Origin of the sequence: Mesorhizobium sp. M1006, from assembly GCF_040318825.1 — a bacterium.
Taxonomy (GTDB): Bacteria; Pseudomonadota; Alphaproteobacteria; order Rhizobiales; family Rhizobiaceae; genus Mesorhizobium.
Genome location: NZ_JAMYMZ010000038.1, coordinates 1 through 57,671, shown reverse-complemented (window position 1 = coordinate 57,671; position 57,671 = coordinate 1). Strand labels below are relative to the sequence as shown.

Annotated in this window: 44 protein-coding genes, 1 tRNA gene and 2 pseudogenes (1 of these 47 running past the window's edge); 16 read left to right on the top strand and 31 right to left on the bottom strand. The window is 60.8% G+C overall.

What is annotated here, in order from left to right:
• From NKH60_RS26570 to NKH60_RS26560, 3 genes are all read right to left on the bottom strand, one after another.
• Window positions 1-541, bottom strand: the 5' portion of a protein-coding gene (locus tag NKH60_RS26570) for an LON peptidase substrate-binding domain-containing protein (protein WP_352450238.1). Its footprint begins 131 nt before the window's first position; 541 of the gene's 672 nt are visible here — the first part of the coding sequence; it begins with the start codon at window positions 539-541; its stop codon lies off the left edge, out of view.
• Window positions 542-703: 162 nt separating this feature from the next.
• Window positions 704-1,696, bottom strand: a complete 993-nt coding sequence (gene trxA / locus NKH60_RS26565; protein ID WP_352873912.1) for a thioredoxin — start codon at window positions 1,694-1,696, stop codon at window positions 704-706.
• Between the two features lie 85 nt (window positions 1,697-1,781).
• A complete protein-coding gene (locus tag NKH60_RS26560; RefSeq protein WP_352834859.1) occupies window positions 1,782-2,279 on the bottom strand; it encodes a prolyl-tRNA synthetase associated domain-containing protein in 498 nt (165 codons plus the stop codon).
• A 230-nt stretch (window positions 2,280-2,509) separates the two neighbouring features.
• On the opposite strand from NKH60_RS26560, the gene NKH60_RS26555 reads away from it, so the two are divergent.
• Window positions 2,510-2,584 (top strand) — tRNA-Gly (locus tag NKH60_RS26555).
• Window positions 2,585-2,716: 132 nt separating this feature from the next.
• Here the strand turns inward: NKH60_RS26555 and NKH60_RS26550 are convergent.
• The 6 genes from NKH60_RS26550 to NKH60_RS26525 form a co-directional block, all read right to left on the bottom strand.
• Window positions 2,717-4,942 carry a mechanosensitive ion channel family protein gene (locus NKH60_RS26550; RefSeq protein WP_352834861.1) on the bottom strand — a complete coding sequence of 742 codons (2,226 nt, stop codon included), beginning with the start codon at window positions 4,940-4,942 and terminating at the stop codon, window positions 2,717-2,719.
• 440 nt (window positions 4,943-5,382) lie between these two features.
• Window positions 5,383-6,453 carry an adenylate/guanylate cyclase domain-containing protein gene (locus tag NKH60_RS26545; RefSeq protein ID WP_352834864.1) on the bottom strand — a complete coding sequence of 357 codons (1,071 nt, stop codon included), beginning with the start codon at window positions 6,451-6,453 and terminating at the stop codon, window positions 5,383-5,385.
• A gap of 3 nt (window positions 6,454-6,456) precedes the next feature.
• Window positions 6,457-6,948: a Rab family GTPase gene (locus NKH60_RS26540; protein ID WP_254818889.1), complete on the bottom strand. Its 492-nt coding sequence runs from the start codon at window positions 6,946-6,948 to the stop codon at window positions 6,457-6,459.
• Window positions 6,949-6,963: 15 nt separating this feature from the next.
• A complete protein-coding gene (locus tag NKH60_RS26535; RefSeq protein ID WP_352834867.1) occupies window positions 6,964-9,621 on the bottom strand; it encodes an OmpA family protein in 2,658 nt (885 codons plus the stop codon).
• Window positions 9,622-9,628: 7 nt separating this feature from the next.
• Window positions 9,629-10,294 carry a DUF3450 domain-containing protein gene (locus tag NKH60_RS26530; RefSeq protein WP_352470876.1) on the bottom strand — a complete coding sequence of 222 codons (666 nt, stop codon included), beginning with the start codon at window positions 10,292-10,294 and terminating at the stop codon, window positions 9,629-9,631.
• 38 nt (window positions 10,295-10,332) lie between these two features.
• The gene (locus NKH60_RS26525) at window positions 10,333-10,563 is read right to left on the bottom strand and encodes a hypothetical protein (protein ID WP_352470877.1); all 231 of its coding nucleotides are present in this window, start codon (window positions 10,561-10,563) and stop codon (window positions 10,333-10,335) included.
• Between the two features lie 138 nt (window positions 10,564-10,701).
• Between NKH60_RS26525 and NKH60_RS26520 the strand changes: the two genes are divergently transcribed.
• Window positions 10,702-10,833 (top strand): glycosyltransferase, encoded by a 132-nt coding sequence (locus tag NKH60_RS26520; protein ID WP_352470878.1) that lies wholly within the window; start codon window positions 10,702-10,704, stop codon window positions 10,831-10,833.
• A gap of 80 nt (window positions 10,834-10,913) precedes the next feature.
• Complete coding sequence (locus NKH60_RS26515; protein WP_352873908.1) at window positions 10,914-13,886, top strand: trifunctional glycosyltransferase/class I SAM-dependent methyltransferase/polysaccharide deacetylase; 2,973 nt, start codon at window positions 10,914-10,916, stop codon at window positions 13,884-13,886.
• Between the two features lie 85 nt (window positions 13,887-13,971).
• Here the strand turns inward: NKH60_RS26515 and NKH60_RS26510 are convergent, their stop codons facing one another.
• Together NKH60_RS26510 and NKH60_RS26505 are read right to left on the bottom strand one after the other, a co-directional pair.
• Window positions 13,972-14,652, bottom strand: coding sequence for a peroxiredoxin-like family protein (locus NKH60_RS26510; RefSeq protein ID WP_352470916.1), 681 nt, complete (start codon window positions 14,650-14,652; stop codon window positions 13,972-13,974).
• 19 nt (window positions 14,653-14,671) lie between these two features.
• Window positions 14,672-17,971, bottom strand: coding sequence for an adenylate/guanylate cyclase domain-containing protein (locus tag NKH60_RS26505; protein ID WP_352820744.1), 3,300 nt, complete (start codon window positions 17,969-17,971; stop codon window positions 14,672-14,674).
• Window positions 17,972-18,142: 171 nt separating this feature from the next.
• Here NKH60_RS26505 and NKH60_RS26500 point away from each other — a divergent pair.
• A pseudogene (locus tag NKH60_RS26500) lies at window positions 18,143-18,353 on the top strand (adenylate/guanylate cyclase domain-containing protein); the annotation flags it as partial.
• Between the two features lie 78 nt (window positions 18,354-18,431).
• Here NKH60_RS26500 and NKH60_RS26495 read toward each other — a convergent pair.
• The 3 genes from NKH60_RS26495 to NKH60_RS26485 form a co-directional block, all read right to left on the bottom strand.
• Window positions 18,432-19,817 carry a hypothetical protein gene (locus tag NKH60_RS26495; RefSeq protein ID WP_352500817.1) on the bottom strand — a complete coding sequence of 462 codons (1,386 nt, stop codon included), beginning with the start codon at window positions 19,815-19,817 and terminating at the stop codon, window positions 18,432-18,434.
• Between the two features lie 204 nt (window positions 19,818-20,021).
• Window positions 20,022-20,546, bottom strand: a complete 525-nt coding sequence (locus NKH60_RS26490; protein WP_352470882.1) for a GNAT family N-acetyltransferase — start codon at window positions 20,544-20,546, stop codon at window positions 20,022-20,024.
• Between the two features lie 91 nt (window positions 20,547-20,637).
• Entirely contained in the window at window positions 20,638-21,444 is an 807-nt protein-coding gene (locus NKH60_RS26485) for a hypothetical protein (RefSeq protein ID WP_352834874.1), read from the bottom strand.
• 204 nt (window positions 21,445-21,648) lie between these two features.
• Between NKH60_RS26485 and NKH60_RS26480 the strand changes: the two genes are divergently transcribed.
• Window positions 21,649-23,064 carry an adenylate/guanylate cyclase domain-containing protein gene (locus NKH60_RS26480; RefSeq protein WP_352614639.1) on the top strand — a complete coding sequence of 472 codons (1,416 nt, stop codon included), beginning with the start codon at window positions 21,649-21,651 and terminating at the stop codon, window positions 23,062-23,064.
• A 37-nt stretch (window positions 23,065-23,101) separates the two neighbouring features.
• Here the strand turns inward: NKH60_RS26480 and NKH60_RS26475 are convergent, their stop codons facing one another.
• The 8 genes from NKH60_RS26475 to NKH60_RS26440 all read right to left on the bottom strand — a co-directional run bounded on the left by NKH60_RS26475 (window position 23,102) and on the right by NKH60_RS26440 (window position 33,927).
• Window positions 23,102-23,581, bottom strand: coding sequence for a class I SAM-dependent methyltransferase (locus tag NKH60_RS26475; RefSeq protein WP_352541938.1), 480 nt, complete (start codon window positions 23,579-23,581; stop codon window positions 23,102-23,104).
• A 208-nt stretch (window positions 23,582-23,789) separates the two neighbouring features.
• On the bottom strand, window positions 23,790-24,971 hold the full coding sequence (locus tag NKH60_RS26470; RefSeq protein ID WP_352470886.1) for an ABC transporter permease: 1,182 nt from the start codon (window positions 24,969-24,971) through the stop codon (window positions 23,790-23,792).
• Window positions 24,968-25,966, bottom strand: coding sequence for an ABC transporter permease (locus tag NKH60_RS26465; protein ID WP_023675966.1), 999 nt, complete (start codon window positions 25,964-25,966; stop codon window positions 24,968-24,970). The genes NKH60_RS26470 and NKH60_RS26465 overlap by 4 nt, the downstream gene beginning before the upstream one ends.
• Window positions 25,967-25,968: 2 nt before the next feature.
• A complete protein-coding gene (locus NKH60_RS26460) occupies window positions 25,969-27,867 on the bottom strand; it encodes an ABC transporter substrate-binding protein (RefSeq protein WP_023675965.1) in 1,899 nt (632 codons plus the stop codon).
• Window positions 27,864-29,759 carry an ABC transporter ATP-binding protein gene (locus NKH60_RS26455; protein WP_352614644.1) on the bottom strand — a complete coding sequence of 632 codons (1,896 nt, stop codon included), beginning with the start codon at window positions 29,757-29,759 and terminating at the stop codon, window positions 27,864-27,866. Before NKH60_RS26455 ends, NKH60_RS26460 begins: the two co-directional genes overlap by 4 nt.
• A 149-nt stretch (window positions 29,760-29,908) precedes the next feature.
• Window positions 29,909-31,249 carry an adenylate/guanylate cyclase domain-containing protein gene (locus NKH60_RS26450; protein WP_352470889.1) on the bottom strand — a complete coding sequence of 447 codons (1,341 nt, stop codon included), beginning with the start codon at window positions 31,247-31,249 and terminating at the stop codon, window positions 29,909-29,911.
• Window positions 31,250-31,300: 51 nt separating this feature from the next.
• A complete protein-coding gene (locus NKH60_RS26445; protein ID WP_352470890.1) occupies window positions 31,301-32,644 on the bottom strand; it encodes a nucleotide sugar dehydrogenase in 1,344 nt (447 codons plus the stop codon).
• 104 nt (window positions 32,645-32,748) lie between these two features.
• Window positions 32,749-33,927: a DUF3095 domain-containing protein gene (locus tag NKH60_RS26440; protein ID WP_352470891.1), complete on the bottom strand. Its 1,179-nt coding sequence runs from the start codon at window positions 33,925-33,927 to the stop codon at window positions 32,749-32,751.
• A gap of 74 nt (window positions 33,928-34,001) precedes the next feature.
• Here NKH60_RS26440 and NKH60_RS26435 point away from each other — a divergent pair, with 74 nt between their 5' ends.
• Window positions 34,002-35,090 carry a glycosyltransferase family 4 protein gene (locus NKH60_RS26435; RefSeq protein WP_352834878.1) on the top strand — a complete coding sequence of 363 codons (1,089 nt, stop codon included), beginning with the start codon at window positions 34,002-34,004 and terminating at the stop codon, window positions 35,088-35,090.
• Complete coding sequence (locus tag NKH60_RS26430; RefSeq protein ID WP_352834881.1) at window positions 35,087-35,911, top strand: polysaccharide deacetylase family protein; 825 nt, start codon at window positions 35,087-35,089, stop codon at window positions 35,909-35,911. Before NKH60_RS26435 ends, NKH60_RS26430 begins: the two co-directional genes overlap by 4 nt.
• A gap of 1 nt (window position 35,912) precedes the next feature.
• On the opposite strand, the gene NKH60_RS26425 is transcribed toward NKH60_RS26430, so the two are convergent.
• From NKH60_RS26425 to NKH60_RS26410, 4 genes are all read right to left on the bottom strand, one after another.
• Entirely contained in the window at window positions 35,913-36,767 is an 855-nt protein-coding gene (locus tag NKH60_RS26425; protein WP_352834883.1) for an MBL fold metallo-hydrolase, read from the bottom strand.
• Between the two features lie 122 nt (window positions 36,768-36,889).
• Window positions 36,890-37,339 carry a cyclic nucleotide-binding domain-containing protein gene (locus tag NKH60_RS26420; protein WP_023675957.1) on the bottom strand — a complete coding sequence of 150 codons (450 nt, stop codon included), beginning with the start codon at window positions 37,337-37,339 and terminating at the stop codon, window positions 36,890-36,892.
• A gap of 157 nt (window positions 37,340-37,496) precedes the next feature.
• Window positions 37,497-40,211: an ABC transporter transmembrane domain-containing protein gene (locus NKH60_RS26415; protein ID WP_352770398.1), complete on the bottom strand. Its 2,715-nt coding sequence runs from the start codon at window positions 40,209-40,211 to the stop codon at window positions 37,497-37,499.
• Window positions 40,212-40,228: 17 nt separating this feature from the next.
• Window positions 40,229-40,549 carry a hypothetical protein gene (locus NKH60_RS26410; RefSeq protein ID WP_352491729.1) on the bottom strand — a complete coding sequence of 107 codons (321 nt, stop codon included), beginning with the start codon at window positions 40,547-40,549 and terminating at the stop codon, window positions 40,229-40,231.
• 130 nt (window positions 40,550-40,679) lie between these two features.
• Between NKH60_RS26410 and NKH60_RS26405 the strand changes: the two genes are divergently transcribed.
• Window positions 40,680-41,348, top strand: a complete 669-nt coding sequence (locus tag NKH60_RS26405) for a class I SAM-dependent methyltransferase (protein WP_352470917.1) — start codon at window positions 40,680-40,682, stop codon at window positions 41,346-41,348.
• A 212-nt stretch (window positions 41,349-41,560) separates the two neighbouring features.
• On the opposite strand, the gene NKH60_RS26400 is transcribed toward NKH60_RS26405, so the two are convergent.
• The 4 genes and pseudogenes from NKH60_RS26400 to NKH60_RS26385 all read right to left on the bottom strand — a co-directional run.
• Window positions 41,561-42,739 (bottom strand): glycosyltransferase family protein, encoded by a 1,179-nt coding sequence (locus NKH60_RS26400; protein ID WP_352834886.1) that lies wholly within the window; start codon window positions 42,737-42,739, stop codon window positions 41,561-41,563.
• Entirely contained in the window at window positions 42,736-43,980 is a 1,245-nt protein-coding gene (locus NKH60_RS26395) for a glycosyltransferase (protein WP_352834889.1), read from the bottom strand. The genes NKH60_RS26400 and NKH60_RS26395 overlap by 4 nt, the downstream gene beginning before the upstream one ends.
• Window position 43,981: 1 nt before the next feature.
• Complete coding sequence (locus tag NKH60_RS26390) at window positions 43,982-45,196, bottom strand: glycosyltransferase family protein (protein WP_352450264.1); 1,215 nt, start codon at window positions 45,194-45,196, stop codon at window positions 43,982-43,984.
• Window positions 45,197-45,686: 490 nt separating this feature from the next.
• Window positions 45,687-45,994 (bottom strand): annotated as a pseudogene (locus NKH60_RS26385) (ferritin-like domain-containing protein); the annotation flags it as partial.
• Between the two features lie 401 nt (window positions 45,995-46,395).
• Between NKH60_RS26385 and NKH60_RS26380 the strand changes: the two are divergent.
• Together NKH60_RS26380 and NKH60_RS26375 are read left to right on the top strand one after the other, a co-directional pair.
• The gene (locus tag NKH60_RS26380; RefSeq protein WP_023675950.1) at window positions 46,396-46,734 is read left to right on the top strand and encodes a hypothetical protein; all 339 of its coding nucleotides are present in this window, start codon (window positions 46,396-46,398) and stop codon (window positions 46,732-46,734) included.
• Between the two features lie 187 nt (window positions 46,735-46,921).
• Complete coding sequence (locus NKH60_RS26375; RefSeq protein ID WP_352834892.1) at window positions 46,922-48,160, top strand: M24 family metallopeptidase; 1,239 nt, start codon at window positions 46,922-46,924, stop codon at window positions 48,158-48,160.
• Window positions 48,161-48,169: 9 nt separating this feature from the next.
• Here NKH60_RS26375 and NKH60_RS26370 read toward each other — a convergent pair whose 3' ends face one another.
• Window positions 48,170-49,042: a helix-turn-helix domain-containing protein gene (locus tag NKH60_RS26370; protein WP_352491733.1), complete on the bottom strand. Its 873-nt coding sequence runs from the start codon at window positions 49,040-49,042 to the stop codon at window positions 48,170-48,172.
• A 106-nt stretch (window positions 49,043-49,148) separates the two neighbouring features.
• Here NKH60_RS26370 and NKH60_RS26365 point away from each other — a divergent pair, with 106 nt between their 5' ends.
• From NKH60_RS26365 to NKH60_RS26340, 6 genes are all read left to right on the top strand, one after another.
• Entirely contained in the window at window positions 49,149-50,420 is a 1,272-nt protein-coding gene (locus NKH60_RS26365) for an extracellular solute-binding protein (protein WP_023675947.1), read from the top strand.
• Window positions 50,421-50,623: 203 nt separating this feature from the next.
• Entirely contained in the window at window positions 50,624-51,484 is an 861-nt protein-coding gene (locus NKH60_RS26360) for a carbohydrate ABC transporter permease (RefSeq protein WP_254817930.1), read from the top strand.
• Window positions 51,481-52,332 carry a carbohydrate ABC transporter permease gene (locus tag NKH60_RS26355; RefSeq protein WP_023675945.1) on the top strand — a complete coding sequence of 284 codons (852 nt, stop codon included), beginning with the start codon at window positions 51,481-51,483 and terminating at the stop codon, window positions 52,330-52,332. Before NKH60_RS26360 ends, NKH60_RS26355 begins: the two co-directional genes overlap by 4 nt.
• Window positions 52,333-52,340: 8 nt before the next feature.
• Window positions 52,341-53,438: an ABC transporter ATP-binding protein gene (locus tag NKH60_RS26350; protein WP_352820759.1), complete on the top strand. Its 1,098-nt coding sequence runs from the start codon at window positions 52,341-52,343 to the stop codon at window positions 53,436-53,438.
• Between the two features lie 56 nt (window positions 53,439-53,494).
• Window positions 53,495-55,528 (top strand): aldo/keto reductase, encoded by a 2,034-nt coding sequence (locus NKH60_RS26345; RefSeq protein ID WP_352820761.1) that lies wholly within the window; start codon window positions 53,495-53,497, stop codon window positions 55,526-55,528.
• A gap of 139 nt (window positions 55,529-55,667) precedes the next feature.
• A complete protein-coding gene (locus tag NKH60_RS26340; protein WP_352614661.1) occupies window positions 55,668-57,449 on the top strand; it encodes an NAD(P)-binding domain-containing protein in 1,782 nt (593 codons plus the stop codon).
• The last annotated feature ends 222 nt before the right edge of the window (window positions 57,450-57,671 follow it).

Sequence of the window (57,671 nt, the reverse complement as noted above, 5' to 3'; positions counted from 1 at the left end):
GCGCCATCATCGACAGTGCGTTGACCAGCATGGCGTTTTCGGCGCGGCTGACGCTTTCCCAGTCGGCCTCCAGATCGTTAGCCTGCAGATAGGCGCGAAACGCTTTGAGCAGCGCCGGCCGGTCGATCTCGGCGTCTGCCTGCTCCTCGTCGAGATCGGCGAGAAAGGGTGCCAACCGGCACTGCCGGAACGGTGTTTTGACCGTGAGCTCCTGGACAATACGGAACCGGCACACGCCCTGCAGCGAAATCAGGTAACGGCCGTCGCCGCTCTCGGACAGCGCAATGATGCGCCCGGCGCAGCCTACATTGCAGAGCTCCGGCTCGCCGTTGGGACGCAGCGCACCGTCAAGGCTGGGCTGGATCATGCCGATCAGCCGCGGCCCGGCGATCGCCTCGTCGACCATCTGCAGATAGCGCGGCTCGAAGATGTTGAGCGGCATGCGGCCTCCCGGCAGCAGCAATGCGCCCTCAAGCGGAAAGATCGGCATGGTCGACGGTAAGTCCGCAGCGAGCCGGTAATGCGCGTTTCCCGCCTGCACCTCAATCCTCCGATCGCTTTGTCAGGAAGCGCACAAATCCGTCTCCTCCCGGCCGGCACAAGGCGCAACACCGGAAACCTGAAATCGAACGCCGTCCGAAAACCTAATCTGGCGCAGCCGCGGCCCACCGCAAGCCCGCGCGACAAAACAGTCTGCGCCGGCTCAGGAAAACAGCAGCGACGACAGTTTGCGCCGTGCCGACAGCGTTGCTTCGTCGGTCATGCCCCATGCCTCGAAGAGCTGCAGCAACTGGGTTCTGGCGCCGTCGTGGTTCCACGAGCGGTCGGCCTTGATGATCGCCAGCAGATTGTCGGCCGCCGCCATGCGATCACCCTTGGCGTTCTGGATCATGGCAAGCTCGAACCGTGCCTGGTGATCCCCGGGGTTTTCGGCCAGCCGCCGTTCCAGTTCCGCCGGATTGCCGAGCACTGCTGCTTGCGCGGCGAGCGCCATCTTGGCCCGCAGCGCGGCGAGCTGGGGCGCATCCTTCTTTGCTTCCGGCGCCCGCGCCAGCACCGCCTCGGCACCTTCGGCATCGCCGGCCTCGAACAGCAGATCGCCCAAGCCAGCGATCGCCTCGATCGTCTCCGGCGCCTGTTCCAGGATGGCATCGTAAATGTCGGCCGCCGTCTGCACGTCCCCGGCGTCGCGCGCTTCGGCGGCCGCGGCCAGCGCCTCGGCAACTTGCGGCGCACCGCCGTTCTTGCCGCCGACCTTCTGGATGAATTGCGTGATCTGGCTCTCGGGAATGGCGCCCATGAAGCCGTCGACCGGCTGGCCGTCCTTGAAGGCAATGACCGCCGGTATCGACTGGATGCCAAGCTGGCCGGCGATCGATGGATGGTCGTCGATGTTCATCTTGACCAGCTTGACCTTGCCACCGGCGGCTTTCACCGCCTTCTCCAGCAGCGGCGTCAATTGCTTGCAAGGGCCGCACCACGGCGCCCAGAAATCGACCAGCACCGGCTGGTGACGCGATTCCTGGATCACGTCGGCGGCAAATCCAGCGGTCGTTGTGTCCTTGATGACGTCGGCCGGCGCCTCCGCAAGCGCGACCTTCTCACGCGCGGCATCGGTGCCGCCATATTGCACGGTGGTGGCATACCGGCCGCCATTGCTGCCAAATGGGCCGCCAAAGCGGTTGCTATCACTCATCTCTTCGCCTTTCGGTCGCGCCGCCGGCCAAGGGACGGGCGCAACATCCTTCTTTAGAACCCGGTTTCAGTCACCCATGTGGCGATCATGCCGAGACTTTCAAGATAACAGCATCATGTCCGGTTGCCTCGACGAACTTGACCAGGTCCGCGGCAGCGATGGAAGTCGTCGCTTCGTTGGTCAGCGGGTGGGCATTGACCACCGCATGGCTCATCAGCTCCTCGTCCAACACGACCTTGATCCTTCGCTCGGTGTCGTTGATCAGCCCGAACACCGTGACCGCGCCCGGGACGACGCCGAGAAGCTGCATCAGCATCTCCGGCCGGCCGAAGGACACGCGCCCGGCAGCGCCGATCAGATGGTGTATATGCTTGAGATCGACCACCGCCTCCTCGCCGACGCTGACCAGGAAGAAATTGTCCTTCTTGTCCTTGAGGAACAGGTTCTTGGTATGGCCGCCGGCAATCTCGCCGCGCAGCGCCTGCGAATCGGCGACCGTGAACAGCGGCGGATGCCGCCGCGTCGATACCTCGATCCCGAGTCCGGCGAGAAAGGCGAAAAGTTCGGCTTCGGTCTTCGGCATCGGTCTTTCTTCTGATGGCCCGCTTTCAACGGCTTGTTCGGCTAACGCCGTTTACGGCCAATGATGCGGCCAAGACAAGCCCGTCGCGCAACGCGGGGGTGATTGCCTTGCGACGTCCCGAGGAGCGCTTGTCCGCATTGCCGACGAAGCAAAAAGCCTGCGAATTCCCTGTTGCAATCGCCGCGCTCTTCAGCCATATAGGCGCGGCTTGCGGCCCAAAAGCCGCACGAGCGGGTGTAGCTCAGGGGTAGAGCACAACCTTGCCAAGGTTGGGGTCGAGCGTTCGAATCGCTTCACCCGCTCCAGTTTCCTTGAGGGGAACCAAGCGATTAAGAGGCGCCTTTCGGGGCGCCTTTTGCTTACGTGGCGAAAAGAGTGTCCCTGCCATGAGCGATGCGCGGAAAGCCGCACTGTGACCAGCAGGTGTCACAGCTCTTCTATTCCGTTGTGCTGGCTTTTTTTCTGCGCCGAATAGTGTGCGACTGCGCGACGGCCATTTTCAACTCGGGCGTGATCTCCAACGGTGCATTCTCTGCCCCATGTTGGTTCTGTAGCCCCTGGACCTGGACGGTCGGAAATGGGAGTTCGATGCCCTGTTCCTTGAAGACCTGGCGGAGGCGTACATAAAATTTGCGTTTCATACCGAAGGCACCTCCCGGCTTGGTTGTGGCCTTGACCCTCAATACGATGCCGTATTCGCCGAACTCCTGTACGCCCTGCATCTTGATCGGGTCGAGCACCCAGTGTTTGAACTCGGGATCTTCCGCCAGTTCGAGGCCGATCCGCTTGATCAGCTTGCGAGCGAAGTCGATATCGGTGTCATAACCAACGGTGATGTTGAATTTGTCGATAACCCAGTCACGGCTCTGGTTCTGGACTGCCCCGAGTTCACCGAAAGGTATTGTGAACAGCGGACCACGATGGTGGCGCAGCTTCACCGAGCGCAGCGAAAAGCTTTCCACAGTACCCTTGTAATTGCCCGATGAAATGTATTCGCCAACACGGAACGCATCATCGAGCAGAAAAAACACGCCTGAAATGACGTCCTTGACAATGGTTTGTGCCCCAAAGCCCACGGCGACGCCGACGACGCCAGCGCCGGCGATCAATGGGCCGATCTGGATACCCAGCGAGGCGAGCATCATAAGCACCGCCATCACGATGATCGATGCGAGCAGAATATTCTGGAGGATCGGCAAGAGCGTATGCAGCCGCGCCTGCTGCGGATCGAGGATCGGGACGTCCTCGTCGCTGATCACAGGGTGCGGTGTTTCGATGCCCAGCTTTCGTTCGATCAAAGCTTTGATGATCGACCAGCCGAAGTCGGCGGCAAGGGCAATGACCACGACATTGATCAAGCCGCGCAATATGAATGTTGTCGTCGTATCACTGCCCCGCATGGATTGCATGTCCAGACCCCAGACACGTGCGAGAAGGTAAGCCGCCGCCAGGATGAAAATCATTCGGATTCCGCGATCGATGACAGCGATCGTCACCGCCGGGATCGTGGGCCGGCCGACGTCTTCCGAACCTGGCCGCAGAACGAAATTAACCCCGCGCTGCGTCACCACGATTGCCAAAGGCAGGAAGAATGCGGCGAAGGTGAACCAGAAGTATGTATAAAGGCCGGCGATACGCTGCAGGAACAGGACGACGAAATAAGCAGTCAATAGCCATGTCGCTTCCGTGTGACCGATGTGGCGCGCACCGTCTCGCTGCGTTCTTGGCCGACGCCAAATGGCGAGCAGCAGGAGCAGCAGCAGCACGAAATCGGCGACCAGTGACAGGACCGTCATTCCGTCCTGATCGATGCCGAGACCTGGCAAGAGGATAAACGCGGCGCCGAAGAAGGCGAAGACGCCGACGATCCGGGGTAGCCAATAGGACCAATGGTCAGCCGCTTCGTTGGTGATCGGCAAAGCACGAACCTCGACGGCGTTCTCGACGTTCATGAAGGAAGGGACGAGCGTGGCCATGACGTACATGCGCACACCCCATGTAACGACTGCCGCCATCAGAAATGTCAGTACAATCTCGCGGATAAGCATCGGCCAGTCGAACAACATGAACGCGCCGGCGCTGCCCAGTGCGAAAGAGACTATCAGCATGCTGGAATAAAGCAGGCGGCCACCAATCTTCTTGGCTCGCCCAACGGGCGTATCCTTCGGTTGCGCGATAATCCAAAGACGAAATGGACGGGTGAGCTTGAACGTTGCCCAAGTGAGTGCCAGGCCGGCAGCGATGAACATTGCAATCAGCACAAATACGCCGGCGGGCCCCCTGCTGGACATATCCTCCATCGTCTCTGCCCGAACGCGCGCGAACTGGCCTGGCAGCAAGGGCAAAGTTCGCACGATTCTTTCGATATGATGCCTGATCCCATCGAGCGTCGAGGATGCCATCGTATTCATCTGGCCTGGTGCGGCCACGGCGCCGGACGATGCGTCGGTCGGCGAAGCCCCTCTCTCGGCGGGCGCTCCCGTTGACCCGGCGTCCTGATTTCGCTGTTCGGCCACCCAGGCCTTCACTGACGGATCGTCGAGAAGCTCGAACAATTGTTTGACCCTTTCAGGCGGGACGGTCGCCGGCGCCTGCGCTTGCGCCTGACCAGCCAACAAAAGGGCGATCCCAAAGACGAGCGGCCTGGCAATCAGGGCAAACATCGCAGTCAGGTCTCCGAGACGCCGTGCCGGGCGCGCCAGGTTCCTGGCTCCCAATCGTCGAGTCATGAGTGGCATCGTGCTGTTAACCTTCCGATCAGATCGGCGAGCAACGACATCTATGTCCGTTGTTGCCCCACCTTGAAGAAACCGATGTTGCGGTGCAAGACGTCATCGTTCCGAGCCAGACCGCTGTGCCGGGTACGTGGCGGTGTTTATTTAGCCGCCGGGGGCAGGGCATTCCGACCTCGGCCCAGGCCTCCGGCCGTTCTATGAACTGGGCATCGACGTTAAATCTCAGGAACTGATTTCCTGAGATGACCAGGACAGACCTTTGGCGGTCACTCGGTGGTCAACTGCTTCGCGCACCGCTGCGGACATTCGAAACCATGATGTTGCTTGAGATGCAATGCGCTTCCGGGTCGGCACTGCCATGCGGCAAATCAGGCCGGGAGCCGCCACATTCGCACACGACCTGTACCACGCAATTCCGTTTCCTGGAGTGGGTCGCAAGCAAAATTTGGTCCAAGCAGTTGACGAGTTGCATCCGAAATGCGGATTTCATCGGGCTCCGCGGACGTTTGGATACGTGCGGCGAGATTAACGGTGTCGCCCCATAGGTCATAGGCAAACCGCCTTTTGCCTATGACGCCCGCCACGATTGGTCCTGAGTGAATTCCAATTCTGAGTCTTATCGGTTCTCCTGCGAAGCGTTCGCGCTTAACCGCGTTCCGCAGTTCAAGTGCATAGTGCGCAAGGGCTTCCGCATGATCGGATCGCGCGGTGGGCAGGCCAGCGACCACCATCACACAATCGCCGATTGTCTTGATCTTTTCGCAGCCGTATCGCTCCGAGAGCAGATCCGCCGCCTTGAAGAAGTAATTTAAAATAGCGAGCGTCGTCACGGCTCCGACGCTCCGCGCTCTTTCCGTAAAGCCGACGATGTCGGCAAAAAGCACACTCACCTCCGCATGGTTGTCTGCAATTTGTTCGTGCGCTTTTAGCCGCTCCGCGATCGACGCCGGAAGAATGTTGAGGAGTAGGGCTTCGGCGCGCTGGTATTCACGCGACAATCCCTCTTGGCTCGCCCTCAACGCCTCGTTTGTCGATTGTAATTTCTCGTTGAGTTGACGCTCCCTCTCTTGCAGAAGCGTCATTTCATAAGCCTTCTGTTGAAGCCGCTGCCTATTGTCGCGTTCGGCAGTGGCGTCAAGAAAGAGCAGCCACACGCAGGCATTGTCAGCAAAAAGATGGAGGTCCGCGACACGCCCGCTGGGCAGTTCGACCATGGCCATATCATATGGAAGCTCCGGGCAGGGCAACAAACCTTCCATGAATTCAAGCTGCTCGGCAACAGGCTTACCTATGCGAACTGACGAGAGTCCGTAATGGTTAACGTTACCGCCCTTCGCAGCTATGCAAAGCTGGGCGTCGATTTTCAGATATGCGACCGAGCGCTCGTTGTAGAAGAAATCGTAAATCCAGCTTTTAACTTCTCTTGGCAAGACATTCATGGTTTATTTGCTGACCATCGAAGCAAGTTGACGAAACGCATCATCAACATGTTCGCCCGAAAGCGCACTTGTTAGATAGATTTGCCATCCAAGTTGCCTCAGTTCGTCAATTTCACTATCCGATATTGCCCACCGATCGGCCAGATCGGATTTGTTGAACAGCAATACAAACGGCATAGCGCCGAATTCAGCCTCGGCCCGCTCGCGCAACGTGAGCGCAACGGCAAGAGTAGCAGCGCGTGTTCCATCGACGACAAGCACGAGCCCACTCGCACCTCGCACATAGCTGACGCGGAATGAGCCGATATCGTCTTCGCCGGCCAAATCCCACAAAATCAGATCCACGGTTTTGTCCGGGAATGCGACACTCTTCTTGTCGATTTTCACTCCCACCGTGGTCAAGTAGGTTTCTGAAAAGATGCTTTGCACAAACCTGCGAACCAGACTCGTCTTTCCGACAGCGAACCCGCCCAACATGCAGATCTTCTTTTGCAATATCCTGGGCTCCGCCTAGTGGAAGTTTACCGTAACCGAAACTCTGCGGTTGGCGGAGTTCCCGGTTCGGCTATTTTCAATCTCCGCTGGCTCAAAGGTGCCCGCGCCGCGAACCAAGAGCAACTCCGGATTGACGCCGCGCTTCTTGAGAAGCGCACGAACTGTCTCCGCGCGCGCGGCGCTGATCGACAACTTGGCCGTTTCACGGCCCGTCTCGTCCGAATGGCCGGTCAACATGAACTGTGCTGTTACGCCTGCCTTGCGGGCGTCCTCGGCCAATTCCTTCAACTGATTCGCCAATTTGTCGAGAACCGGCAGTTGCTCTGGTCCCGGTACAGCCTTGCCAGAATCGAAGAAAATGTTGACCGCTTGAATAGCCTCCCTCAAATGAGTGAGTTGCGGAGGGGTCAACTCACGCAGCTCGGAGAGTTCTAGAGAGAGTCCGTCCGCGGAGAGCTGTTGGGCGGCGACCCGCGCCCGATCTATCCAGGCGGCAGGAGCTTCACCCTGGGCAACGATGCGATCCTTGATGATCGAAAGCCGTACTGAATCCGGCGGAGTCAGCGACGCCATCAGCCGCTTCACCACGAACTTCGGATCAAGGCTTTGATAGAATTGCCACTGTGAATGAACGCGAGCAGGATCGACCCCTGTTCCGGACAGCAGAGCCTTCGGGTCGGCGGCCTGCGGGTCTCTCAGGCCGGAAATATAGAAATGTCCCCCCCTCGCCGTTTGTTGGGCGACGATGATTCCCGCTTGGGCCTCCAGTCGCGACACATAAGTCTGCCAGTGCTCCGCCGCGCGTGCCTCGGGGCTCACATCACGAACCTTGGAGATGTCGAATTCCGGTCCGCCTGCCGAGAGCTGTCGGGCCGCTGCGCGTGCGCGGTCTATCCAGATGTCGGGAGCCTCACCCTCGGCAACGATGCGATCCTTGACGATCGAAAGCCGTACTGAATCCGGCGGGGTCAGCGATACCATCAGCCGCTTCAGGACGAACTTCGGATCAAGGCTCTGATAGAATTGCCACTGCGAATGAACGCGGGCGGGATCTACCTCCGTTCCGGACAGCAGAGCCTGCGGGTCGGCGGCAAGCGGGTCTCTCAGGCCGGCAATATAGAATTGGCCATCACGCACCTTTTGTTGGGCGACGATGATTCCCGCTTGGGCCTCCAGTCGCGACACATAAGTCTGCCAGTGCTCCGCCGCGCGTGCTTCGGGGCTCACATCACGAACCCTGGAGATGTCGAATTCCGGTCCGCCTGCCGAAAGTTGTTGGGCCGCTGCGCGCGCCCGATCTATCCAGGTGTTGGGAGCCTCACCCTCGGCAACGATGCGACCATTGACGATCGAAAGTCGTACTGAATCCGGCGGAACCAGCGACGCCGTTAGCCGCTTCAATACGAACTCCGGATCAAGACTCTGATAGAATTGCCACTGTGAATGAACGCGGGCGGGATCGACCTGCGTTCCGGCCAACAGCGACTGCGGGTCGGCGGCAAGCGGGTCTCTCAGACCGGCAATATAGAATTGGCCATCACGCACCTTTTGTTCGGCAACGATGATGCCCGGCTGGGTCCCCAGTCGCGACACATAGGTCTGCCAGCGCTGCACGGATTGCCAGGAAAGAAGGAACCAACCGCCTGCCGGAATCGAAACCAGCAGGACTGCAGCCACGACCAGCCACGGAAATCCCTGGTTTGATTCCTCCTGCTTCAGTTCAACGCAGGTCTGCAACTGCGTCTCTACGCCGGCCAACTGCGAACTGTCGCCGTCAAACTGCTCTAGAGCCTGTGAGCATTCATCATGGATGCGAAGCAATACATCGCGAATTATTTCATGTAATTCCTCCGGCGGATTTCCCCGGATCACCGCAACCAAGGTCGCAAACGGTCCAACTTCCGACCAGAGACGAAGCTCTCCGAAACGAATGGTATCTAGGCCGCTCTGTTCTTTCTCGTTAAATGAGTCTTTTACAAAATCTTGAATTGCACTAAGCATAGAAGAAATGAGTTGAGGATCTTCGCTAGTTGCATTAGCGGCAGTTACATGCGCTATCAAAAGCCCGGAATTGCGATTGATTAGAAAGACGTGTTCTACACGATAAACAAGAGAATGCTTAAGAACAACTTCTGAGAAGCTTGCTCCTGTTCTCCACGCTTCAAGTCTCCACTTGAGCCCGTGCCAGGTAAATATATGTCTTAAAGTTTCATTCAACGATTGAAAGGTCTGGTCGATCTTTTCGCCGATCGACTTGCGAATAGCCGGCAGAAACACCGGGTACAATATATCCGTCAGCGTACGCGGGCTCTTCTGGATGGACCGTTGCACGGCCCTCTCGACAGCTGGCGCAAGGGCCTCTCCGAGTTGCGCATGAGGCGCACGTGCGGCTGCACTGGGGAGAACGCTCCCCACTGCAGCCGCAAGCTGCTCGGGTTCGTCGAGCAGGTGCGTAACTCGTGAAAGCTCCGAAATTTCGCGGCCGACCAGCAACTGGCGCAGCGTTTCCATGCGAGGGTCGGCGGTTGGGATTCCGTCGAGACGCGCACGATAGTCCGGATCAACGTTCCGGGCAATTTCGATCAAAAGGCGAGCCAGCGCCTCGCGATCAATCTCTGTATCGTTCGAAGCTGCTCTTTGAGGGAGGCTGATTGGGTCGACAGTCGACGTCAAGTTCCGATCAACTCACTTTCCAGGTACGCTCCGAGTTGTTCTTGCTGCCGACGGGATCCTGATTTAGACATTTTGCAACCTCAACAAACAGGCCAGCCAAAAGATTTCGGTCGGTCTTGACATTGCCAAGATCGGAAAACATTTTCTCCATCAGCATCTGAATGCTTTCATTCTTTTGCTTGATTTCCTCACGCAGCAAATGATCGTTTCGATTTATCCGGTCCGCAACTTCCCGCTCAAGCTCGCTCAACTGATCCGACAACGCGCGCACCTGCTTTTCGAGCGCCTGATTTTGCTCGCGAAGATTCCGATCAATCTCCTTATCGGCGTCGGCTCGCGCGTCTTTTTCGTTCCGCAATTGCGCCGCAAGCGAGTCAACCTGCTTCTTTGCATTTGACTCGTACATTTCAAGATTGCGCTTGGCCTCGGATTCGACATCCTTGAAGCGCTGCAAGACCCGTTCTTCAAGCTTGGAAAAGCGGCGGTCATAGTCCTGCATCTGGTTGCCGAACAGCAGATCACGTATCTTGTCGACACCTACAGCGTCGCCGGGGGCTCCGCTCTCGCGAGCCTGGCCCGCCATGAAGGTCAGCCCGCTTCCGTCTGCATTACTTATCAGATTTGCGTCCGCTTTATTTGCCGAAGAAGCGGTACTCGAAGATTCCTTGGCCATCCCATGCCCCTTCTTTTGAACATTGCCACAGCGCTAATTTAGCAACTGGTAAACTTGCCAGTAAAATTGTCGACCCGCAAGCCGGAATCTTCGCGGCTTAAGTCGGTTCGAACGTCCCCATTCGGGTAGATTTCGACATGCGGCTCGATCCGGATCAGCTCGCGCTCGCGTCTTCGCCCGCGATCATCTTTATGCAGATGAAATGCGAGAGCGGAGATGCCCTGGCGCATCGACCCCAGCTCCAAGCCGTCGGGCATGCGCGCTGCCATTCAGCCTGTGTTCAAGTCTTTTTTGCCCGCCTCCAATTCGCCCTTATCTTGACAGGGCAGTGCTGCCAGCCGATGCCGTCATCCGGTTTTGACATTTGCCAACTCTTGCCGAAGAAAACGAAAGCTCGATGATCCAGGATGCTACCGCAGGGCGGTGTGGTACCGATGCTCAATGCCGAGCAAACCGTCGGCACAATGCGTGCCGGCATCCGCCGGCAGACCTGCCAGATACTGGATATAGTGGTGATGGACGATGGGTCGACGGACTGATCGGCGTCGATTGTGACGGCCTACGCCGAGAAAGATCAACACATCTTGTTCTACCTCGAACCAGGCGCGGGTAAGACGGCGTGGCGCATGATCCCTTGGTTTCAATCGTGGTTCCTGCGCACAACGCGGAGGTAACGCTGGCGCGCTCACTCGATTGCCTTCTTGATCAGGAAATAGTGGATTGGGAGGCGATCATCGTCGACGACGCCTCCACGGACCGCACCCCTGCGATCATCGCCGGTTATGTAGAGCACGATGCCCGATTTCGGATGTTGAGCTCTTGCGCGCATAGCCCCGCCGGCGCGCGCAATAGCGGGATTTCGAAGGCGCGCGGCCACTGGCTCATGTTTCTGGATGCGGACGATTGGGTGGATGCCAGCTTCCTTGCCAAAATGCTGGCCGCACTGAAATCCGCTCCCGATGCAGTGGCTGCCTATTGCGGTTCCCGACGCGTGATGCCCGATGGCGAACTCACGGCGTCGAGCATCGCAACGGAGGTTGCGATTCAACCCTTCGAAACGTTCGCCCGCCGGTGTGCCGTCCGCACTCACGCGCTGCTGGTCGATCGGGAGATAATTGTCGAGTTGGGCGGTTTCGACGTGTCGCTGCGCACCTGCGAGGACTGGGATCTGTGGCAGCGCCTCGCACGTCTAGGCAAAAATTGGGTGATGGTCGACGAGCCGCTCGCTTTCTATCGGGCCAGCCCCAACGCGCTCAGCCGCAATTCGGCGCAGATGCTGGCAGATGGCGAAGTCGTGATCGCTCGCGGCTTTTCCGCCGATCCCAGGGTCAAACACCCGCCATCGGCTCACGCCAATGGAGCGACCGACGCGAACGGCCACACCGCTTCAGAAGCACTCGCGTGGTTCGCGTTGTGGAACGCCGCATCGGATTGCGGCTGCGGCTCGCGCTCGATCAACCCGCAGTCCCTGCGCGCGCTCCCAGCAGGACGTAAGTGGGCGCGTGAGATCGCCAAGGTGGCCGTCGATGGCCTTATGGTAGGAAGCCTGTCGGTGCCAGCGCAATTGGCTGCCAGGTGGGACAGGTTCGGCGCTTCCCTCACCGAGTTGATCCTCGAACTCGGCAAGGTCTGGAATAATCCGGACGCGGCTCGCCGCGTGCAGTATCACTTTGAGCAAATGCTGCTCGATGTCGACGATCTTGCCGCGCCGCGCAGGCTGGCGCGGACACTTGGAATTCGTGTCGACGTGCGAAATCCGGCCTCGATCGAAGTACCGAAAGGAATCGATCAAATCTATGCCCATCTGATGATGGATGGCCAGATCGAGGCTCTCGTGCAGTTCGGCGTACTCGGGAGAGTGACGAGGCGTCATTGGATTGAATTGATCCTGAATTTCCTGCCCTCTGAGCGGCCTATGCACAGTGCCGCGCGACTTGCGAGGCGATCGCCTGTAGATGCACCGCAAAAGGGCGCCGGTGCCGACAAGTCAAACATGTCTGCAGCCGAGGCATTGTTGTCCATGGCGGGACGCCGGTCTGATCAGGACAGCCATTTCGGCAAACTTGCGGGATTGGCCGCGGAAGCGCAGGCGCTGGTTCGGTCGAGCGCCGAAACTAAAGAGCCTTTTGCAGCGCCGCGCCGTGCACGGGCCGCGGATGGGCGCGACAATGACCGCACATCTTTCTGGAATCGCCATTTTGCGATCGAGGATCCCTGGAACTACGGTTCGCCCTATGAGCAGGAAAAATATGAGCGGCAGCTCGAAATTCTGCCTGCCGGTCCCATCGGACGGGCGCTTGAGCTGGCCTGCGCGGAGGGCCACTTCACGCGGCAGCTGGCGCCGCGCGTGGGCCATTTGACCGCAACTGACATCTCCGCCGTAGCCGTCGGGCGGGCGGGCGCGCGATGCAGTGATCAGCCGAACGTTGAGTTCGGCGTACTGGATTTTTCTGCGGACACGCTGCCGGGCGAGATGGATCTGATCGTCTGTTCGGAAGTGCTCTACTACCTGGACGATCTCACCGAGTTGCGGCGCATCGCCAAAAAACTTGTTGAGGCGTTGGCGCCTGGTGGCAGTTTCATCAGCGCACACGCATTCGTGCTACGAGACAATGTTGAAAGGACGGGCTTCGACTGGAACACATTCGGTGCACAAGCGATCTCACAGACGCTGGCAGCGACCCACGGCCTCGTTCTCGAGCAATCGATCCAGACCGAGCTCTACCGCATAGACCGCTTCCGCCGCCTGTCACCAGGCGACGTGGCGACGGAACCGACGATAGATCATGTGCCAATCCGCGCCCCCATCGAAATCGGAGTCGCGCGAAATATCGTCTGGGGCGGGGCGCGGGCCTTGCGCCGCGACGTCGCACATAGCGAGCGGCGGCAGCGTATCCCTGTCCTCATGTATCACAGTGTCTCCGATCAAGGTCCGGCCGCGCTCGCCCGTTTTCGGCTCGCGCCCGCCGCATTCGCCAGCCAAATGACATGGCTGCGCGCCAATGGCTTTCACGCGATTAGCTCCGAGCAGCTGGAATGGTTCATCGCCAACCGTCAGCCTTTCGTTGGCCGCCCAGTGCTCATCACCTTCGATGACGGCTTCCAGAACTTTGCCGACCATGCCTGGCCGGCCTTGCGCGCGAACGACCTGACTGCGGAAGTGTTCCTGGTGACGGACTTGGTGGGTGAAAGTGCACAGTGGGACGCCTACAGCGGCCCGCCGACGCAGCTTATGGACGCCGGGACGGTGCGACGCCTCGCCGGCGAAGGTGCGTTCTTCGGAAGCCATCTGGCGACGCATCGCGCGATCGATGGTCTGTCGAGCTCTGACTTGGCCGCCGAGCTCCTGCGCTCTCGTATGTTCATCGAACGGTGGACCGGTCGGCCAACCGCGGCGTTCGCGGCACCCTTCTCTGTCACCGACCGACGGCTTGGCAGGCTGGCCAAGGAGTGCGGCTATCGAATCGGCTTCGGCGGCAGACACGGACCGGCGGACCTCGATTGCGATCCCATCGACCTTCCGCGCATCGAGATTCGTGGGGATCGTTCGCTCGATGACTTTGTTGCCGTTGTCGAGGCCGTGCTCGCATGAACCGTGAACTTGTCAGTGTCTAGATTCGTAACAAATTGGTTCCGCTTTTTATTCCGTGTCCCGCCCGCTTACCTCGTTCGCAAGTCTATTGGGCGACTTGCGATACGGCTGACATCAGCTCCTGCGGGCTTGGCGCCCCAAACATGTATCGCCCACCCTCTGGAACCTCCGTGAAGCTCCAGCGGACGATCCCCTGCCGGTCCAGCAGGAACTGACCGACCAATTGTCCGTGTCCCGTTGCTAGCATCTGCTCGTCGGCTTCGGTCAGCTCGTAATGGTCCCTCTTGTTGAGCATTTCACTGGCCGCAAGAGGATCCATAGGACCGGGCAACTCGCCTGGTATGTCGACCCGCATATCCTTTGCCGCTGCCATCGAGACCTTGTACGGCCAGTTCGTCTCGTTTTGGGTGAATTCGAGATTGGGCAGTCCAAAAGCACGATGTGAAGCGCGTTCAGGATCGGAGGCCGCAAGCAGATTCGGCATCGGATGGTAGCGGAAATAGAGACGCGCCCGTTCGATCGGCGTGTTGACCACCGTCAGGCTCTCCACGCCCCTTTCGCGCAGCTCCGGATCAAGCCGCGCCTGGGCGGCGATATGGCGCCGGCAAAACGCGCAATGCAGACCTCGAAACAGGCCGACCAGCACCGGTTTTTGGCCGCGAAAATCGTCAAGCGCGATCTTGCCTTCCTGGGTAATGGCGTCGAGTACCACGTTTGGCGCACGGTCGCCCGGTTGAAGCGGCACCAAGTCACTACGCGCGGACATTTCCAACCTCCAACCCCGGCTAGTCGAGAAAAGGCAGCACCACAAGCGCTTCCGGGTCGAGCCCGTGCTGGGCGCATATACCCTGCGCCAGGGAAAAGTAGCGTTCGGCCTCGGCCAGATTGTCGAGATCGAGATTAAGCGTTGCGAGACCATCATAACACGGAAACAGCAGTTGGGGTTCGCCCGTTTCGCGAGCTACGTCCAGTGCTTCGTGGAACAACCCAACCGCCAGGTCCGGACGGCCGTTGCACTGGTGGATTTGCCCAAGCACGATCAAAGGCACCGGCAGGTGCTCGCGCTGGTCGAGCGCCCGGTCGATCTCGATGGCCTTCTCGGCAGCGGGTACGCCCTCCGTTGGACAGCGATCCGTGAAAGTACAACAAGCGACCGCCAGATTGGCGAGGAGGCGCGCCTGGAAACCCAAATCACCAATACGGCGCGCCACTTCAAGACCGCGCCGACAGACCTCCATCGCCTTTGCGGGATCGATGGTCGTGTAAAGCACGCCGAGATTGGTGTAGCCGCGGCAGGCCGCGCCCAGCAGACCGGCGGCTTCGGCCAATTCAATGCTACGCTCAACCTGACGCACGGCCTCACGGTTTCGCCCAAGGCGAGCCAGCGCGACAGCCTTGGTATTGAGTGCCTCGGCGGTCACAAGAGTGGCATCACACCTTATCTCGGAGACATGCTCCGTTGTCAGTGTGCCTACGCAATCCAGCGCCGCGTCTGCCCATTTTGCCGCGAGAGCGTGATCTCCGCTACGGAACGCCTGTCGGCCACGTTCTTGCCACAGATGCGCCTGCTCGATCGGGGCATCCGCTCCATCGAGGAGCGCTGCCGCCTCAGCATAGCGGGGTTCTGCCTTGTCCCGCTTGCCGACATCCCAGAGTAGCCGACCGATCTTACGCAAAACTCGCGCCGAGGCGACGCGATTGGCTGACTCGCGGTATGCCTGCAACACCGTCTCATAGTGGTGGTGCGCGATCTCGCGGCGGCCTGCCGGGCCGCTCAAATCGGCAATGCGCTCTGCAATTGCCAGTTTGAGCGGTGTTTGCCCGATCGCGCCCAACGCAGTCAGTGCTCGCTCGTAGAAACGAAGGGCGTCGTCGTTGGCATATATCATGCGAGCGCGATCGCCTGCCGCCTGCAGGTAATGCGCGCCCTTCTCCCGCTCGGCGCTCTGTGCAAAATGATGACCGAGCACGGTCAAATCCTCGAGCCGTTCCGGCTCGTCGCCGCACAGTTGCTCCAAGGCAGCACCGATCCGCCCGTGGATTTCGGTCCGGCGTTGCAGGAGCAGATTCTGGTAGATCACGTCCTGCAGCAATGTTTGCGTAAAGCGGTAGCTTTGAGACGAGACCGAGCCTGATCCGGCAACTTCCTCGATGATTTCCGCATCGCAAAGCAGTTCGCAGCCGGCTTCGAGCCGGCCGGGGTCGGCTGTCACGGTTTTCAGAAGTGTGGCATCGAAGCGCGGGCCGATTACCGCGGCCTCCTGGGCCAACCGGCGCACCTCTTGGGGCAGCCGGTCGACGCGAGCAAGCAACATTGCCTGGATAGTGGCGGGGATGCCGGTTGCGACTTCGCCTGCCACAGTCCGCCATCGCTGGCCCTCTCGCACCAGTACACCGCGATCGATAAGGCCGCGAACGATTTCCTCTACAAAAAGGGGGTTGCCGCCCGCGCGCTCGAGGATCTGGTCGAGAAGCCCTCCCGCGGAGCTTACCCAGCTCTCGCCGAAAAGCGCTGCCAGCAGGCTGCGTCCGTCATCATTGTTGAGTGGCGGAAGCCTGAGCGCTGTGTGACTGACCCGACTTGAGTCGAGCTGGTCGTTGTCCGGCGCCGGACGATGCGTGACCAGCAACATCAACCGCGTGCGTTCCAACCTGTCCATCACGAAACGTAGTGCCTCGAGCGACACGGCGTCGGCCCAGTGCAGGTCTTCGACGACAATCAATAGCGGCGACAACGCAAGCCGCCGTTCGATGATTGTGCGGACTGCGTAGAGAATTTGCCGCCGCAGCTGCTCGGGCTCGACATGCTGCAAGGTGGCATCGGGGTCGCCAAGGCCAAGCACATGGTAGAGCAAAGGCATCAGCCGCTTCGCCTCCTCGCCCTGCAGGCCGAGATCGGCAAGCAAGCCTGCGAGCTTCCCCCGCATTTCGTCCCCATTGTCGTTTTGCATCATCCCGGCAGCGCTGCGCACCACTGCGCCCAAGGCGCCAAAAGATTGTTCACCCAGCGGTGAGCACGTGGCCTGCCGCACGGCGACGTTGCGAAAACGCTCGTCGTCGCCGACGCGGGCGACGAACTCACTCACCAGCCGCGATTTCCCGATGCCGGCTTCTCCGACGAGGCGGACAAGTTGGGCCGAGCCGCCGCACGCCTGGTCAAGGCTCGCCATCATTCTATTGAGCTCCGCACCACGACCTATTAGCGGCGCACTGAGGCCGAGCGCCTCGAGCCCGCGCGCTGCACGCGGCACCGCTAGCGGTGCGTCCAGTCGATGAACGAGCACGCTGCCAGCCTTGCCGCGAAACACGACATCACCCAGCGACTCATAAGAGAAGGCATGCCGGGTCAGCCTGTGAGTGAGCTCGCCTACCAGCACCTCACCCGGTGCGGCCAGCGATTGCAGGCGTTGCGCCGTATTCACTGTGTCGCCGGTCACGGAATAGGATCTGGCGGTGCCGATGCCCAATCCGCCAGTAACGACCGGACCAGTGTTTATGCCGATGTGGAGTAACAGAGGCGAGCCGGAGTGGGGGGTGCTTTCGCCGAGCCGCGCCGTCCGGGCGATCATGTCGAGAGCGGCACGAAGCGCGCGTTCCGGATCGTCCTCATGCGCGACCGGCGCACCGAACAAAGCGAGCAGCGCATCGCCGATGAATTTGTCGACGAACCCACCAAAGTTTCGCACGGCCGCCGTCAATTCCTTGAACAGTTTGTTCTGCAGCGCTTGCATGACCTCGGGGTCGAGCTGCTCGCTGAGTGTCGTAAAGCCGCAAAGGTCGGCGAACAGGACCGTTACCGTCCGGCGATCGGCGTCAGAGACGGGATGCAGCCCTTCTTCGCTTTCGATGTTCGGAAGCAGCGACGGAGTTCGAGAAGGCGACACAATGGTCCGGCTTGGTGCCGGAGCAGGCCGTTCGACGGCTTTTGCGGGCGCACCGACGCTTGCCCCGCATTTCGGACAGAACTCGAAATCAGGTGCGCAGGTGTAGCCGCAACTGGCGCATGGCACGGGCTGGCGCCTGCCACACCTCGGACAGAAGGCGTAACCGCCCTCAATCTCGAAACCGCAGCCCGAGCAGTCCATCGAACAAGACCTCACTAGTGGCCGTGACGGCGTGATCTCGCTCGCACTTCACGGCCAGGCTATTCACAAGGATGCACCGATAGCCGTCGGCGGGCAAGCGGCAGCGGGCGATCCGTGTGGGTCCGGTGGCAGACCGCTACCCATGACCTCTGATGCAACGGCTGGCTCGCAAACGCTGTCACCGACGTCTCGCGCGCGTTTCTGGCCGCCAGCTACGGTCATCTGGGCCGCTTCGCCGAGGCCCGCGCGCCATAGCAGGAGGTGCTTCGCGTCAATCGCGACTATTCGCTGGATACCGCTACAAAGTCTTGGTCTGCCACAAGAACCGGTCGATTTCGAACACGTGGTGGATGGGCTCCGCAAGGGCGGTGTGGTGCAATGACAGGTGAGGCCTGTGCGGCGGGGTCAGACGCCAGAGGCTCCCCGATGGATCGCCGTCGCTTGCGGTTGCGAATTAGGCTCAGGTCGGCTTGATCTCTGCCTGGCCGATCTTGCGCCATCTGGCGTTTTCGCGAACCAGTTTCAGGTCGTCGGTCGTCTCGGCAAATGTCCGCAATCGGTATTGCCGGAGCAGGTCCGGGAAGAGCGCTCCTTCCGGCAGGACGGCAAGCTGCTCGCGGACTGAGATCTTTTCATCGATGACCCGCATGCCCCAGGCATTTTCCCGAACCTGCAGTTCCGCGGCCAGATCGCGCTCTTCCGGCACGTTTTCGTCCAGCACGGCCAGGAGGATCGAGTGGAAAAGCGCTACATAGCCAATCTGTCTCAGGCCGCCCACGACCCGCACGCGCGGCAATATGGCAAGGACGAGGAACGTCAGGAACAAGTTCGGCAGCAGCACGCCGTCCAGCAGCGCCTGCCTGAGATACGGCCGCTCGAACGGGATGGAAAGACCTTGCGGCCTGTCGGGCTCGATCAGGTGCCCGTTCTCGAGAACGAGCTTGCGCACGCGCTCCTCGCGGATGCCCCAGAAATAGTCCGTGGCATTGGGCAGGAATCTGCCAAATGGGCTCGATGCGGCCTCTTGCCAGGCATGTTCGAGACGCTGGCGTCTTGCGGGTTCAATCAGCAGCCTGGAAAGAAGGCTGCCGTCATATTCTAGATGCCGCGCCATGGCAGCCGCGGCGACTCGATCATCGACGAAAACCGGCAGGGCCATGCCGGCACGATCCCAATTGGCGACCAGATCCTCATTCAGTTCAGTCAGCGCATCGGCGGCGGTTTCAAACACCTTGTCCCGGCTGGCAAGCAGTGTGCCCAGCCAGCGGCTGGCATCCGTTTCATCGCCCACCGCTTCGAGCGCGCGCTTGTTGATGGAGACGGGACCGGCCACGCAGGCGCTTTTGCGGCACAGTTTGTGGCGCCCCATGCCAAACAGGTTGACCTTGTCGTCGCCGACATCGAGCCATCCCGGCCCCTCCCGGCCAACTGTCTCCATGGTCATCGTCGTTCCCATGAAGCCGACGAAGGCCGACAGCCCGTTTTCGACCGCGCCGAGCCAGGCAAGCAGAAGGGCATCGAAGGTGATCCGGTCCATCAGAAGCAAGCAGTGCAGGCCGGACTGAATCACCGGTCTGTGCTCGAACTCGTCGAGGGCTTTGCCGATCTCCTCAGGCTGCATGATCCTACCGAGGCGCTGATGCAGGACTTCGCGCAGGATCGAGCGGGCAGCGATCGCCGGGCCCGATGCAGGCCTTGCCACCGGCCGCCACAGATGGCGGGCGTAATCGGAAACCGGTGCATTCCAGTTCTGCTCGATGTCGCGCACGACCTCCGGGCAGAGCAGCGACAGCACAGCCAGAATTTCCCGCGGAGGGGTAGGGGTTGGATCAAAGACGGCGGTCATTGGTCCCGTCTAGCCGCTTGCGGTGTAAACGCCAAGCGAGACCAGACTTGCTGGATGCGGCCGGCCCACATAGATCGTCAATTCGATCAAGGTGGTGTGAGACGAAATGACCGTATCCTACGCAGTTCTCCTTGAGCAATCCCCTGTTCGCTGCCTCGGCACGAATTGTCAGATTGGCCAAACAGCTAAGGCAAACAGCGGATCTTAGAACCGCAGCCGGGCCATGCTCAGGAGGTCGTGGTACTGCCCGTCGGTAAAGCCGGCCTTCACATGCCGGCCTTCGATCTCAAAGCCGTGGCTCTTATAGAGACGGAGGGCCGCTTCGTTGTCGGCATAGACGGTCAATTCGACTCGCTTCAGGGCGCGCCAGTTGTCGGCCACGTCAAGCAGCGCGCCAAGTATGGCAGAGCCGATACCTTTGCCGACAAAGGCATCGTCAAGGCCGATATTGATCTCGCCGATGTGCGAACGGCGCGGTGAACCTTGCACGACCAGGCTGCCATGGCCGACGACCTTGCCGTCCAGCTCGGCAACGATCCAGGTGGTTTCCGGGCCGGACTTGGCAATGCGCCGCGCCACCTGCTCCACCATCTCGAAAGGCATCCTGAGCGTGCCCCAGCGGAAGCCCGGCATGTTGAAGATAGCGCAAAGCGCCTCCGCATCGCTTGACCGGACGGACCGCAGCAGCGGCTGGATTTTCTCGGCGGGTGGCGAGGTCGTGCTGGTCATGGCGTTCCCGGCGAAGGCAATCGGCCCGGTACGATGCACCGGACGCCACCTGAAAATCCAGCCGTCTCTGACCTATGATACCGATTGCGGGCTAAAAATACCGGGAGGCAGCGTAGAGTTTGAACACGCCGCTGATGCCTATCCAGCCGAAAAGGGCGAGCCAGCACAATGTCCCGGTCGCCGTCCAGTCGATCCGGTGCACCGCAGCGTCGGTGATGACGACGCCGAGGATGGCAAGCAGGCCAACCAGAAACTGCGCCAACCCGATCACCAGCAGTTCCTCGCGCGGCGCGCTTCTCCAGACGAGATATATACCGCCCGCACCGGCGAGGAAGATGGCGCTGTAGACCTGAGCGTGGAAGGCATCGATCGGCCATGGCCAGATGCCACTGAATGTCAGGGGAAACAGCAACAGGCCGACGCCATAGAGCCCAAGGATCGCGGATTCCGCCGGCATGTAGCCGCGCCATGCGGGATTTAAGGTCACGCCTTTTGCGGAAGGACGGGCCCTGGCCCGCCACAGGAACAGCCCGGATAGCGCGGCCGAAGCAAGATAGACCAAAAACCACAGCCAAGGCGCTTTGCGCTCGAAGTTGAAATAGCCGAGATTGATGAACGAAGCCACCGACACGATGACGGTGAAGATGAAGGCCATGACGAGCACGAGCCTGCCGGGCGACCAGCGATTCCAGACCAGCAGTGCCGCCATCACGACCATTTCGGCGGTGTAGAAGCCACCGAGGAAGCGCGCATTGAACGGCGTGACGGCCCAAGGCCAGCCCGGTTTCACCAGCGCAGGCATGAAAAACAGGCCGGCGCCTACGATCAGGACGACGATGACCCCCGCAGAAAAAAGGCGCAGGACCGCGGGAAATGGCGGATTGTCTGATGTCGGCATGGAAGAAAATCCCAAAGATGAATGCTCCATGGACCATCATAGTGCTGCTTGCGGCCGGTTAAAATCCGCCGAATGGAAATTGAACGGTCACCAGGCTTATCCATTCGAATGGCCGTACGGTCCGTTTCGAAGTAAGATGGAACACTCGGACCAAAGATCGGTCCGGTCAAAACGCCTCGAGGTGCATTTTCCGGAGCCTGCACGATGAACGAAGCTCAGGATCTATTCTCACTTCTGCGACAATCGGCCGATGTCGATCCGCAGGCGATTGACGCGATGAAGCGAACCATCGCGGAGGGCGAGGACCGCGAACTTTGCCGCATCAATGCGCCAGCCTTCGCCAGCAAGCATGACCTCGACGAGGAGCGCGCAATAGGCGCCTTTCTCCATGCGGCGCGGGTGGGCATCTTCGACATTTCCTGGAATGTTCTGTGCCCCGGCTGCGGCGGTGTGCTCGACACCAACGCCACGCTGAAAACCCTGCAAAAGGACGAATACACCTGCGCGCTGTGCTCCGAGGGCTATTCACCGACTCTCGACGAGATGGTCGAGGTGACATTCACCGTCAGTCCCCGCGTGCGCAGGATTGCCGCACACAATCCACACGAACTGCCGGTGGCGGAATATTTCCGCCAGATCTACTGGGCGTCCGGCGTCGATCTGCCGGAAGAGGATTTCGTGAAAAAGCTGGAAGCGTTCTCGCTGGAGGATATCGAGCTTGCGCCCGGTGAAAAGGCGGTTCTGACCATACAGCTTCCGTCTGAATTCATCATCGTCTTCGAGCCGGTCACCCATTCAGCGCAGTTCATCGACGGGAAGGGCGAACCAACAAAGGAGCGCCGGAGCCTCTCTTTGGCCTTCGACCGCGACCATGTCCAGAACCAGACGCTGGAGATGCAACCCGGCCCGTTGCGCATTTCGCTGGAAAACCGGACCGACACCCGCGTGCTGCCGACAGTCTTCATCGCCGGCCAGACATTGCATGATTTCCTGGGCAAACGCCGGCCCTTCCTGACCGCCAAGCGCCTGCTCACCAACCAGACGTTCCGCGATCTCTATCGCACGGATACACTCGACATCAACCAGCGCCTGAAGATCACCAGCCTGACGTTCCTGTTCACCGACCTGCGCGGATCGACCGAGCTTTACGAGCGGGTGGGCGACCTTTCAGCCTTCGATCTCGTGCGCGAGCATTTCCAGGTTCTGCACGAGATCGTCACGGCGGAGGCAGGCGCGGTGGTGAAGACGATCGGTGATGCGGTGATGGCGACCTTCGCGACGCCTGATCGTGCGATTGCTGCAGCCCTCAGGATGCGCGATGCCATGCGTACGCTCAACGACAAGAGCGGCCGCGAGGATCTGCTGCTCAAGATCGGAGTCCATGCCGGCCCCTGCATCGCCGTGTCGATGAATGAGCGACAGGACTATTTCGGCCAGACGGTCAACATTGCTTCGCGGGTGCAGAACCTTGCCAACGCACAGGCGATCTTCGCCACTCGAGCGGTGGTCGACGACAATCTCACCGCCGATCTCTTACATAGGAACGCGCTGACGCCCGTGCCCCACGAGGTCTCGCTGCGAGGCATTGACCGGGAGATAGCAGTATACACGATCCCCTGAAGGCTTGGCCCCTGAAGAGTTGGCTCGTCCCGGCCCCTCACACGCGCCTACAGATAAAATAACGATCGGCGGCAATCGAAGGTGGCGGCGAGAGGCGTTGCAACTGCGGGTGATCGAGCGGCGTGCCGCTGACCGCGATGCCGCCGACGCGAAGCAGGCGCGCGGTCAGATCGGGAAGCCAGGTAGAGGTCACTGCATCGCGATCTTCATAGCCGGTGCCGATGTCGGCATGAACAAGAGCGGCGTCGATGCCAATGAACCTGCTCGCCGTCTCGCGTATTTCGCCGAGCACGAGGTTTTCAGCTTCGGGAATTGAGCTGGCGTGTGCGGCAAGTGCGCGATCGAACGCTACGATCCGGCGTCCGGGCAGGCGCTCGCGCAGATGGTGGAACGTCCGGCCATTGCCGAGGCCGAGCTCGAGCACGGGGCCCTCCATCTTCGCAACCTCGGCGCAGACATGATCGAGTATGTCGCGCTGTGCGGTCATCCTCCGGATGAAACTGTCAAGGCGACTCATGTGCGATTGTATGTCCAGAACCAGTTCACGAAATCAACTGCCCCCGACCAGAGCGTTTCGCGGCTGAAACCCAGGCCGACGAGCTAAACCCCGATCGAGTCTTGCCGCGTGTAGAGGCGAACGATGAACACTGCAACAAGCGAACAGGCTGCCGACAAGGATCATACCGGGTGGAATCGGCGGCGCAGCGCGCGGCGGAACAGCGATGTCATTTGTAGGGGTCCGCGGCGTCCCGCAACCCGTCGCCCAGGAAGTTGAACGCCAAGATGACGAGAACGACGGGGAGCATCGGCAAAAGCAGCCATGGATAGAACGCGATCACGCTGACGCTGCGCGCCTCGGTGAGCAGGATGCCCCAGCTGGTTATCGGTGCCCTCAGGCCGAGCCCGAGGAAGCTCAGCGCCGTCTCGCCCAGGATCATGCCGGGTATGGAGATCGTCGCCGTCGCGATCAGATGCGACATGAAGCCGGGAATGAGATGCCGCCCGATAATGCGGCTGCTTCTGGCGCCCATCAATTGCGCGGCCAGAACGTAATCCTCCTCGCGCAAAGCTAGAAGCTTTGAACGCACGGCCCGCGCCAGTCCGGTCCAGTCGAGCAGCCCGAGGATGACGGTGATGCCGAAATAGATCAGGATCGGACTCCAGGTTATCGGCATGATCGCCGCCAGAGCCAGCCATAGCGGAATGCTGGGGATCGATTGCAGAACTTCGATTATCCGTTGGACGATCAGGTCGAAGATACCGCCGTGATAGCCGGCCAGTCCGCCGATGACAATGCCGAGCAGGAAGCTGAAACTGATGCCGACGAGGCCGATTGTCAGTGAAATGCGGGCGCCATAGATGATGCGCGAGAGCACATCGCGCCCCAGCCTGTCAGTGCCGGCCAGAAAGAGCTGGCCGTTTTCGGCGGGGCAGACAAAATGCCTGTCACCTTCGATCAGGCCCCAGAACCGGTACTTATCGCCCTTGCAGAAGAAACGGATCCGCTGAACATCATCCTGGTTCTCGATGTAGTTCCGCTTGAGCGTGTCCATATCCAGCGTCATCTGGCGGCCATAGACGAACGGCCCGACGAACTCGCCGTTGTGGAACAGGTGCACCCGCTGCGGCGGCGAATAGATGTAGTCCATGTTGCGCGTGTGCAGATCGTAGGGCGCCAGGAACTCGCAGATCAGTATCCCGAAATAAAGCGCTGCCAGGAATATGCCGGATACAAGGGCAAGCCGGTGCCGACGGAATTTCCACCACATCAGCCGCAACTGCGACGCCTGAAAGACCTTCTCCTGCTCCGGCGTCATCGCCTCGACCGACTGCAGGTCAAAGGGCTCGATGGAAACGTAGTGTTGCAGTGGGGCACCCGGAGCGGGCAGCGGCGATTGCGTGTTCATTTGGTGCTGCCGCCTTGCAAACGAATTCGCGGATCAAGTAGCGCCAGCGCCAGGTCGGAAATCAGGACGCCGATGACCGTCAGGAAGGCGAGGAACATCAGGAACGACCCTGCGAGATACATGTCCTGGCTTTGCAGCGCCTTGATCAGCATCGGCCCGGTCGTTTCCAAAGACAGCACGATCGCCGTGATTTCGGCACCGGAGATGATGGCCGGCAGGATAGAGCCGATATCCGAAATGAAGAAATTGAGCGCCATGCGCAGCGGATATTTGACCAGCGCCCTGAAGGGATGAAGGCCTTTGGCGTGCGCGGTCACGACATATTGCTTATGTAGCTCATCGAGCAGATTGGCGCGCAGCCGCCGGATCATGCTTGCCGTGCCCCCGGTGCCGATGATCAAGACCGGAATCCAGAGATGGGCGAGGATCGATTTCGCCTTGGCCCAGCTCATCGGCTCGCCGAGATATTGCTGGTCCATGAGATGGCCGATAGACGTTCCGAACCAGATGTTGGCGAAATACATCAGGATCAGCGCCAGCATGAAGTTCGGAATCGCAAGGCCGAGAAGGCCGAAGAAAGTCAGGCCGTAGTCGCCCCAGCTGTATTGATGCGTGGCGGAGTACATGCCGATCGGAAAGGCGATGAGCCAGGTAAAGATGATCGTGACGAAGGAAACCAGCACCGTCAGCCACATTCGGTCCCCGACGACGTCGCGAACCGGCAGCTCATATTCGAAGGAATAGCCGAAATCGCCGTGCAGCATCCCGCCGACCCAGTAGAAGTAGCGAATGACCGGTGGCTTGTCGAAACCATATTCCTTGCGCATCATCTCGATGCGATCGGAATCCACCGCTTCGCCCTGAGCCCGAAGCTCGGCAACATAGCTGTCGAAATAGTCGCCTGGGGGAAGTTCGATGATCGTGAACACCAGTGCCGATATGACCAGCAGCGTTGGAACCATCACGGCGATACGCCAGACAAAATATCGAAGCACGCTCAGGACTCTCCAAGCCAGAATGTATCCGGCATATAGACACCGAAATAGGCGGTCGGGTCGTAGCCGTAGAGCGCCTTGTCAGGCAGATTGCGCAGCCGCGAGGATGCCAGAATCGGCTGATGCGTTCCGTTTACCGTGCCGATCGAAAACACCTGATCGGTATAGATCGACAGCATTGAATTCCAGATCTCGGCGCGCTCCGTGGCTTCGGTCGATGCGTTCCAGCGCTTGAGTAAAGCCATCAACTCGACCACGGGCGGAAGATCGGGCGCTTCGCCGACCTTGCCACGGGACAAGTAGTGAGCACCCCAGAGCGGCCATTGCAGCTGGTCATCGACGGTGGGGGCGAGTTGGTAGGGGTTCATGTCGGCGGTCGGCACGCCATTGTCGATGCCCGACCACATCGACATCATGATCTGGCCACCAAGCGCGCGGCTGCGGAAGATGTCGCGCTGCGAAGTCCGGATGAACAGGGCGATGCCGATCTTGCGCCAGTGATCGGTGATGAGCTCGAGCGCGTCCGTTTCCAGCGTGCTTTCGCCGGCCGTTTCCACTACGAGCTGCGCCGGGCGTCCGTCGGGGAGTATCCGCAGGCCGTCATCGTCACGCGCCTGAAGCCCGACCTCGTCGAGCAGGGCATTGGCCTGGTCGGGATCATGGGCGACCCAGGCTTTCGCGAATTCCGGCCGGTAGAGCGGGCTCTCCGGCAGGACCGTATCGGCACTTTCCTGCGCCAATCCGTAGAACACAGCCAAATTGATCTCGCGCCTGTCCACAGCGAGCGAAAGTGCGCGGCGCACGCGCACGTCACGAAAAAGGCCACGCCACACCTGGTCGGCACAATTCAGATTGGGCAGCAGCGCCAGCCGCGAACCTTGTGTGCGTTTCCAGAGATGCATCTTCACCGGGTAGCGCTTCTCCGCATCCTTCAGGAAGGAGTAATCGGTGAAGTCAATTCCCATGCCTTGCAGGTCGCTCTCGCCCGCACCGGTCTTGGCGGAAATGATCGCCGACGAGCTGACATTCATGACAATCCGGTCGACATAAGGCAGTTGCCGGCCATTCTCGTCTATTCGATGAAAGAACGGGTTCCGCTCGAAGACGAACTGCTCAGCCGGCGGCTTGGTCCGGTTCTGCCAGGGATCGAGCGTCGGCAGTTCCGGGTTCTCCGGGCGATACTGCCGCGACATGCGGATATGCAAGAGCGTCCATTTCTGGGCCCGGTTCTCCTTCATTAGGCCGGCGAGCCGGAATGGATCTTGGTATTTCTTGTGGAACTGCTTGAGATAGGCGGCCGGCAGAACAAGCGATAGGGGCGAAGCAGCGGCGAGCTTGGGCAGGAAGTCGGGATTGGGCGCATCCCAACTATAGCGGACTGTCAACGGATCGACGATCTCGAAGCGTGGCGGCTTGCCGTCCGCCAGCAGGGCCGGGGCGAGCCCGCCTTGCGAAAGCTCATCGTTCAGCCAGACATCTTCCCAGCAATAGCGAAAATCCTCCGACGTCAGCAGGCTACCGTCAGACCATTTATGTCCTTCTCGTATCTTGAAAGTGAAGACACGATCATCCGCTACATCGAAGCTTTCGAGAATGTCGGCTTGCAGGTTAAGCTTTTCGTCATAGCCGACCAGGCGAGCGTACCCGTAGATCGTCATCATCCGGATATCTTTCTGGCTGCCGATGATCGTGCGCAGCGTGCCGCCATATTGGCCGGGCTGCCGGCCCATCGCAGCGAGATTCAACGCGCGCGGGCGCTTTGGCAGGCGTTCGGCGAGTGCCGGCAGCGCTCTGGCCTTCAGCTGCGGCTCAAGAAATTCCGGCTCCAGATCGCCGGCGCGCAACGTGCCCGGCAGAAATGCCGAAGCCATGAGTCCAAGGACGGTGCGCCGGCTGATCAATGGCGTAGCTCGCTGAAATCGGCCGAACGTCGGGCCAGCACGAGGTGGCCGCCGCCAAGATCGAGCGGCGACAGCATATCCTCGTCGCCCTCGTCGCGGAATTGCGGTCCCCATGCGCTGGTGTCGGAAGCGCCGCTGAGTTTCAGCGTCTTGAAATCCATCGGCCTGTCGAGATCGGGGAAAGGTACTGCGGCGACCAATGAGCGCGTGTAGGGGTGGACCGGTTTCCTAAGCAGAATTTCGCGCGGCGCGAGCTCGACGATACGCCCGCCGCACATCACCGCGATACGGTCTGCCATGTAGTCCACCACCGCGAGGTTGTGGGATATGAACAGGTAGGTCAGGCCCAGTTCTTTCTGCAGGTCCTTCAGAAGGTTCAGGATCTGCGCCTGGACAGAGACATCGAGTGCCGAAACCGGCTCGTCGCAGATCAGGAGTTCAGGCCCCAGCGCCAACGCGCGCGCGATGCCGATACGCTGACGCTGCCCGCCGGAGAAACTATGCGGATAACGCTTTATGAAGCGCGGGTCGAGCCCGATTGCCTGCATCAGGCTCTTGACCGTGGCGAGTCGGGACGCGGCATTGCCACGTCGATGGATTTCCAGCGGCTCGCTCAAAATGTTCTCCACCGTCATGCGGGGTGAAAGCGACGAAACCGGATCCTGGAATACCATCTGGATTTTCGCGCGCAGCATGCGCAGGGCGTCTCCCTCGGCTTCCAAGACGTCGATCGGACCATCGCGGCCATTGAAGATCACAGAGCCGCCGGTAGGGGTGACAGCCCGCATGAGGATCTTGCTGACGGTGGTTTTGCCGGAGCCGCTTTCGCCGACAAGACCCAGGCACTCACCCCGCCTGATATCAAAGCTCACGCCGTCCACGGCGCGAACAGAGGTTTGATGATCTCCGCCGAACCATCCGGACTTGCGGATCGTGAAGGTCTTTGTCAGATCGCTGACCGATAGCAGGAGGTCGTTCGGCCCCTTCGATGCCGGCGCCGTCTGCTTGCCGAGCAGGTTCCCGACATTCACCGGCACCTCGCGGAGCGCCTTTAGCCTTTCGCCGGGCTTCAGGTCGAAATGCGGAACGGCTGCCATCAGGCCCTTCAGGTAAGGGTGGCCCGGCCGGCGGAATATCGCCTCCACGGGTCCCGCTTCCATGATCTCGCCATGGTACATGACCACCACCTCGTCGGCGACATTGGCGACTACGCCAAGGTCGTGCGTGATCAGCAGCATCGCCATGTTCAGCTTCGTCTGAAGCTCGCGCAGCAATTGCAGGATTTGCGCCTGGATGGTCACGTCCAACGCCGTCGTCGGCTCGTCGGCGATCAACAGGGCGGGCCGGCAGATAAGCGCCATGGCGATCATGGCGCGTTGACGCAATCCTCCCGAAAGTTCAAAGGGATACATGTCATAGGCGCGCTTGGGGTTGGGAAAGCCGACAAGGCCGAGCATTTCCTCGGTCCGCGCCTTGCGCTCCACCCGGGCCATGGGCGTATGAATCTGCAGGGATTCGCTGACCTGATTGCCGATCGTATGCAGCGGCGACAGCGATGTCATCGGCTCCTGAAATATCTTGCCGATGCGGCTGCCTCTCAACGCCCGGATTTCGGTTCCGTCACGCGGCATCTGCAGGATATCCTGCGTCGTACCGGGCTTTTTTGGATCGGAAAACAGGATACGGCCGCGAACATGGGCTGTGTTCGGCAAAATGCCCATCACTGCCTGGCTGAGAACCGATTTTCCGGAACCGGACTCGCCCACAAGCGCGGTAACCTTGCCGGGCAGGACGCGAAGATTTGCACGCCTGACAGCATGCAACGGTCCCCCTATAATGGCAAAAGAGATGCCAACATCCTCGATCCGCAGCAGATCAACGCCCAAATTCATTCTCACACCAGCCCCCACTCTGGCACGTCCAGAAGGCGAGACTAACGCATTGCCAGCCTAGAGCAACTTGGATTCGAACAGTCGCCAGTTCCCTGGCGGAACCGGCGACCGGACTGCATACCAAACGCGTTCGGATCAGAGCGTGGCGGTTACTGGAGCTTCCTCGGGTCGCCCGCGGACGGCCGCGCGGCATTGCGATGAAGCAGCATGACCTGCTCGGCGTCCGATATGCGGTCGTAAATCGGCTCCAGCGCACCATCTTCGTCGAGCGACAGAGCACCCGACAAATCGGGTGAAAGCACCGTTAGCTTCTGCCTGATGCCCGCCAGTTCCTCCATGCCGAGCGCCAGCCAGTTGTTGGCGCCGCAATAGCTGGCGAAGTCTTTGCTGGCGAGAACGCTGTGCGGATATTTCTTGGTCAGGGTCTGGAGGCGCTGGACCTCGTTTACAGCCGAGCCGAAGACAGAGAATGTGAGCCGGTCGGTAAGCCCGACATTGCCGAACATCACATTGCCGACATGCAGCCCGATACCATAGTTTATGTCGCTCAATCCCTGCTGCTTTCTGCGCAGATTAAGATCCATCATGCGCGCGGTGGCCTTGTGCGCTGCTGCAAGAGCAGCCTGGCAGGCGATCTCGGACTGTGAACGGTGCCTTGCGCAAGGGTAGACGGCAATGAAGCCATCACCTATGAAACTCATGATCTGCCCACCCTTGCGATTGAAAGGTGCAGCAGCGGCGTCGAAAAACTGGTTCAGCGTATCGATATAGACTTCGCGGCCGGAGGTTTCGGCAAGTCTTGACGACCCGCGCATGTCGCCCATGACCAGTGCCGCCCGGATTGTATCACCCTCGCCGCGCTTGATCTGGCCTTCGAGCACGCGCCTGCCGGCGTCGCCGCCGAGATAAGTGGTCATCATGTTGTCGGCAAGCTTGGTGAGCACCGCCATCTTGGTTGCGATAGCGAGATGGTTCTGGATACGCAGCAGCGCCGAAATCATGCTGTCGCTGAAGCCTGCAGCACTGTCGGTGGACCAAGACCCGATCATGCCCTGACTGGTGTTGCCGCTGAAGGGATGGACAAAAGCCATGTAATCGGTGACGCCCATCAGCTTGAGGTCATCGAAAACAGGAAATTCCGACGGCACCGACGGGTCGAGCCGGCGCCGCAGATGGTCCAGCTTATGGCTGAGCAGATGGTAGTATGGGCTGGTCAGGAATCTGTCGGAATGAACGCCGTTCTCCTTGCGGAAGCCTTCCACTTCCAGGCCCTGGCCGCGGAGCCAGGTGAAGCCGAGCGCGTCATAAAGCGGATGAAGCATCGAAAAGCTCAAATGCACCCGCTTCAACGGCAGGCCGGCAGCAGCCAGCCGTTCACAAAAGCCCCTTACCAATGTTTCCAGGTCGTTGCCCGCCAACGCCGATTGGGTCAGCCAATCGGCAACCTTATCCATGAGAATGGCAGAAATTTCTGCTTGCGCTGTGCTCATGCTATCTCGAAATCTCCTTGATCCGCCACAAATTCGCCGGCTCGGACGCCGTCAGGCCTTCACCACCGTCTCTCGGGCTAGCCCGAGGCGGCCAAAAACATTGCGTGTGTCGACGATCAGTAGAGCGTGATCCGCGATCGCCTGATAGTCGATCGCGTCGTGGTCGGTTGCAACGACGACAGCGTCGAAATCCTTCAAGGCCACCTCGGTCAATTCGACCGAGCGACGCCCCTTGATCGCCATATGCTCCCGTGTGGCCGGGATTTCGGTAACATGCGGATCGTGGAATTCCGCCTTGCCGCCCCATTCCTCGATGAGTTCAATGAGCCGCAATGAGGGGCTTTCGCGGATGTCGGGCACATTCTTCTTATAGGCGAGCCCGATGATGAGAATGCTCGAGCGGCTGAGCGCCTTGCCGCAGCGCCGGTCCAGCGCCTTCGCCAGTTCATCGACCACATGACGCGGCATGGCCGTGTTGATCTCTGCCGCCAGCTCGATGAAGCGGGTCGGCAGTTCGTATTCGCGAGCCTTCCACGTCAGGTAGAAGGGATCGATCGGAACGCAGTGCCCGCCAAGTCCAGGGCCGGGATAGAAAGGCATGTAGCCGAAGGGCTTGGTCTTTGCCGCCTCGATCACCTCCCAGATGTCGATTCCCATCGCACCGAGCACGATCTTCAACTCGTTGACGAGGGCGACGTTGACCGAGCGGAAGATGTTTTCCGTCAGCTTGACCGCCTCGGCGGTCGCCGTGGTGGAAACCGGAACGACGGTCTTGACCACGCCATGGTAGAAAGCCTGCACGAGCGTCGCCGCTTCAATGCCGTCACCTGCCACGACCTTGGGGATCGTCGCGACTTCAAAGCTGCGGTTGCCGGGATCCTCGCGTTCGGGCGAGAAGCCGAGGAAGAAATCTATCCTCGACTGCAAGCCGGTTTTTTCCAGGATGGGCTTGATCACGTCGTCGGTGGTGCCGGGATAGGTGGTCGATTCCAGCACGATCAGCTGGCCGAGACGCAGATGCTTCGCGATGGTGCCTGCGGTGTTCCTGACAAAGGAGAGATCCGGCTCGCGGTGTTTCGTCAGTGGTGTCGGAACGCAGATGATGATGACATCGCAGACGGCCAGTTCGGCAAAATCCGCAGTGGCGCGGAACTGTCCGCTTGCCACCTGGCCGGCAAGAGCTGTCGACGTCACCGCCTCGATGTAGGATTGGCCGTTGTTCAGGCTCTCGACCTTCTGGCCTTCGATGTCGAAGCCGGAAACCGGGAAGCCGGCGCGTGCGATCGCAACCGCCAGCGGCAACCCGACATAGCCCAGTCCGATCACGCCGACTTGCGCGGCACGCGTCGAAATCCGGTTCAGAAGACGGTCATATGTCGATCGTGAGGCGTCCAAAAATCTGCTTCCCGTCAATTCGGACAGGCCGTCCGCTTCCATGGTGAGGCTCACCGCTCACAAGAGCCCCGAGGCATATTGCGGAAAATCGATGTCCGCAAGCGTCAGACCGGCACCTTCGCCTTAAGGCTTGCGGCAGCCATCGCATAGCCGCCGGCGGCGCCATCGATGAAATGAACGTGATCGCGCTGCAGCGGCGATGCGACGAGGCATGTCATCAAGGCCGATTTCTGGCGGTGCAGGCCATAGTTGCAGATGCCCGCCTCTTCCGCCTGTTTCAGCCGGTCCTCGATCCGTTGCAACACATCCGCGTCAACGTCGATGGTCATCTTCAAGCCATCGTCGAACTTCCGGAAATCCGAATTGCTGGCCACTTCGCGTTTGTAGATCTTCGGATCGAATCTGCCGATCGTCCAGCCATATCTATCCGTAACAGCCGTAAGAGTCATTAGGAACACTATCCACAGCTTCGACAGCCACCGCCGTCCTGCCGGCGCCGTGGCTCGCGCTTCGATATCGAGGCCGGCGGGCAGCATACTGTAGTCCGGCCCGTTCACCGGCACCGGGTGGCCATCGCGTTCCTGCCTGCCGGCAAGGGCGATGATGTCGGAAACCAGAAACTGAAAACCGCGCAAGTCGCGCGACGCCCCCGGTATGGCTATGATCGAGACGATTTCGCCATGGCGGGCTTCGATCGGGTTCCAGCGGCACGAGAGGCCGGTCAGGTCCGGCCGCGCGCCGGCCGGCGCAGGATCGATGCGGTAGCGCCCCGCTTTCATCTCGGCTTCCGCCCAACTGCCACCACCTCCGGCGAACATGGCATAGAAGACCGCATCGGAGGCCTGGAACCTCGCCACGCGAACGTCGAGGCCTTGCGCTCTTATATCCTTTATCGGCACGATTGCGGCACGCAAGGTCAGGTCCAGTTCGTCCGCCACCCATCTCTGGACAGCCGCCAGCGCGTTGCGGGTGATCTCCAGCGCCGAGCCGGGAAACGCCACGAGCGCACCGTCGCCGCCGAAGACAAAGGGAAGATCTTGCCTACCCAGCGCATTGAGCAGCGCCGAAATGACGCTGGCACCGGCCATATTGACGGTTTTATAGCGCCCCGCCTCGATCGCCTTGGTCGAGCCGACGATGTCTGCGGTGGCCAGCGCCCAGCCATCGGGGAGAGGCCGATAGTTATCGATATCGGCAACGCTTTCGAACTTTGCGAAGACCGGCAGAGAAGCGACAAACGGATCGGACGCGGCAGCTGTTTCCATGAGCATCAAATAGCACATTCCAGTGCTTGAGGGTGAAGTCGATCATGCTTCGAAATTGACTTGCGCAGGCTTTCCGATGATAGGGTCCGGCGATGCGAATTGCCTTCTACGCGCCGCTGAAGTCGCCCAATCATCCCGTTGCCTCCGGCGACCGCCAGATGGCACGGATGCTGGTCAAGGCACTGGAGCATGGAAGGCATAGCGTCGAATTGGCATCCGAATTGCGCTTCTATCTACGCGAACCGGATTCGAAAAGTTTCGATGCGCTCAAGATCGAGGCCCGGGAGGAAGCCGCGCGGCTGGCAAGGCTTTGGGATCGTGACGGCAAGCCCGATCTGTGGTTCACCTATCATCCCTATTACAAGGCACCCGACCTGATCGGGCCCGAACTGGCGTTGGCCTTTGGTGTCCCCTATGTGACAGCGGAAGCCTCCTATTCGAGGCGGCGCAACACCGGTTTGTGGGCCGATACGCAAGCGTTGGTGGCGCGAGCCGTCGAACAGGCGGCGCTGAACATCTGCTTCACGCAAAGGGATCGTCAGGGACTGGCAGATGCGGTACCCGACGCCGCTTTCGGCATGCTTTCGCCCTTCATCGACACATCGCTATTCCGGGAAACGCCGGCGCGGGGTTGTCCGTCGCGCCTCGTTACCGTCGCCATGATGCGCCCGGGCGACAAAGTCGAAAGCTATGGCATGCTGGCGCAGGCGCTCGGTTCGATCGGTCACCTGCCCTGGACGATGTCGGTCGTCGGGGACGGACCTGCCCGCGAGGAGATCAAAGCGCAATTCGCCGGCTTGCCCGCCGACCGTATCGAATGGCTTGGCGCGATTGAGCCAGCCGCCGTGCCGGATGTCCTCTACAGTGGGGGAATTTACGTCTGGCCGGGTTTCGGCGAGGCCTATGGCGTTGCCTATCTTGAAGCACAGGCCGCCGGCCTTCCGGTTGTGGCTCAGGACATCGCCGGCGTGCCGGAGGTCGTGCGGGATGGCCAGGCCGGGTTTCTCACCCCGCCGGGCGATGTGGCGGCGTTCGCTTCTGCCATTGAAAGGCTTCTGGCCCGTAACGACGAAAGATCCATCATGGCCGCAGAAGCCAGACGTTTCATCCTCGAAGAACGTTCTATCGGTGCTGCGGCGGCGCGTCTGGCCGAACTTCTTGCAAAGATCCCGGCCTCATGACATCCGATCAGATCTGGCAACCCTTGGTGGAGGAACTGGCGAGCCGGCAACGGGCGGACCGTAAGGCAGAGTTCTGGCTGCGCGACGATGACGCCGTGGATCCGACGCCTGCGCTTGATCGGTTGCTCGACCTCACTGGTGAATTCGCGGTTCCGGTGACTCTGGCCGTCATTCCCGCCCTGACTGACGAGAAGCTTGTCGTTCGGCTTGACGAGGCGCCGCATGCCACGGTCGCCATCCATGGCTGGGCGCACCGAAATCATGCGCCCGAGGGCCAGAAGAAGCAGGAGCTCGGCGCGCATCGGCCACGCGAGGCGGTGCTCGATGATGTGGCTCGCGGGCTGGCGCACGTAACCGGCCTGCACGGCGCACGTGCCGTTCCGATGCTGGTGCCACCCTGGAACAGGATCGACGCCGGCTTGGTATCCGACCTTGGATCGATAGGATTTTCGGCATTGTCGGTCTACGGGCCGCCAATGCCGGCTTCACTTGCGGTCATCAACAGCAATGTCGACATCATGGATTGGCATGGCACGCGCGGGTGCCGCGATCATGGCCTGTTGGTTCAGGCTATCATCGCGCACTTGCAGCATGCATTCGATAGGGGCGAACCGGTGGGCCTGCTCACCCACCATCTCGTACATGATGAATCGGCCTGGCTCTTCCTCGAACGGCTGTTCACAGTCACCGCACAGACTGAAGCCTGCGCATGGCTTCCGATCAGGACATTGATCGGGCGCAGCGCCGGTGGAACAATTCCAGGAAAGTGTGAACGGTTTCCGTCCGGAATTGCGTCAAGACAAAGAGATAGAGGAAAATAGCTCAGCGCTTTTTGCGCAATGAGACTGGAATGTTGAGCGTCTGGCCATCCCGCGCGGCAAAAGCGCCGGTAAACCTGTCCTTGGCCAGTTTCTGGATCTTGTCCAGTTCCTTGTCGGTGCGTGTCGGATCGTGGTGAAACAGCGCAAGCCTCCGCGCACCTGCCGCCTCACAGAGTTTGACGCCCTGTTGCCACGTCGAGTGCCCGTAACCGCGGCGGCGTTCCATTTCCTCCTCGGTGTAGGTGCAATCGTAGATGACGAGGTCGGCATCTTCGATCAGGCCGAGCACCGTCTGATCGAGTTTGTCCGGGTCGTGCTCAGTGTCTGTGATCACCGCCACGACGCCGCCACCCCATTCGACCCGGTAGCCTATGCAGCCGCCCGGATGCATAAGACTGCCGGTTCGGACCACCACCCCTTCGCGCGGGCGAAGCACGTCTCCGGATACGAAATCGCGATAGTCGAGGCTTGCCTTGCAGGCCTCCAATTTCACCGGAAACCACGGCGGCCGCATGAACTCATCGACCATCTGCCGGGTCGTCATGTGTCCTGCAAGATGCCCGGACCAAAGCGTAACCTTGGCGCCCCGGTCATAGATCGGCGCAAAAGACGGCAGCCCGATGATGTGATCGTAATGGCAATGGGTGAAAAGCAGGTCGAAATCGGTCACGCCCAACGCCTGAAGCGCCGCGCCGGCAGGCCGTAGGCCAGAGCCTGCGTCGAACAGAAGCGTATGCTTGCCGCATCGCATCTCGACGCAGATTGAGTTGCCGCCATAGCGAGAGAATTCTGGCCCTGATACCGAAATGCTGCCGCGGACACCCCAAAACCTGACCTGGAAAACGTTGTCGTCCATGCTACCCCTTCGCCCATCATATCCAAACAACTGCTGCTAGGCGAGACAGGCTTTCTCCGGGTGATCTTCTCAGCGAGAGGACAGTGCCGTCACGACGGCGAGGATCGAGCGCACGTCCTTCGTTATTTGGCGCTTCGTGCGTCGATGAGATCCGCGGTCGTATGGCTTAGGCGATCGGCAAGAACCCGCAATATCTCGATGGTCATTTCCGGGAACTCCCTCATAAGCCTCAGGAAATGATCCTTGCGGATTCTCAGGGCTTCCAGCGGACTTGCCGCTCTGACGGTGGCAGTGCGGGAGCTGTTGCACAATATGGCGATCTCGCCAACGATCGAATTTGGCTCCAGTTCGGCAACTTTTATCGGTCCGCTGTCGGAATCGACAAGAATATCCGCCCTGCCTGAAAGGATGACATAGGCGGCGTCTCCCTCGTCGCCCTGCCGGAAAAGGATCTGGCCGGCGCTGTAGCTCACACGATCGGATGTGAACGCAAGCAGCTTGAGCTTTGTCGGCTCGATGGCAGAGAACAAGGGAACGCGTTGCAGCATTCCAACTTCATCCTTGAGCAGCATTGTCGCAAACCTTCCAAAATTCGCGTTTGCCAGACTAGAGCAACGGACGCCCAGATGGAATCAATTCTCTTTCCGGGATGGCGAGACAAACCACGCGAAAGGTGGCGAGCCCGATGTCGTGCACCGGCAGAATGATCCCATCTGAATGTCCGTTGCTCTATGACAACAGTTCCTTGAAGATACCGTTCCCTGCCAAAAGTGTCTCGTGTGTTCCGTCTTCCGCCAATTGACCCGAGTCGAAGACGATAACGCGATCGAACATCATCGCCATTGCCGGATTCGTCACGACCCACACAATTGCCGGCGAATGGCCGTCGCGCCTGGCTTCCTCGAGCACATTTCGCAGCACCTTATCCTGCATGCGCTGGTCGAGCGCCGACAGCGGCCGGTTGAGAATGAGAAAATCGGGACGCTTGAGCAAGGCCCGGGCAACATCGAGCTTCTGTCGCTGTCCACCGGTCAGCCGCCTGCCGCCGGAGCCGACGTTGAAGTCCAGGCCGACATCCAGAAGTTCGCCATAAAGCCCAAGTTCGTCAAGAATGTCATAGACGATGGAGCGTATGCGGTCGGGCGCGTCGGGATGATTGTTGCCCACACGCCCGAACAGGACATTATCCATGACGGTGGCCGCGGCAATGTATTTGGCAGGATCATACCGTTCGACCGCATTGTGCAGCTCGGGCGGCAGGTCTTCATAGAACCGGTTGCGTGCAGCGACGATCTTGCTCATCAGCTCGTCGCTCAGCAGGCCGAAGCGGTGCCGGGGCTCGATGTAGGCAAAGCTCAAGGTAACGATCATGGCGCGATCGTTCTCCGAAACCGCCTCGTAGGGACGGTTCTTGAGCCGTTGCAGCAAGGTTTCGTAGGCGGGTATCTCCTCCGCGCTCATGAAGGCGAGCTGCTGGAAGAACTGGTGATCGGGCGGCAGGTCGGCAAACAGCTCGATCGCCTGTTTGGCGATCTCCAAGCCCATTTCGTAGAGCGTTCGGTCGAGGCCGGCTTGCCTCAGCACGGAAGCAAAATAGGGATTGGCCGCCAGGGCCCTGTCGGCCAGTTCAGGGCCGGCGGCAGCGCCGAAGAGCAGGTTTTGGCCGATCGTTGCTTCCTTGTTGTAGGCGCCCGGTTCGAAAGGAACCACCAGTCCGCTCAGCCCCTCTTGTTCCAGCCGGGTCCGCAGCGCCGCACGCAGTTCGACGATCCGCCTGGCAAGCTCCGTGTGACGCGTGAGGTCGGCCGAAGAGCGCAAGCCGAGATCCAGAATGTCACGCGACAGAACAACCGCGTCGAGCACCCGGCGCACGGCTTCAAAGAGGTCGTGCGGGCCGGTAGCGCCAGCGGAAGCATAGTTGATCCAGTCGCTGTGGATATCAAGATCCGGATTGCCCGACCGGCGCGCCTCGTGAATGTTCCAGCGTTGCTGATCTGCCGCAGCACCGTCATAAGGCACCGATGTCAGCGGCGCATGCTTCAACCCGTAGAGCAGGTTGTCGCGGAGGCTTGCCTGGAACAGGAAAACATCCGACGAGGCATACGACATGCGCCGGCCGGTTACTGCTTCGGGGAGTTCAAGCAGGTCGTCGGTGCCCGAAGCGACCCTTCCGCTGTCCGGCCAGGTCAGCCGCGCGAAGGCTTCTGCAAGCGCCTCCGCTCCACCTGTTGCGGTACTGACCAGTGCCACCGTCTCACCCGGCTTGACCTGGAGGGAGATACGGTTGAGGAGCATTGCACCACCATCGTCTGCTACGGACAGATTGATCGCCGACAGCGGCTTGGTCATCGGATCGGGATCGTCGATCGTCAATGCCCCGATTTTCGGCGCGATGAGACCTTCGACGGTGAACTGTTCAACGACCTGTTGATATTTGACCTGGACATCCTGCCGATCCTGATCCCAGTCGATCAGTTCCTTCATCGGTCCGGGCAGGTCCTTGTAGGCGCCGATCACGGCCACGAGCTGGCCGACGTCCAGCCGCCCCTCAAGGACCAGATACCCGCCGATCATGTAGAACAGAAAGGGCGTGAGCTGCGCGAGAAAATTGTTGAGGAACTTCACCATGAATTTCCATTGGTAAAGATCGAAGCGGATCTTGAAGATGAGCCCGAGCCGGGCAGCTATGTCGGCGCGCTCGTAGTTTGATGTATCGTGGACGTGAACCGCGCCGATGCCGTCGACGATTTCGCCAACCCGGCCCGAAAGCGCGCGCGCCGTCAACTGCCGTTGGCGCCCGAGCACGATCAGCCGCCGCCGCATTCGCGGGATGAGCACGATCTGGATCGCCACGATCACGACCGCTATCATTCCGAGCCAGACGTTCTGGATCATGATGAACAGCATGGCCGTCAGCGCTTGGCCGCCGAGCAGTACCGGCTGCAGGAAGGCGTCGCCGATGAAGCCGCCCAGCGGCTCCACCTCGTCCTTCACCATGGTCGCCACTTCGGCGGATTTCACCCGCTTGAAATAAACCGGCGGAAAACGCAGCACACGGTCGACCAGATCGAAGCGGATACGCCGCAGCATGCGTTCGCCGAGGCGGCCCTTGTAGGTGTTGATGTAGAATTTGAACAGGCCGTTGATGACGACTAGCAAGAGGAACACAAGGCTCAGGGCAAACAGGGTCTCCTTGCGGTCGAGCTGAAAACCGGAGAAGAACTGGACCTCTCCAACGAACGGCAGGTTATAGTGTAGCCTCATGAATGGCTGGGTCGCGCCCGGTTGCTCGAAGCCGCGACCTTGGATCGGTCCGTTGACGATCAGCTTCGGCAGGTCGAAGGACATGAAATACGGGATCATCGAAAGCACGACGATCATCAATATCCAGAGTTGCTGCTTCTTGGTGTGCGTCCAGATATAGCGGGCTAGGCTGGCTTCCATATGCGACTGTGGACCCTTCAGTTGGAAGGATGCAGGATGTAAAAGCACCTGCTGGCGAATGGCGTATCGGCAATTTCTTCATCGCCAACGACAAGCTCGAAGCTGCTGTGCACGGACATTGTCCTGCGCTCAACGATGCAAGAAACCTGCGAGGCGGCGCGATCCAGTTCCGACGCATGGTCGATGGCATCGACATGGGCATTGTTGATCGGCGAAGACAGCGGCTGGCCAAACGGTCCGCGGCTTTCGTAGGGCTTTGGCGAACAGCCGAGCGGCACGAGGCCGCAGCTGCGCGGCTGGTGCTGGCGGATGGACGCCGATGATCCGGACAGATGCAACAGGCTCTCTCCGGCACCGGGCAATAGCCAAGCGGCTTGCAGCATGATCACGTCCGCGGAATCAAACAGTCTTGCGGGAGGCAAGATTGCGTTGTGTCGCCCAAAATCCCAACATACAAGACGAATTATGATGGATGTCACGCAACCACGCAATGCCATGGACTGGCACGAGCAAGCCTTAGACCTCACGCGGGGAATTGCTGCTTATGTCAACTGCCCTCTCGTGGCAGGGCTGGCGCGGGTCGTCGCCAAGCATCCGAAGGCCGATATCGCCAACGCCTTCAACCACAAGCAGGTCGCCTGCAAGATGTGGGCGCTCGACAGGCTGTTCGAAAGCGGCGGCGGCCGCTTCGGACGCATATGGGTTCTGGGTGGATGGTACGGCGTATTGCCGGCAATGCTTTTCAACGACGCCCGCTTCGACATCGCGGCGGTCGATAGTATCGACATCGATCCCGAAGTCGCGCCGGTCGCCCGGACCCTCAACCGGGAAGCCGGCGACCGGTTCCGGGCGCTGACGGCAGATATGTACGCACTCGACTATGCGGCCGGGCGGCCCGATCTGATGATCAATACGAGCTGCGAACACATAGCCGATCTGCGCGCCTGGCTTGCTCTGCTTCCGCCGGGCACGAATGTACTGCTGCAATCGAACGATTATTTCAGCGAGCCGACGCACATCAACTGCGTGGCTTCGCTTGCAGCCTTCGAGGAAATGGCGGCGCTACGGGAGGTGCGGTTCTCCGGCGAACTGCCGACAAAAAATTATACGCGCTTCATGCTGATTGGAACTGTTTAATGCATTTCGCCCAAAAGCGCGTAGCGGTTTGGGCCAACGACACGCATAAAAACAGGACTTGAAGCGCGTCGCACGAATCTCACCAGACGCGACGCGCGTTAGGGCATTTGCAGGAAAGTGTGGAAACGGCTTTCCGTCCGGAATTGCGTCAAAACAAAGAGACAGAGCGGTTCTGCGTGAAACGATGAACCGCTCTAGGATCTATCGTCTGTTTAATCATGAACTTTTCCGAAACCGGGCCCCACGTTTAGGGACCATGTTCGATGCCGCTCGCGCAGGATTTGCGCGGAGCGACGCGCGCCTTCCAGATCGAGACGATGCGCAGATGGCGTCGGTTCCACAAGCGCTTGTTCGACCGCTTGCGCCAAACCTTCAGGCGTCAGGTCCTTTTCCATCAGCACCGTTGCAAGACCGAGTTCTTCGAGCATCAGGGCGCGAACCGTCTGTTCGGTTTCCCCGCCGGCTGCAAATGGGACGAGCAGGGAGCGACAGCCCGCGCGCAGGACATCGCAGACCGTGTTGTAACCCGCCTGCGAGACTGACAGGCGGGCGCCGGTCAGCAGGCTGGCGAAATCCTCGCGGAACCGGAAGATGGACAGGCCCGGCGTGGCATCGCGTGCGATCGCGTCAAACTCGTCTTTCGGCAGGTTTGGGCCGGTGATCAAACACCATTTCCAAGCGTTGTTGGCATTCCGCGCCGCTGCGATGGTGGATCTGACAAGGCTCTTTCCGGCAGCCCCGCCGCCAACTGACACCAGAACGTCGAAGCGCTCGGAGGCCGCGGGCGACGGCGGCGCGGCAACGAGCCCCGTGTAGGTGACCTCGGCCCTGATCGCCCCAGCCAGTGGAAATGTCTTGTCGATGGTTGCGAAAGCCGGATCGCCGTGGACCATAACAAGATCGAAATGCCCGTTGATGAGATCGACCGTTTCCTCGTTTCGGCCCAGCTTGACGCGCTCCTGGAGGATATCACGGACGGACGTCGCCAGCAGCGGTCTGGGCGACGTCGCGTCGATGGCCTCGATCAGCGGCAAGAGTTCGAAACGCATCTGCCGGCGTCCAAATGGAAACGCCTCGACAATGACGATATCAGGCCTGCAATCCCGGAATGCCTGCAGCAGCATCTCTGAACGCCATTTCTTGAAATCATCGTCGATCGGGTTGCCTTGCAGGTCGACAAGTCCCGAAAATCCTTCATCACCGGAGGTGACAGGTGGCAGAGTTACAGATTGTACACCCAGTCCCGGAAACCCGGCGATCGGCGCTCCGCCGGTCACGACGGTAACGTCAAACCCGTCATCGACCAGAGCCGCCGCAATGCGGCTGGCGCGCGCGAGATGGCCGATGCCGAGCAGGTGCTGGACATAGAAGAAAGCGCGCAGCCGCTTCATTCGGCGGCCCGCCACTCCCGCTCGAACAGTTCCTTGAGCTGTCCAATGCTTGCCATATGATCGAAATTGCCGCGCACGCGCCGCTCTGCGGCGTCGCCGAGGCGGTCGCGGAGCACGGGATCACGGATCAGGCGCTCCAGCGCCTGTGCCAGGGCAATCGGGTCTTCCGTCGGAACCAGCAACCCCGTTTCATCCGGCGATAAAAGCTCCGGCACGCCGGAAATATCGGTCGACACGCAGGCAAGCCGCTGGCTAGCCGCCTCCACCAGAACGTTCGGCAGACCGTCGCGGTCGCCAGTTGCGGTGATCCTGCAGGCCAGGGCGAAGATGTCGGCACGGCGGTAGTGCTCAAGCACCTCCTCCTGCGCAAGCGCGCCTTTCCAAGAGACGCGACCATCCAGGCCGAGCTTTTGCGCCAGCGCCTTGCACCGTTCCAGTTCTTCGCCGCCGCCGATATGCTCGAAACGCCACGCCAAATCGCCGGGCAACAGGGCAAGGGCCTCCAGCAACGTATCGTAACCTTTCTTTTCAACGGCGCGCCCGACACTCAGAACGACAACCGGTTCGTCCGGAGCCGAGCCGTCATGCTGCTTTCGCGCCTCGCCGAAACTGCCGAAGCGATCAAGGTCGAGCCCATGATAGCTCAGATGCACAGACGAGTTGCCGTTAGCGAGTTTTTTCAGACGATCGAAGCCGGTTTTCGTGCAGGTGACCGTCCAGCGCGCCGAGGAAAGCTTGCCGGCCAGATCCCAGTCCGCCGAAGTCCAGATGTCCTTGGCATGGGCAGAGCAGGTCCAGGGCTGGCCACGAAGCTGGCTGGCATAGCGCGTCACCGATGCAGGCGTGTGCGCGAAATGTGCATGCAGCCAGCCCGCGTTTTCCGGCCATTCGGCCGCCAGCACGAGCGCTTGCCCGAAGCGGCGCGCGCGATTGCGCGTAAAGTCGCGGGGCATATCGGCAGCCAGCGATCCGAGCGCGCGCCAGAAGCCCGGACGCAGCACATAGGCAAACAGCGAGCGAAGCACGCGCAGCGGCTCTTCATGCAGATATTCCGGCAGATAATGGACGGGCGCTTTGATCTCGTCATGCACGGGGTGGCGTTTTTCGTCGGTCGGCCGCCTGAGCGCGACGAGTATCAGGTCGAACCCCGCACGCTCAAGACCGAGCAGTTCCTGCGCGATGAAGGTTTCGGACAGCCGCGGATAACCCTTCAGAACCACGACGATCTTGCGATGTTGCAACTCAGGTCATTCCTTCAATGACCGAAAGGTGATGGCCGGCCCGCCGGTCGAGCAGTTCCGCAACGATTTCGGAAATATGAGGCAGCCCTTCCAGCGTCAGATGCGGATTGCTCTGCGATGGGCGGGGCCGGTCCGGCAGCACCTTCAGTGCATCAGCAAACCGCCGGGAATCCTCGGCTTCTTCCGGCAAAAGCATCTCGATGAGGCCGAGTTCGGCTGCGCGCCGTGCGCGGATCAGTTGTTCCCGGCGGGGCTCGACGCGCGGCACGATCAGCGCCGGCTTGTCGAAAGACAGTATCTCGCAATAGGTGTTGTAGCCGCCCATCGCCACTACCGCCTTGGCGCCGGCAATCAGGTCTTCCATGCGGTTGTCGAACTCGATGATCTTGATGTAAGGGATCTTGGACCCCTTCTTGAGCAGCTTGTTGCGCTTGCGCGCCGGCATGTAAGGCCCAAGCACGATCAGGGCTCTATGCTGCAATTGCGGATCCTGCTGATAGGCATCGATGACGTCGTGGATCAGATCGGCGCCGTCACCGCCGCCACCGGTAGTAACGAGGATATAGTCGCCCTCGGGCCGGTGGCCGGGCAACTCGTTCCGCTGCAGGCTCCGTTGCAGGAACCCGACGAACCTCATCTTTGCCCTGACAGCCGGGGGCACATCCAAGCCCGTCAACGGATCGTAGAAATCCGGCGGACCATAGGCCCAGACCTTGTCATAGAAGACGCCTATCTTGCGCATCACGTCTCTGCGTGCCCACTCTGCTTCGAGCAGATGCGGCGCATCCATCACCTCGCGCAGGCCAAGCACCAGCGTGGTGCCCCGCGTCTTGAGGTAGGACAGCGTGTCCTCAATCTCACCGCGCAGGCCGAGCGGTTCCTTGTCGACGATGAAGATATCGGGCCGGAAGGTCTCAGCTGTATGGCGGATGATCGACTGGCGCATCCTTAGCGTCTCATGCAGATCGATGTCCTTTTCCAGCGAGGTGTATTCGCCGTTGCGCAGCTTGATGACGCTGGGGATCTTCACGAAGTCGACACGGGCGCGGTAATCGAAGGCGCCAGCTATAGTCGCACCCGAAATGATGAGCACCTGAAGTCCGCGGAAATCCTCGACCAGTGAATGCGCGATAGTCCGGCAGCGCTGCAAATGGCCGAGCCCGAACGTGTCGTGGCTGTACATGAGAATTCGAGCGTTTTCTGCGTGCTGGGTCATTGTTGAACGTCTCTTAGAATTCTCGCCTTGAGGACCGTGAGCGACCCGCAGGATTCGAAATCATCCTCGCGGGTCTACCGACCTGTTCTGAAACATGAGGGCGCAATTTTCAATTCGTATTACAAAGAGGGTCCATATGCTGAAACCAGGAAGCTACGTCTGCTCAGCGGCCTGCTTGCCACGTGGTCCAGAAGAACCTGCATCATTTCACTGGTATTGACCATCTCGGATTCTCGGCGGCCTTGACCGCTGCGAAAAACGTGGAAACTCCAGAATGGAATAAGATATGGGCTGGGTACTTCACTTCGAGCGTCTAAGCCAAGCTCCTAAACCATGATGTGCCTTGGCGGTGGGAAGCCGGAGCGTTGACGGAGTAGGGGACGCGTTCGAACCGCCTAGATCTTGACTTCTCAGACCAGAATCTAGGGGTCAGGAGTTCGACTCTTTTCGGGCGAGCCAATTGAACTCACTAGCTTTTTGGACGCCATGGGCGCATGAACTCGCCGATTGCAGGCGTGTCAAAGCTGACCTGTTTGCCGCCAACGACAGCGCCGGCCTTCGGGCCAGCATCCGAGTCTTCGATCCCTTTTCCGGTTGTACCGCGCAGGTAATATTCGGCTTCCATATATATTCGAGATTGAGGGCGAACCGGAAAAAAATGTCTTCGCCTTTGACCTCATCCTGTGCATAGGCCCGGGAAACCGGGGCAAGGCCGGTGGCCGAAGCGAGCGTTGCTCCCAGGCCAAACTGCAACGCGCGGCGGCGCGAAACACGAAATGCAGGCGTGACGCGGATCATGGCTTCCTCCCAAAAGCCCGCCGGCATCAAACATTTTGGCACCTCAAAAGCGCACCTGCGCTCCCAACTTCAGGAGATGTGGAATGTTTCTCAATCGCCTTGAATGATCTCACCGATGGTCGAGCAACTAGGTTTCCTCGACCCTAGCCTGATGTCAGCCGACGCACACTGCGCTGTAGCGGCGCCGGATCTGCCGGCAGCAAAAATCCCGCCGCTGCGGTCGTCCGAAGTACGCTGTCGATAAAATCCAGGACTTTTGCGTATCGATTTCGGACCAAGGTCCGTCTTGTAGAATACTGTATTTGAACAAAGCTAGGTAACAGCCGACTTTCGGATTCGAAAGTCCTGACGTTTTTCATCTGAAACCCATCCTGGCGGGAGGGCGACTCGAAGGAGGAACTATGAAAACGCGCACCTGTCTATTCGCGACTGTAGCCGCTCTCACCCTTGTCGCATCTCCGGTACTCGCTGCTCCCGGGGGCAATGGCAATGGCAACGGCAATGGCGGCAGCAACGGTAACGGCGGAAACTCGGCCGGGGCCGGCTCGCAGGGACACGGAGCCGCCACTTCCGCCGCGGCCAAGGACAAGTCGACGACCGGCGTTGCTCATGCAATGGCGGTCGTTGCCACGACACCGGCCTCACCGCAGGCTACGCTGGCCTTGCAGGCAGCGCTGGACAGGAAGGCCGCGAAAGACGCGGCAGACACTGCCGACGACACCTCTGACGAAACCGAGTAAGCATTCCAAACAGACCACTTGTCGCGTTGAAAGCCGTGGTTCGCCGCGGCTTTTTCGTTTCCCGACGACGAACTCTCAAGGTGAACAGCGCTTCCAGAAAAAAGCTGCTCCACGGCGGCACTGAAGCTACGCTAAGGCCAAACGACGCCGCATCGGCGTCGGATTCGAGTGCATTCGAGGAGATCCCATGGCCGGCTTTGTCGACCGCGAGCGCGCAACTGACCTGATGCAGCGCGCCGGCATCGAGGCGCTGGTGCTTTGCGAGCCCGAGGCGTTCCAATATGCCACCGGTGCCTGGATCGGCCCGGCCGGCCTGTTCCGGCGGGCCGGTGCCGGTTTCGTCGTTATTTCCAAGCGAGGCGACCTGCCGCTCGGCGTCGTGGTGGCGGATTTCCAGGCTGCCCGGCTCCGGGCGGCGATGGCCGGCGCCGTGCTGCGCACGCATGCGATCTGGATCGAATCGGCGTCGCTCGAGCCGGCGACGGCCGACCGGCCTGTTGCGCAGCGCATCGAGGCCGGCCTGGTTGGCCGCGCCCCCGGTTTTTCACGTCCGGCGACCTTCGAGCTTGCCCGCTCCGTCCGCGAGCTGAAAACGATCCTCGCAGAATTCGGGCTGGAGCGTGCGACGCTCGGCATCGAGCTGGATTTCGTCTCGGCCAGCGATTTTTCCGCGATGCAGGCAATGTTGCCGGGCACTGCCCTGGTCAACGGCTCGCCGGTTCTCGACAGGCTGCGGGCAATCAAATCGCAGAGCGAGATCGACCTTCTGCAGCAGGGCATCGCCCTGTCGGAAGCCGGCCTGTCGCGGCTGCAGCAGCATGCGACGACCGGCATGCGTCAGTCTGAGCTGGTCGCGCTTTACCGGCAAGGCGTCGCGGATGCAGCCGCCGGGTCGTCGCAGCAAATCTCGACGGCGGAATACGTCACGCTGGGCGCTCGCCCAAAAGGCGCCGACGTCGTCGCCGCCGCCGGCGATCCGCTGAAGGCCGACATGGTGTGCAGCGTGAACGGCTATGCCTCGGATATGTCGCGGAATTTCACCTTCGGGCCGCCGTCGCCCGAACAGGCCGAATTGCATGCGATAGCCGAACGCGCCTTCGCCGACGGGCTTGCCGCGCTTATGCCCGGAAAGCCGTTAGCCGCCGTGCATCGCGCCGCCAGCGAAAGCCTGGCGCGCCAGGGCCTGCGTTCCTATCGCCGCGGCCATTTCGGCCACGGCGTCGGCAATTCCGTGTTTTCCGAGCAATGGCCGTTCATCTCGGCCGACAGCAATGTCGTGATCGAGGCCGGCATGGTGCTGGCATTCGAAATCCCGCTCTACATCGACGGTCTCGCCAGCTTCAATCTCGAGGACCAGTTCCTGATCACCGCCAACGGGCCGTCGCCGATGAACCGCCTGCCGAGGCGCCTGGATATTATCGCTTGAATCCAGCCGTTATCTGGCGCTGGCCACGCCCCTGCGGAAATCCGACGGCGACATGCCGGAAAGCTTGCGGAACGACTTGTTGAAGGCACTGAGCGAGCCAAAGCCCGATTCCATGGCGACGCGCAGCACATTGGCATCCTGATGCATCAGCAGCGCCTGCGCGTAGCTGAGGCGCAGCAAGTTCACATATTCATTGAGCGTCATGCCGGTCGATTTCTTGAATATGCTCATGGCGTATTTGGGATGGATATCGGCCGCCGCGGCGATGTCGACGCAATCGATCTCGTAGAGGAAATTCTCGGCGATGAAGTCGCACATGCGCCCGACATTGCGCAGCGATTGCTGATCGAAGGGACTGCCTATCTCCTGTTCGACCGGGGTTTCGGGCACCAGCCGGTAAGGCTCGAAGCGCACCCGCTCCAGCCGCAGCAAAAGCTCGTTGACGGCATGCTCGGCCTTGACCGGGTCGCCGGAGCGGGCATAGCGATTCCAGCGCTCGAAATTGTGGTCGTCCGACCGGTCGGTGGCGTCGGTCACCAGCGTCGCGCCGGTCATCAGCCTGTTGCGGACATCGACGGGCAAATGCAGCCGGAAGAAATGCACCAGCGGCAAATGCGCGCCGGCATAGATGGCATCGTCGGACGCTTCGTCCATCTGGTGCGGCAGGCCGCCCCAGAACAGGCACATGTCACCCGCAGAAAGCGAAAGCCCGTGCCCGTCCATGCGGTAATGCACGGCGCCGCGCACGATGAAATTCACCTCGACCTGGGCGTGCCAATGCGGCTTTAGCATCACCAGGGGCTGGGTGTGGAACATCTGCAGCAGCAGCGGCAGGCCCTCCACGCTGCTGGCGCCAGGCTGGTAAAACGGCCTTTCCGGCATCTTACTTTCCGCTCATTTCTTATTCCCTTTGTCGCGGACAAGGCTTTCCCGAGGCCTAGTCTAGCCACGCTCGCAAACAGAGAGCAACTGAAATGGGAGGATTTCAATGCGCATAAAATTGACCTGCGCCGCGCTCGCGCTTGCCTTGGGCTCCAGCCCGGCCTTTGCGCAGTCCGGTGAAATCACGATCTGGAGCTGGAATATCGCCGCTTCGTCGCTGAAGGCCACCATAGCGGGCTTCAACAAGCAGTATCCCGACATCAAGGTGACGGTCGAGGACCTTGGCAACCAGCCGACCTACGACAAATCAATCGCCGGCTGTGCCGCCGGCGGCGAGGGGCTGCCTGACATCGTTACGATCGAGAACGGCGAAGCCGAAAACTACTGGAGCCAGTTCCCGGATTGCTTCGTCGACCTGCATACGCTCGGCTACACCGCGGAAGACCAGGCAAAATTCCCCGACTTCAAGCGTACCGAGCTCGAGGTTGACGACAAGGCCTATGCGATGCCCTGGGATTCCGGTCCAGTGGCGATGTTCTACCGCCGCGACTTCTACGAGAAGGCTGGCGTCGATCCGTCCTCGATCAAGACCTGGGACGACTTCATCGCCGCCGCCAAGAAAATCCAGGCCGCCAATCCCGGCGTCACGATGACCAACGCCGATTTCAACGGCGATTCCGAATTCTTCCGCATGATCTCCAACGAGCAGGGTTGCGCCTACTTCTCCGCCGACGGGCAATCGATCACGGTCAACCAGCCCAAATGCGTCGATGCCATGACCAAGATCAAGGAGATGAAGGACGCCGGCATCATTTCCTCTGCCGACTGGAGCACCAAGATCACCAACAACACCGCCGGCAAGGTCGCCACGCAGATGTATGGCGGCTGGTATGAAGGCACCGTGCGCACCGAATCGCCCGATGGGGCAGGCAAATGGGGCGTCTATCTGATGCCGAGCCTGACCGCCGACGGTCCGCGCGCCGCCAATCTCGGCGGCTCCTCGCTCGCCATCACCTCGGTGTCGAAGAACAAGGAAGCCGCCTACGCCTATCTGAAATACACGCTTGCGACGAATGAGGGCCAGATCACCATGCTGAAAGGCTTCGGCCTGGTGCCGTCGCTGATCTCGGCGCTCAACGACCCTTATGTCTCCGAGGGCCTGCCCTATTGGGGTGGCCAAGCCGTGTGGAAGGACATCCTCGGCACCTTGCCCAAGGTCGTCCCCAGCCGCGGCACGCCGTTCCAGAGCGACGCCGAAATCATCATCCGCGCGGTGCAGACCAAATATCTGGCCGGCGGCTATCCCGACGCCAAGGCAGCGCTCGACGATGCCGCAAGCCAGATCGCCGCGGCGACCGGCCTGCCCGTCAAGTCGTGATCTAGACGAGGCGGCTCCGAGCGCGCGGCTCCCCTTCTCCCCTTGTGGGAGAAGGGGAGCCGAAGGCGACGGATGAGGGGTGCTCCAGCTTGGCGCCGGCGGCACTCCGGCCATCACCCCTCAACCGTCTCGGCGCTACGCGCCGATCTACCTTCTCCCACAAGGGGAGAAGGCAAGAACTTGAAAGCAGAAAGGAGGAAACGATGCGCTACCAGAACGCCACGGCGTATCGCTTCCTCGCGCCGTATCTGCTGATTTTTTCGATCTTCTGGCTGTGGCCGATCATCGATTCCTTCCTGATCTCGTTCCAGGCGACGCGCACCGTGCCGTGGCGCTTCGCGCCGACCTTCAACTGGGGCCGGCTGATCGGCGATCCGGCCTTCTTCAATGCCTTGAAGAACACATTGCTGATCCTTGTCATCCAGGTGCCGGTGATGATTTCGCTGGCGATTGTGATGGCGGTGCTTTTGAATTCGCCACTGCTCAAGGCCCGTGGCCTGTTCCGCTTTGCCTTCTTCGCGCCGGTCGTGGTCGGCGAGGTCGCCTATTCGGCGGTTTTCCGGCTGATGTTCAATCTCGACTACGGCATCATCAACAAATTGCTGAACAGCATCGGCCTGCCCAGTGTCGACTGGTTTACCAACGTCACCCCGGCGATGGCGGTGATCATGATGGCGGTGACGTGGCGCTGGGCCGGCTACAACGCCATCATCCTGCTCGCCGGCCTGCAGTCGATTCCCGAGGATGTCTACGAGGCGGCGACCCTGGACCGGGTCAGCAAGGTCAAACAGTTCTTCTACATCACGTTGCCGCTGCTCAAGCCGATCATCGTGTTCTGCGCCGTGCTGTCGATCATCGGCACCATGCAGCTGTTCACCGAGCCCTTCCTGATCACCGAGCGCGGCGGGCCGGGCGGCGGCACCGAAACGCTCGGGCTGCTGCTTTACCGCCAGGGCTTCCGGTCGCTCAATTTCGGCTACGCTTCGGCCGTCGCCTACACCATGGCCGGGCTGGCGATCGCCATTTCGCTGGTGCAGATATGGCTGACGAGGGAACCGAAATGACCTCGCACTCAAGAGTCAGCCGCTCCCAGGCCAGATTGGGACGCAGCATCGCGCTGCATCTGTTCCTGACGCCGCTGGCACTGGTCTGGCTGTTTCCGCTATGGATGATGGTGGTTTTTTCGACGATGCCCGACAACGGCATCTTCAGCCCCGACATCGAGCTTTTGCCGCATGGCAATTTCCTCGACAATGTCAGCAATCTGCAGCGCGGCACCAATTTCATCGGCGCCATCGGCATCTCCGTCTCGGTGGCGGTGACCTATACCTTCCTGTCGGTGATGCTGACCTCGATGGCCGGCTGGGCGCTGGCGCGTTACAACTTCTTCGGCAAGGGCATGGTCGTCGCCATCATCTTCGGCACCATCACGCTGCCCTATGCGGTCGTGCTGATCCCGCAATTCATCATGGTGGCGCGCGACTTCAAGCTCGCCAACACCTGGGTGGCGCTGATCGTGCCGCCGCTGTTCAATTCGCTGGGCGTGCTCTTCATGCGGCAGAGTTTTTCGATGATGCCGCACGAGCTGTTCGACGCCGCTAAGGTCGAGGGCGTCAAGGAATGGCGGATATTCCTGTTCGTCGCACTGCCTCTGGCGCGGCCGATGCTGGCGGCGCTCGCCATCATCCTCTTCCTTGCCTCCTGGAACAACTATCTCTGGCCGCTGCTGATCAATTCCAAGCCGGGCGCGATGACCGCGCCCGTGGCGCTCGGCACGCTGATCGGTCTCACCAAGGTGTCCTGGGGCGGCATCATGGCGGGCGCGGTGATGCTGACGGCGCCAATGCTCGTCGTGTTCGTGCTTCTGCAGCGCCATTTCGTTGCCGGCATCGCCGCCGGCGCCATCAAGTAAGGATCAGCATGGCGGCAGTCACACTCAAAAACGTCATCAAGCGCTTCGGCGTCTTCGAGATCGTCCACGGTGCCAATATCGACATCGATGACGGCGAATTCGTCGTCTTCGTCGGCCCTTCCGGCTGCGGCAAGTCCACGCTGCTTCGGATGATCGCCGGACTCGAGGACATCAGCGACGGCGAGATCGCCATTGGCGGCAAGGTGGTGAACGACGTCGAGGCGGCCGATCGCGGCATCGCCATGGTGTTCCAGTCCTACGCGCTCTATCCGCACATGACGGTCGAGCAGAATCTGAGCTTCGGCCTGAGAATGACCGGCAACCCCAAGGCAGATACCGAGCGGCGGGTGAAGCGGGCTTCCGAAATCCTGCGTATCGCCGAGCTGATGAAGCGGCGGCCGCGGCAATTGTCGGGCGGCCAGCGCCAGCGCGTCGCCATCGGCCGCGCCATCGTGCGTGAGCCGCAAGTGTTCCTGTTCGACGAACCGCTCAGCAATCTCGATGCCGAGCTCCGGGTGCAGATGCGCGTCGAGATATCGCGCCTTCATAAGGAACTCGGCGTTACCATGGTCTATGTGACGCACGACCAGACCGAGGCAATGACGCTGGCCGACAGGATCGTTGTGCTCAACGCCGGCAATATCGAGCAGATCGGCGCGCCGCTCGATCTCTACGACGACCCCGCCAACCGCTTCGTTGCCGGCTTCGTCGGCTCGCCGAAAATGAACTTCCTGGCGGCAAAAATGGTCGGGGCCGACAACGGTGCGGCGGTCGTCCAACTGGTCAATCATCGCGGCGCGCGACTGCGCAAGCCGCTTTCGGATGCCTTGCCTGCAACAGGCGGCGATGTTGTGCTTGGCGTGCGGCCGGAGCATTTCTTCGACGCCGGCCAGGGCGATTGCGACCTTACCCTCAAGGCCGACGTCGCCGAGCACTTGGGATCGGTGAGCTATGTCTATGCCAATTCCGGTACCGGTGGCGGACGCGAGGAACTGATCATCGAGCGCGAGGCCTCGCGGCATCGCGCGAACGGCGACGACCTGGTGGTGTCGATCAAAGCCGACCGCTCGCTTCTCTTCGACGCCACCGGCGCACGCATTCGCTAACCCATCTTTCTTTTGTCCGATCGCGATTGCTCGCGGCCACCCCACGGAGATTTGACATGACGTCCAAACCAGAAAAAGTTCGCTGGGGCATTCTCGGGCCCGGCAACATCGCCAAGGCTTTTGCCGGGGGCGTCGCCCATTCGCGCACCGGCACATTGGTCGCCTTAGGGGCGCGCAATCCCGGCAAGTCGGGGCTCACCGAGGCTTTCCCCGGCGCCCGCATCCTGGACGGCTACGAGGCTTTGGTTGGCGATCCGGATGTCGACGCGATCTATATTTCGACGCCGCATCCGAGCCATGCCGAATGGGCGATCAAGGCGGCCGAGGCCGGAAAGCACGTGCTTTGCGAAAAGCCGCTTGGCCTGACCGCATTCGAAGCCGACGCCATGATCCATGCCGCGCGCAAGGCCGGCACCTTTCTCGGCGAAGCCTTCATGTACCGGCTGCATCCGCAGACGGCCAAGCTGGTCGAGCTGATCAGGGCCGGCGCGATCGGCGACATCAAGATGATCAAATCCAGCTTCGGCTTCGCCATGCCGGGCTTCATGCCGGAGCACCGGCTTTACGCCAAGGATCTCGCCGGCGGCGGCATTCTCGATGTCGGCGGTTATCCCGTCTCGATGGCGCGGCTGATTGCCGGCGCAGCAGTGGGAAAGCCCTTCGCCGAGCCGGACAAAGTCGTCGGCGCTGCGCATCTCGGCCAATCCGGCGTCGACGAATGGGCGTCGGCGCTGTTGCATTTTCCGGGCGGCATCGTCGCGGAAGTGTCCTGCAGCATCTCGCTCGCTCAGGACAATGTCTTGCGTATTCTCGGCAGCAAAGGCCGCATCGAGGTGGCGGATTTCTGGTATGCCGGCGGCCAGCAAGGCGGCACCGGCGAAATCCGCATCATCCGTCCGGGTGACACCGAGGTGGTCGAGGTCACGGAGGACGGCTGGCTGTACGCATTTGAGGTCGACGCCGCCGGCGAGGCCATTCTCGGCGGAAAGCAGGAGTTCGCCTGGCCCGGCATGGGCTGGGCCGACAGTCTCGGCAATCTGCGCGTGCTCGACAAATGGCGGGCCGCAATCGGGCTCGAATACGACATCGAGAAACCGGCAAAGCGCGTCAACACGATCTCCGGACGGAAGCTGCGCTCCGGCGGAACCGCCATCCCCAAGCGCAGCATTCCGGGCCTGCCGCGGCCGGCCTCGTGCCTGGCGCTCGGCTTCGAGGATTTCCGCACCTTTTCGTCGGGCGCCATCCTGCTCGATGCCTATTTCGAGGCCGGCGGCAATCTGTTCGACACCGCCTTCGTCTACGGTTCCGGCTATACCGAGACGCTGCTCGGCCAGTGGCTGAAGAACCGCGGCGTGCGCGAGCAGTCGGTGGTCATCGGCAAGGGCGCGCACTCGCCGCTCTGCTATCCCGACGTCATCGGCAAGCAGCTCACCCAGTCGCTCGAACGGCTGCAGACCGACCATATCGACGTCTATTTCATGCACCGCGACAATCCGGACGTGCCGGTCGACGAGTTCGTCGATGCGATGGACCGCGAGGTCAAGGCCGGCCGCATTCGCGGTCCGTTCGGCGGCTCGAACTGGACGATGGACCGCATGGACAAGGCGATTGCCTATGCCGAGCGCACCGGCAAGCAGAAGCCCGGCGCGCTTTCCAACAATTTCTCGCTGGCCGAGATGCTGGAGCCGATCTGGGCAGGCTGCGTCACCTCCTCCAGCGACGAATGGAAGGCCTGGCTCGCCGCCCGGCAGATGCCGAATTTCGCCTGGTCGAGCCAGGGCCGCGGCTTCTTCACCGACCGCGCCGGGCGCGACCGGCGCGATAATGAGGAGCTGGTCCGGGTCTGGTATTCGGAGAGGAATTTCGGCCGTCGCGACCGCGCCATCGAGCTCGCCAAACGGCTGGGCAAAAGCCCGATCCACGTCGCGCTCGCCTATGTGCTGGCGCAGCCGTTTCCGTCCGTCCCGCTGATCGGGCCGCGCACGCTCGACGAGTTGGAAGACAGCCTCCAGGCGCTCGACATCTCACTTTCGCCGCACGATCTCGCATGGCTGGATAGCGGTTCGGATCAGGCCCGCGCGCGGGCCTGACGGCAGCGGCAGTCGCTTCGGCCTACGCTGCGCCCTTAGCTTCCGGACTGTTTGCACGGCCCTTACCCTCTCCCGCAAAGAACCGGGAAAGGGTAAGAATGAGGTCAGCGCAAAGGCCACTGGAAGTTAGGCAAGACAGATGCTCGACATCGCACCGACGAAACAGGCTGCCACCTGGCTCGATTCCTTTGCCCGGGCGCTCGAGGCCGGCGACGTCGAGGCGGCAACCAATTTGTTCGTCGAGGACTGCTACTGGCGCGATCTCTTGACCTTCACCTGGAACGTCAGGACGATGGAGGGCCGCGTCGCGATCCGCGACATGCTGGCGGCGACGCTGGCAACGACAAAACCTGCCCGGTGGCAGCTCAGCGGCGAAGCGACTTCGGACGAAGGCACGATCGAAGCCTGGTTTTCTTTCGAGACGTCATCGGCGTGGGGCCAAGGCATCATGCGCCTCAGGGACGGCAAATGCCGGACACTGTTTACCGCGATGAGCGATCTCAAGGGGTTTGAGGAGCGCAAGGGCCCGGCGCGGCCGCTGGGTGTCCGCCACAAGGCCGATCCGGAGCGCGAGACCTGGCTGGAGGCGAGGGCGCGCGAGACGCGTGAACTCGGCGCCGGCCAGCAGCCTTATTGCCTGGTCATCGGCGGCGGCCAGGGCGGCATCATGCTGGGCGCCCGGCTCCGGCAATTGGCCGTGCCGGCCATAGTCATCGAGAAGAACGCTCAGGCCGGCGATTCCTGGCGCAATCGCTACCGCTCGCTCGTGCTGCACGACCCGGTCTGGTACGACCATCTGCCCTACATACCGTTTCCCGAGAACTGGCCCGTGTTCACGCCCAAGGACAAGATGGGCGACTGGCTGGAGATGTATACGCGCGTCATGGAGCTCAACTACTGGACCTCCACGACATGCGTGAGCGCGTCCTATGACGAGACCGAAAGGGTCTGGACGGTCGAACTCGATCGCGCCGGCGAGCGCATCACGCTAAAGCCGAAGCATATCGTCTTTGCGACCGGCGCCTATGGCCCGCCCAGGCGCATCGACCTGCCGGGTGCCGATGTCTTCAACGGCGAGATCCTGCATTCCAGCCAGTATTCCAGCGGCGAGAAATTCCGCGGCAAAAAGGTCGCCGTCATCGGCGCCGCAAGTTCCGGCCATGACGTCAGCGTCGACCTCTGGGAGAGCGGCGCCGAGGTGACGATGGTCCAGCGCTCGCCGACGACGGTGGTCAAGTCGGACACGCTGATGGAGATCGGTTTCGAGATCTTTTCGGAAAAGGCGCTGGCCCGCGGCATCACCACCGAGAAGGCCGACATGATCGTCGCCTCGACGCCGTTCGCGCTGCTGCCGCAAGGCCAGCGGGCGCTTTACGACATCATCAAGGCGCGCGACGCGGCCTTCTACGATCGTTTGCGCGGCGCCGGCTTCGCCATCGATTTCGGCGACGACGAGACCGGGCTCCTGATGAAGGCCTACCGCACCGGCTCGGGCTTCTACATCGATGTCGGCGCTTGCGACCTGATCATCGACGGCGAGATCGGCATCCGCAGCGGCGTCGGGATCAAGTCGCTGACGCAGACAGGCATCCTCTTCGACGACGGCACCGAACTGGCGGCCGACGCAATCATCGCCTGCACCGGCTATCTCTCGATGAACGAAACGGTGGCGGCGATCGTCTCGCGCGAAGTCGCCAACAAGGTCGGCCCGTGCTGGGGGATTGGCTCGGGCGTGAAAGGCGACCCGGGTCCATGGCAAGGCGAATTGCGCAACATGTGGAAGCCGACGGCACAGGAAGCGCTGTGGTTCCACGGCGGCAATCTGGCGCTGTCGCGCTTCTATTCGAAGTACGTCGCGCTGCAGATCAAGGCGAGGATGGAAGGCATTGCGACGCCGGTTTATGGAGCGGCGGGGCGGTGAAGCTGTGATCTCCCCCCTTGAGGAGGAGATGGCCGGCAGGCCAGAGGGGGTCGCCGCGCGTCGAGCGCCAGCCTCCATCCGTTGCAGGAAGACGAGCCCGGTCGAACCGACCCCCTCTGTCGCCTTCGGCGACATCTCCCCCTCGAGGGCAGGGCTATCGCATATGAGTGATGGCATTGATGAGATAGTCGTCGTTCCAGGCGCATTTCTTGATGCGATGGC

Coding starts and splice junctions, on each gene's coding strand:
- trxA (WP_352873912.1), bottom strand. CDS start 1,696: ATGAGTGATAGCAACCGCTTTGGCGGCCCATTTGGCAGCAATGGCGGC.
- NKH60_RS26560 (WP_352834859.1), bottom strand. CDS start 2,279: ATGCCGAAGACCGAAGCCGAACTTTTCGCCTTTCTCGCCGGACTCGGG.
- NKH60_RS26550 (WP_352834861.1), bottom strand. CDS start 4,942: ATGTTTGCCCTGATTGCCAGGCCGCTCGTCTTTGGGATCGCCCTTTTG.
- NKH60_RS26545 (WP_352834864.1), bottom strand. CDS start 6,453: ATGAATGTCTTGCCAAGAGAAGTTAAAAGCTGGATTTACGATTTCTTC.
- NKH60_RS26530 (WP_352470876.1), bottom strand. CDS start 10,294: ATGGCCAAGGAATCTTCGAGTACCGCTTCTTCGGCAAATAAAGCGGAC.
- NKH60_RS26525 (WP_352470877.1), bottom strand. CDS start 10,563: ATGGCAGCGCGCATGCCCGACGGCTTGGAGCTGGGGTCGATGCGCCAG.
- NKH60_RS26520 (WP_352470878.1), top strand. CDS start 10,702: ATGCTACCGCAGGGCGGTGTGGTACCGATGCTCAATGCCGAGCAAACC.
- NKH60_RS26510 (WP_352470916.1), bottom strand. CDS start 14,652: ATGTCCGCGCGTAGTGACTTGGTGCCGCTTCAACCGGGCGACCGTGCG.
- NKH60_RS26505 (WP_352820744.1), bottom strand. CDS start 17,971: ATGGACTGCTCGGGCTGCGGTTTCGAGATTGAGGGCGGTTACGCCTTC.
- NKH60_RS26495 (WP_352500817.1), bottom strand. CDS start 19,817: ATGACCGCCGTCTTTGATCCAACCCCTACCCCTCCGCGGGAAATTCTG.
- NKH60_RS26490 (WP_352470882.1), bottom strand. CDS start 20,546: ATGACCAGCACGACCTCGCCACCCGCCGAGAAAATCCAGCCGCTGCTG.
- NKH60_RS26485 (WP_352834874.1), bottom strand. CDS start 21,444: ATGCCGACATCAGACAATCCGCCATTTCCCGCGGTCCTGCGCCTTTTT.
- NKH60_RS26480 (WP_352614639.1), top strand. CDS start 21,649: ATGAACGAAGCTCAGGATCTATTCTCACTTCTGCGACAATCGGCCGAT.
- NKH60_RS26475 (WP_352541938.1), bottom strand. CDS start 23,581: ATGAGTCGCCTTGACAGTTTCATCCGGAGGATGACCGCACAGCGCGAC.
- NKH60_RS26470 (WP_352470886.1), bottom strand. CDS start 24,971: ATGAACACGCAATCGCCGCTGCCCGCTCCGGGTGCCCCACTGCAACAC.
- NKH60_RS26455 (WP_352614644.1), bottom strand. CDS start 29,759: ATGAATTTGGGCGTTGATCTGCTGCGGATCGAGGATGTTGGCATCTCT.
- NKH60_RS26450 (WP_352470889.1), bottom strand. CDS start 31,249: ATGAGCACAGCGCAAGCAGAAATTTCTGCCATTCTCATGGATAAGGTT.
- NKH60_RS26440 (WP_352470891.1), bottom strand. CDS start 33,927: ATGTGCTATTTGATGCTCATGGAAACAGCTGCCGCGTCCGATCCGTTT.
- NKH60_RS26435 (WP_352834878.1), top strand. CDS start 34,002: ATGCGAATTGCCTTCTACGCGCCGCTGAAGTCGCCCAATCATCCCGTT.
- NKH60_RS26430 (WP_352834881.1), top strand. CDS start 35,087: ATGACATCCGATCAGATCTGGCAACCCTTGGTGGAGGAACTGGCGAGC.
- NKH60_RS26425 (WP_352834883.1), bottom strand. CDS start 36,767: ATGGACGACAACGTTTTCCAGGTCAGGTTTTGGGGTGTCCGCGGCAGC.
- NKH60_RS26420 (WP_023675957.1), bottom strand. CDS start 37,339: ATGCTGCTCAAGGATGAAGTTGGAATGCTGCAACGCGTTCCCTTGTTC.
- NKH60_RS26415 (WP_352770398.1), bottom strand. CDS start 40,211: ATGGAAGCCAGCCTAGCCCGCTATATCTGGACGCACACCAAGAAGCAG.
- NKH60_RS26405 (WP_352470917.1), top strand. CDS start 40,680: ATGGATGTCACGCAACCACGCAATGCCATGGACTGGCACGAGCAAGCC.
- NKH60_RS26400 (WP_352834886.1), bottom strand. CDS start 42,739: ATGAAGCGGCTGCGCGCTTTCTTCTATGTCCAGCACCTGCTCGGCATC.
- NKH60_RS26390 (WP_352450264.1), bottom strand. CDS start 45,196: ATGACCCAGCACGCAGAAAACGCTCGAATTCTCATGTACAGCCACGAC.
- NKH60_RS26380 (WP_023675950.1), top strand. CDS start 46,396: ATGAAAACGCGCACCTGTCTATTCGCGACTGTAGCCGCTCTCACCCTT.
- NKH60_RS26375 (WP_352834892.1), top strand. CDS start 46,922: ATGGCCGGCTTTGTCGACCGCGAGCGCGCAACTGACCTGATGCAGCGC.
- NKH60_RS26370 (WP_352491733.1), bottom strand. CDS start 49,042: ATGCCGGAAAGGCCGTTTTACCAGCCTGGCGCCAGCAGCGTGGAGGGC.
- NKH60_RS26365 (WP_023675947.1), top strand. CDS start 49,149: ATGCGCATAAAATTGACCTGCGCCGCGCTCGCGCTTGCCTTGGGCTCC.
- NKH60_RS26360 (WP_254817930.1), top strand. CDS start 50,624: ATGCGCTACCAGAACGCCACGGCGTATCGCTTCCTCGCGCCGTATCTG.
- NKH60_RS26355 (WP_023675945.1), top strand. CDS start 51,481: ATGACCTCGCACTCAAGAGTCAGCCGCTCCCAGGCCAGATTGGGACGC.
- NKH60_RS26350 (WP_352820759.1), top strand. CDS start 52,341: ATGGCGGCAGTCACACTCAAAAACGTCATCAAGCGCTTCGGCGTCTTC.
- NKH60_RS26345 (WP_352820761.1), top strand. CDS start 53,495: ATGACGTCCAAACCAGAAAAAGTTCGCTGGGGCATTCTCGGGCCCGGC.
- NKH60_RS26340 (WP_352614661.1), top strand. CDS start 55,668: ATGCTCGACATCGCACCGACGAAACAGGCTGCCACCTGGCTCGATTCC.